Source organism: Cohnella fermenti (genome assembly GCF_004801405.1).
GTDB lineage: Bacteria > Bacillota > Bacilli > Paenibacillales > Paenibacillaceae > Cohnella > Cohnella fermenti.
Window position 1 is genome coordinate 57672 of record NZ_SSOB01000019.1, and the last position, 57671, is coordinate 115342.

The following is a 57671-nucleotide window of genomic DNA, read 5'->3' on the forward strand; positions in this document are numbered from 1 at the left end:
ATACACCCGGCGAGAGGAGAATCGGCCCAGATTGCGGATCGCGTCGAAGATGGAAGCCCCCTCGGTCTCTACGGAATAGATCGGTTCGCCCGTCCCTCCGGACGGCGCTCCCGTCTGTCCTCGCGCATCCGCCGGACGAATGATCTGGGCGGACAGCCGAACCGTATTCGGCTTCTTCCCGACATCAAGACCGACGGCCGTCACGATCGCGAGCTCGTTGATCTGCCGGACGCCCACGCAGGAGGAGCCAAGCAGAAGCACCCCCGCCGCGAGCAGCAGCTTCCCCCATCGAACAATCGCATCCGCTTCGCTCATCGCTGTCCCTCCTTGGGAGCCTTCGGCATCTGGCTTCCTTCCATCCGCTCCCGATCCTGAGCGAATTCCGGCCGCAGATCCATCATCCATATCGGCACCCGGAGCAGCATATCCCGTTGGTCGGAAGGACGATAAGGACTCGCCGGCGCCAGATACGGCTCGCCGAACGAATGAATGGACAGCACATGCAGCAGCAGAGCGAACGCCATCGTGGCGAACCCAAGCAGCCCGAACAATCCGGACGCGATCAGCAGCGGGAAGCGCAGCAGACGAATGGCAAGCGAACTCGTATAGCCGGGAATCGCGAACGAAGAGATTCCCGTCATCGCCACGACGATGACCATGAACGGCGACACCAGGCCCGCCTGCACGGCAGCCTGGCCAATAATAAGCGAGCCGACGATGCTCACGGCCTGCCCGATCGGCTTCGGCATGCGCAGCCCCGCTTCCCGCATCAGCTCGAAGGCGAATTCCATGATCAGCGCCTCGAGCAGCACCGGAAACGGGATGATCTCCCGTCCGGAGGCGATCGTCAGCGCGAGCGATGTCGGAATCATCTCCTGGTGGAAGCTGACCAGCATCACATAGATCGACGGAAGCAGCAGGCTGATCATGAAGGCGATGTACCTGACGAAGCGATAGAAGGTGCCGACCCAGTAGCGATTGTAATAATCGTCCGGCGCCTGCATGAACTGCCAGAAGAACGTCGGGACGATCAGCACGTGGGGCGTGTTGTCGACGAAGATCGCGACTCGTCCCTCCAGCAGCGCGGAAGCCACCTTGTCCGGCCTCTCCGTGCTCTGCGCCGTATTGAACGGAGACAGCGGCGCGTCTTCGATCAGCTCCTCGATATAGCCGCTCTCCAGAACCGAATCGATTCGAATGCGGCCCAACCTGCGCTTCACCTCGTCGACAAGCCCCTCCTTGACGAGATCCCCGATATACGCAATATTAATCGACGTCTGCGTCCGCGTCCCGACCGTCATCGCGGCGAAGCGAAGCATAGGATCGCGAATCCGCCGGCGCACAAGCGCCGTATTCGTGCGGATGCTCTCCGAGAACCCGTCGCGCGGCCCTCTCAGGTTGTTCTCCGTAGACGGCTCCTCGACGTTGCGCTCCTTCCAGCCCCTCGCGTTCGCAATCAGCCCGCTCCCGTAACCTTCGAACAGAAGGACGGCGTTGCCGGAGATAACGGCCGCGATCGCTTCGCCGACCGTCTCGCACGTATGCGTCGAAGCACTGCTGAGATAAAAATTCGGAAGCGCCTCGACCTCCGAATCGTCCGGGAATCTCTTGAGCGAACCTTCCGCGAACGGAAGCAGTTCCTTCAGAATCGCTTCCACCGTGCCCAAGTCCGCCATCCCGTCCAGGCATACAAGCAGCCCGGGAACGCGCCTGTCCCCTCCGAGCAGGAAGGATCGCTTCAGCAGGTCCGCGCAGTTCCCCATCACCTCATCGATCGCCGCTTCGTTGTCGGCAAGGCCCGGCGCGATCTTCCGCTCCAGAACGGCCTTGGCGGCGGCCGCGAGACGATTCATTCCGTCCATCTCCTTCCCATCAAGAGGGTTTGCTCCCGCACGGATTCGTCCACACTAACAACCAGGAATTCGCGAATGAGCAAGGAGCGATCGAATGGATCTCTATCATTCTTGGCTTTATCGGCATGTCATCAACACGGAAGGATTCATGTGGACCGTCGTCTGCCTGCTGCTCGGGTTCAACATTCTCCTCCCGGTCTTTATCTGGTACTTCACCCGCGGGCGCAAAATCATCAAGAGCTATCTGAAGCATAAGAAGAGGTTGCGAGCTGAATCCGGCAACCAATTCGGCGAGAAATAATCCAACGCGCAGGTTAGCTTTTCTCTCACGCTTCCGTTTTATTCCTCTTCGAACGTGCTTCCGGCACGGCGCAGGCACAGAAGAACCGCCAGGGACGATCGAGCATTGATCATTCCTGGCGGTTCTTTTGGGTTTGGAGGATTGGGAGGACAAGCGGCGGCTTCACCGACTTTATCGGAGTCCCCCTCACCCGCCCGCCACGCGAGTCGCGCCTCCGGCCCCATTCGTCGGCTTGGATTGGCGGGAATCGCGGCGTTTTATGTCCCGCCACCGTCTAAAAAAGCCCTATCCCCCTTCTGAACCCTTATGCCTCTTCTCCCCTTGAATCAGGAACCTCCGCTTGCCGATCATGCCCTTGGGTCTTAGGTCAGCCCATTCTCCTTGCATCTCCTTATCCTGAACGAAAGGGAGAAGAGGCCTAATGCCGCCAGAGGGATTACTCAAGTGCGGGCGTTCGAGCAGGCGTGGTGGGGGCAGATAAGTAACCATGGGTCAACTGGAGCGGCGATTGGCTCGCGGAGGCACCAGATGAGTCGCCATTACTCAAGTGCGGGCGTTCGAGCAGGCATGGTTGGGGCAGATGAGTAACCACGACCCAACCGAAGCGGCGTTTGGCGTGCGGAGGCACCGAGATGAGTCGCCATTACTCAAGTGCAGGCGTTCGAGCAGGCATGGTGGGGGCAGTTGAGTAACCACGACCCAACCGAAGCGGCGTTTGGCGTGCGGAGGCACCGAGATGAGTCGCCATTACTCAAGTGCGGGCGTTCGAGCAGGCATGGTTGGGGCAGATGAGTAACCACGACCCAACCGAAGCGGCGTTTGGCGTGCGGAGGCACCGAGATGAGTCACCATTACTCAAGTGCGGGCGTTCGAGCAGGCATGGTGGGGGCAGTTGAGTAACCACGACTCAACTGGAGCGGCGATTGGCGCGCGGAGGCACCGAGATGAGTCGCCATTACTCAAGTGCGGGCGTTCGAGCAGGCGTGGTGGGGGCAGATGAGTAACTAGAGGTCAACTGGAGCGGCGTTGTGCGGATTTCTCCACTAACGCCTCCCACTTCGCCTCTCCGCGCCCGAAGGATTGGACTTCCTCCACAACCTCCCCCCACCAGCCTCTTCACACTAGGGGCGCAGCGTCGGAGGCTGCCGACTTTATCGGCGGCCTCCTTCAGGTGGAGCTACGAGTTCTCCTCCGGGAAAATAGCGGCAAGCTCGATGGAGAGGCACGGAATGGTCGGAGATGCGATTGTATCATTCTCTGTAAGCGTAGACGAGAGGACGTATCGCCCGTCCAGCCGGACAAATTGCTCCACGAGGCGGTACACCGGATCGACAAGCCAGTATTCGCCGACTCCGAACCTCTCGTAAGTGTCTTTCTTGATTGTCTTGTCCCTTCGGCCGGTCGAATCGGACAGAATCTCCACGACAAGATCGGGGGCGCCGTACACGTAGCCGTCCCGGATAATGCCGTCGTTGGCCTTCGAGATGTAGATTAGATCCGGTTGAAAGACGTTGTCTTCGTCCAGGTGAACGTCCAGCGGCGCGACAAATATTCTTCCCTCGGCCCGGCAGGAATAATTGAAAGCCAAATACAACTGGCCCAATATCTCCTGATGACTCACCTTAGGCGAAGTCATAAAGTCGTATCGGACACCGCCGATAATCTCGTATCTCTCATCGATAAGATAACGTGCCGAGTGCTCCTTAACCTTCTCCTGCGACTTGCTCTTGGACGAATTCTCCGCCATCTCGATCCCTCCCGCAATCAACATTTTCTACCAGTATATCACAGAAACAAGCTGCGAGGTCCCTCTCACAGCAGCCTCGCCTTGCCGGCCTTCACCCAATACATGCGATCCGACACCGGGCTTGGCATCAGCCGGCAGCTTCGTTCCACGACGTCCTTGAATCGGCTCTTAACGGCCAGATCCCGCGCCCGGTGCAACGTATTCATCGATTCGGTCGACTGGAGGATCTGGACCGTCTTCCGGTTCGTGAAGGCGATGACGTATTCGGACGGCAAGTAGCGCGAGGTCCATTCCGGAATCAGGAACTGGCAGTCGATCGGATGAGGAGGCTCGTTGAACACCTGAACGACGCAGGTCGGTCGAACCGGGCTGTCCAGCCGAAGCTCGGGCTCCACCCAGCCGGCCGCCTTCAGGTTGTCGAACGCGAGCTTCTTCACCTTCTCGACGTCCAGCTCCGGATTGTCCGCCAGCATCTGCTCGGTCACGATCTTGCAGTAATCCTCGTGAACCTCCATATACACGATGCGAAGCCCCGGCAGCACCGGGTCCGACACCATCTGCATGGCGCGCCTCGCTTCCTTCACATACCGCTCGTCCCGGATCGCCGGGTATATTCTCGCCGGATCGATCTTGTTCATGTCGACGCCCTCCCGCATATGAGCGGACAAACGGACCATCTTGTTCATGTAATCGATCGCCGTGTTCAGATCTCCTCCGGCCATGTACGTATCGTAGGTCTGATGCAGGCTGATCTCTGCCTGTCCGTCCGGATGGATCTCCGAATTAAGGGCAACCTCCAGCAACAGCGGCTCCCCCTCCTTCGAGCGTATCTCGAATCCCGTGCTCTCGCTTAGCTGCCTGACCATCATCTCCGCGAATTGTCCCGGCGTGTCGTACAGACGAACGGCTCCCATGAATACCCCTCCTCTAATTAGTCCCAGGGCAAAACAAAAACCCCGGCTCGACGTCGCTGAACAGACGTGAGCCAGGGTGTGCTTCACCACTGGAATATTGTGTACATTGTAGCAGTTTATTGGGCGAACTGCAATAGCCAACGCTTTGAATTGTCAGCACCTTACATAGTTGCGCTTGAAGCCGATCTGCCCTCTGTCAAGCGCTTTCTGGATGTTGTCCGAGGCGCTGAGCAGCTTGCTCTTCTTCTTGTCCTTGTTCACTTCCACCGGACCGACCGCCGCGGCCGTCTCGACCGCCTGCTCGTGCAGCGGCACATAAGACACGGCGATGGTCGTGAGGAACATGTTCATCGCGTACTTCGCCCGTTCCGGAGCATCGTGAATCGTCTCTCTTGCCAGCTCCAGCAGGCCCGCCAGCTTGCCGGAATCGAATTCGGCGTCCTTGCGGCTGCCAAGAAGCCAGCAGTAGCAGCTCCACCCCGCCGACATGCGCAGCTCGTCGCCGCTTGCGATCCAGCGATCGCACACCTCCTGCGCGAACCCGATCTCCGTCTCCGCCAGGGTGACGGCGACGACGAAGTCGGACAGCATGTAGAAGTAGGCCGCATCGATCCAGCGCTCGAAGTCCGCGGCCGACATCGCCTTCGGGTCCGCGATTACCCCGGCGAAGTACATCGCGTCGTAGTTGCCTGTCGCATAGAGCTGCTCGGCCAGCTCCTGGTTCCGTTTGATCTGTCTCCTGAGCGGCTTCATCTCGCCCGTCGCCACCCCGAACAGGGGCTCATGAGCTCCGTTCGATAGATACATCTTCTTAAGCCGCTCCTTGCCGAGAGCTTCCAGCTCCCGCATTACCGTCTGCAGATCCATGCTTCTCTCTCCCCATCCTTTTGCCCAGAGGTAACCGCCTTCACAGACTTCACTGCTGCGAGCGCTACAGGCGGTCCAAATCCCGTGCTTCGGCCTTGGGCTTGCAGGCTCGGCATACGCCGATCGTTCCGCCCCTCTCGTCGACATAGAAGCTAAGCCGCCCGGCAGGCCGACGGCATAGAGAGCAGTGCTGCGGCTTCGCCTCCGGCGAACGTCCCGCCGAACGCCGCTTCGCCCGGCGAACCTCCTCAAGCGACACAAGCTTCGGGTTGCCGGCTCTTGTTCGGCGCCTTCGTCGGAACGTTGCTCCTGCGATAATAAGGACAACAATTGCCGCCGCGATGACCGCCACCCACATGGCCCCGCCCTCCCCTCCGATGCCGAACGCGTCCGCAAGCTCCAACGGCCCGGTTATTCCTATCGTAACCGATCCGAAGGGCGAGCGCACCCCCTCTTCGCGAACAACGCCAACCAATGTTAGAATGTAGAAAAAAGAGGAGGCTGCACATATGGAAACTGCCAATCCCCGCCCGCAAGAGCCGTCCATCGTTCCTCACCTGTGGTTCGACAAGGAAGCGAAGGAGGCCGCTCTGTTCTATTGCTCGGTGTTCCCGGAATCGGCTGTCGTCAGCTCGACTCTCCTTCCGGGCACGCCTTCGGGCGATTCCGAGAGCGTGTCGTTTACGATCTGGGGGCAGCCGTTCATGGCGATCTCCGCAGGACCGCTGTTCAAGTTCAATCCTTCGATCTCGTTTATCGTGAACTTCGATCCCTCGCGCGAGCCGCAAGCCCGGGAGCTGCTGGACGAAGCGTGGGACAAGCTGGCCGAGCAAGGAACCGCGCTGATGCCACTTGGAGAATACCCGTTCAGCAAGCGGTTCGGCTGGATCAGGGACAAGTACGGCGTCACGTGGCAGCTCATGCTGACGAATCCCGAAGGGGAACCGCGGCCGACGATCATCCCTTCGCTTATGTTCACGGGAGATAATTGCGGCAAGGCCGAGGAAGCCCGCGAAGAGTACCTGTCGATCTTCCGCGACTCCAGACCGGGCTCGCTCATCCGCTACGGCCCCGGCATGTCGCCGGATCGGGAGGGCACGGTCATGTTCTCCGACTTTATGATCGGGAACACGTGGCTGACCGCGATGGACAGCGCACACCCGCACGGCTTCGCCTTCAACGAGGCCATCTCGCTGCTTGTCCGCTGCGACACGCAGGAGCAGATCGACTTCTACTGGGACAAGCTGTCCGCCGTGCCCGAAGCCGAACAATGCGGCTGGCTGAAGGATCGGTACGGCCTCTCCTGGCAGATCGCCCCCCGCGAGATGGAAGACATGCTGGCGACGGGAACGCCCGAGCAGATTAAGCGAGTGATCGAAGCCTTCCTCCCGATGAGAAAATTCGACCTCGAGAAGCTGCGGCAAGCGTTCGTGGAGTAACCTCGATTGTGTCGGAATGCAGATGGGCCTTCGCAGACGAATTATCGTCTCGAAGGCCCATCTGCGTTATCCACTGCGCACGACACGGAATCCTTGATCGGGCCCGAAGCCGTTCGCCTCGAACTTGCCGCGGAACGAGATCGCTCCGTTGCTGACGTCTCCGATCCAGCCTCCGCCCTTCACGACCCGCAAGGAGCCGCTCTTGGCAGCCGCGCTGCCGTCCCCATCCTCGTACCAATTCCAGCACCATTCCCTCACGTTGCCCGACATATCGTAGAGCCCGAGCTCGTTTGGTTTTTTCCCCCCGACGGCTTGGGTTCGATTGCGGTTGTTCTCGATGGCCGGCCAGGTCCAGTCCCCGGACAAGTAATGGTCGCCCGCGTTCCTCCAATACCAGGCCACCTCGTCCGCATCGTTGCTGCCGCTGTACAGCCGGCTCTTGCTCTTCTTCCCGCCGCTCGCCGCATACTCCCACTCCGCCTCCGTCGGCAGCCGATAACCGTTCGCACCCTCGCGAATCGTCACCGTCCACTTCAGCGTGTCGTTGTCGCTCCGATTGTTCGGGTCGGCATGGTTGCGGTCAATCGCGTAGTACGGCTCCAGCCCCTCCTTCATGCTCCTCCGGTTGCAGTACTCGACGGCGTCGTACCAGGTGATCATCTCGACCGGCAACTGCTCCCCTTGGTAATAAGAAGGGTTATTGCCCATAATCTCTCTCCATTGCCGCTGGGTGACCTCGTACGGGCTTATATAATAATCGGACAATATGACGTTCTTCCCGTAGAAGTTCGACCTGACGTTAACCATCTTCCCGCCTTCGACGAAGACGAGGCCGCCGTCCTTCCCGGATTCCGTCCCGGCCGCTTCCCGCGAGCAAGCGCTTAAGACAACGGCAACGGCCAACATCGCAATCATCCATACCGCAATCGTCAATCGTGTCCTCATCACAGCTCTCCTTAGGGAACAACCTGCCTCGCCTGCAGCGGAAGCCTGCCGGCCGCAAGACCGGCAGACCCCCGTTCAAGAACTCGTTACCACACCGTTACATTGGAGCTGCCGCTGCTCTGATACCCTTCCGTCGCCAGCACCTGGTAGGACCAACTGCTTCCCAGATTCATCCCCAGGTTCTTCCACGCATTCACATGGTTGCTGAACGTGATCGCAACGTTGCTTCCGGTCGCTCTCTTCGATTGACGAACGCTCCAGTATTGAGTGAACGTCTGCGTCCCGTCGATGGACGGGGCGTTGTAGCGCGTGGCGGTATAGATGTCATAGGTGCCCCCGTCGCTCGTCACGCTGCCCTTGTACGTTCCGGTAGGCCGATAGGTGCCCCAACTGTCCACGACGTAATACTCGATAAGCGAATTTCTCGTCCAGCCGTACAGCGTCAGGTAGCCGTTGCCGGACGGCGCCCAGACGCCGGCATTGTAGTTGATCGTCCGGGTCGGGGAACCGGTCGTCCAGCCCTTGCCGACAACGAAGTTGCCGGTGTTGGACCAGGTGACGCTGTAGTTGCCGCCGGAGCCGTTGACCGCGTTCACGGTGCCGCCCCCATCGGTCCAATTCTGCCAGTAATCCGTCGCCGCGCTCGACGATGCCGCGAACAGACTCAGGCTCATGGCCGCTGCCGCCAGAATCGGGAGTGCTTTCTTCTTAAACTTGAACATAAATAACGCCTCCTCCGTTCGAATGGTCCTTGCGAACAACGATTGCCGTTGCAGCGCCGCCATGCTCGAGCATTCGGCCCGCAGTTTGTCCCTCACGCCTCCTTTCCAAAGCGATTATAAATTGTAAGCGCATACACGACAACGCGGCAAACTATAGGACTAACTTTGTTTTTTACACAATATGGATGGAAGCCATCTTCATCATACCTTCATGATCTCTTCATCAGAAACGAATTGATTTCTAGCGAATTTCCTTTTATAAATGAAATAGGTACTATTTTTGAATAATTCTAATTACAAATTGACGGGAGAGATCGGAATGGATGTAAACAATACGGCTTCAGCCGGAAAATGTCCAGTCATGCACGGAAGCGCTACCAGCCATCGCTCAAGCGGCACGACGAACCACGATTGGTGGCCCAATCAATTGAATCTGGGCATTCTCCGTCAGCATGATCGCAAATCTAACCCGATGGATGAAGACTTCAACTATAGAGAAGAGTTCGGCAAGCTGGACTATCAAGCGGTGAAGGACGACCTTCGCAAGCTTATGACGGACAGCCAGGATTGGTGGCCTGCCGACTACGGGCACTACGGTCCGCTGTTTATCCGCATGGCATGGCACTCCGCCGGCACGTACCGCACGGGAGACGGACGCGGAGGCGGCGGAAGCGGCTCGCAGCGCTTCGCGCCGCTGAACAGTTGGCCGGACAACGGCAACCTGGACAAGGCCCGCCGCCTGCTGTGGCCGATTAAGCAAAAGTACGGCAACAGGCTGTCCTGGGCCGACCTGTTTATTCTGACGGGCAACGTCGCGATCGAATCGATGGGCGGCAAGACGTTCGGCTTCGGCGGCGGACGCGAGGACGTCTGGCATCCGGAAGAGGACATCTACTGGGGATCGGAGACGGTATGGCTCGATGACAAGCGCTACAGCGGCGACCGCGATCTGGAGAAGCCGCTGGCCAACGTCCAGATGGGGCTGATCTATGTCAATCCGGAAGGCCCGAACGGCAACCCGGACCCTCTGGCAAGCGCGCGCGACATCCGCGAGACGTTCGCGAGGATGGGCATGAACGACGAAGAGACCGTCGCCCTCGTCGCCGGCGGCCACACCTTCGGCAAGGCGCACGGCGCAGGCGATGCGGCTCTGGTCGGCGCCGAACCCGAAGGCGCGGCGATCGAGGAGATGGGCCTGGGCTGGATCAGCACGCACGGCTCCGGCAAGGGCCGCGACGCGATCACCAGCGGCGTCGAAGGAGCCTGGACGTCGAACCCGACCCAGTGGGACAACGGCTTCTTCTCGAACCTGTTCGGCTCCGAATGGCAGTTGACGAAGAGCCCGGCCGGCGCGCATCAATGGGAGCCGATCAATCCGGCGCCGGAGCATCTTGCGCCGGACGCGGAAGATCCGTCCATTCGCGTCAAGACGATGATGACGACGGCGGATATGGCCTTGCGCATGGACCCCGTCTACGAGAAGATCTCCCGCCGCTACTTCGAGAACCCGGACGAATTCGCCGACGCGTTCGCCCGCGCCTGGTTCAAGCTGACGCACCGCGACATGGGACCTCGCTCTAGGTATCTCGGACCGGAGGTTCCGTCCGAAGAACTGATCTGGCAAGACCCGATCCCGGCCGGCAACGCGGACTTGACGGAAGCCGATATCGCCGAGCTGAAGACAAGAATTCTCGACTCCGGGCTTACCGTAAGCGAATTGGTTACGTCGGCCTGGGCTTCGGCCAGCACGTTCCGCGGCACCGACAAGCGCGGAGGCGCGAACGGCGCCCGCATCCGCCTTGCGCCGCAGAAGAATTGGGAGGTCAACCAGCCGCTTCAGCTCGCCAAGGCGCTGAAGATTCTCGAAGCGATCCGGCAGGACTTCGACAAGCCCGTCAGCCTGGCCGATCTGATCGTGCTCGGAGGCAGCGCCGCCATCGAACAGGCTGCGCGGGAAGCCGGATTCGGAGTCAGCGTACCGTTCGCTCCCGGACGGGGCGATGCCACGCAGGAGCAGACCGATCCCGAGAGCTTCGCAGTGCTCGAGCCGATTGCGGACGGATTCCGCAACTATTCCAAGCATGCACACGTCAACCAAGCGGAGCTTCTGATCGACAAGGCGCATCTGCTCGGCCTGACCGCCGCGGAGATGACCGTTCTTGTCGGCGGCATGCGCGTGCTCGGCACGAACTACGGCGGTTCGATGCACGGCGTGTTCACGGATCGAATCGGCGCGCTCACGAACGACTTCTTCGTCAACCTGCTCGACATGAACGTGCAATGGAAGCCGGTCGAATGCAATGTCTTCGAAGGCCGCGACCGCAAGACCGGCCAAGTTGTCCGCACGGCCACGACCAACGACCTCGTGTTCGGCTCGAACTCGATCCTGCGCGCGATCGCGGAAGTGTACGCGCAAGACGACAACAGGGAGAAGTTCGTTCGCGACTTCGTCTCGGCTTGGGTGAAGATCATGAACGCGGATCGGTTCGATCTGGCTTGATCGGGTAGCGGTCGGTAGCTGTCGATAGCGATTGGCAGCGGTTGGGCAGCGATCGAGTAGTCGTTGGGCAGCGGTCGGGCAACGGTCGAACAGCGGTCGGGAATAACCATTTTTATGTGATTTATCACATTCATCGGTGCAGATTCCCGAGGTAGCGAGGCTTTTTATGCGGTTTTTAGCATACATCGAGCACCTCGGGCCGGAATTTGCTCCATGAATGTGGTTTTTCGCATAAAATCGCTCAGATGTCCCGTTGCCGAGCAGAATGAATGTGAATTTTCGTATAAAACGCTATAAGTCCGCTATAAGTCAAACGCCATAACCCAGAGGGGCCGTTCCCGAGTCACAAGATGACTTGGGAATGGCCCCTCCGGCTTGCTGGCTTATCCTTGCGTTCCGCTTAGTCTTAGTATGCTCCTACTCCTCCGTCGGCCCGATCCGCACGCTGCCGTAGCGCGCCATAACCGAGAAGCAGCCGTCGGACTCGATCCGATCCGCGTCCTTATCCAGGTAATAGAAGACGTTCTCTCCATCGATGTTCAGCACGATGCGCACCCCGTTCGCCTCGTTGATCGCTCCGACCTGAACCCGCTTGCGAACGCCGAACGGCAGGACGTCGTTCGGATAAGCTTCGCCTCCCTGACTCGTATACCCGGTCACATTGCCGAAGATGACGGTGCGAACGCCGTTGTTGAAGCGCTGCAGCTCAATCTCGTTCGGCTTGATGACAACGGCATAGGCGGTGTCGAGAGGCACGGCCAGATTCTGGTTGCGAATCTCGATGACCTCCCATCCCGCTTCCGCTTCGATCGTCATATCGAACGCAAGCAGCTCGTCGCCGAACGCTTGACCGTCGTAATAGCCTTGCCCGGAAGGAGTCGTCAGACGAACGCTGCCATTCTCGAACGCCACCGTCCCGGAAGACACCTTCCAGCCGGCGGAGTCCGCAAGCGCATCGTTTAACGAATACGGAGGAACGAGCAGTCCTTCCTCGCTGCTGTATTGAATCACTTCGAGGTCGATCGTGCGCGACAACGACGGCGTCCCGTACGTCGCCAGCGTTACCGACGCCTCTCCCTCTCCGGCGGCCAGCAAGGAGCCGTTCGGCTGCACCGACACGACGCCGCTGTCCGAGCTGACGATCGACAGGTCCGCGAACGCGACCTCCCTGCCGAGATCCGTGACTCCATAGACGCCCGGGTCGAACGTCTCGCCCAGAAGCAGCTTCCGGCTCGAGCCCGAGACGTTGCGCAGCTCTATCGAGACAACCGTATCGCCGACATAAACCTCCGTCTCGAACGTCCAGAGCAGATCTCCCTGAACGATCCTCGTCTCGATTGCGGTCCTCCCATGGGCCATCGCTTCGACGACTCCTCCGGCGCTCACCGTCGCAACGGCGGGATTGCGCGAGCGGTAATCGATCGTCGCTTCGGACAGGTCCGCGAGCTCGCCTTTATTCGTCGTCGCCGACAGGGCAATGGACGCCGTTCCCTCGACCTCGAGCGCCAATTCCTCCGTCACGTCAACTCTCTCCGCACCCAACTCGTACAAGGAACGATAGGCGTTCGACAAGCCGGCATCGGCGATGAGCTGCCGGGCTTCGGTCGGCCAATCCGCGTCGGGGTACACCTGGGTGTTCGTCACCCGAAGGGGGGCGCCGAAGGACGTGTTCACATGTTCGGTTGTCGTGTAGTTATGGTCGAACAGCAATTCCTCTTCCTTGCCGAACGCCCAATAGGCCGGGGACTCTCCCCACATCGGCGTCTCCGTCTGGTCGATGACGTTGTCGCGGAACTCCCAATAATCCGAAGCATTGTCCGCGTAGATCGCCGCCCACTTGTCCAACTGGTTCTGGATGTAGTTCCCGCTGACCGTATTCATCTCTTCGGCAGAGGCTCCCGTGTAGCCCAACGTGTAGATGGCGCCGCCGTCGTATATCCCCGCTCCCATCAAGTCGTGAATGTAGTTGTTCTCGATCCGGACCTGCTTCTGCCCCGCGCTGACGAAGCTGTACCAGCCATAACCGACATGAATACCCGAATACGGAATGTTGAAAATATGGTTGCGACTAATCTCCATATCCACCGGGAACCCGGCGGATATGGCCGCAGCCGAGGCGTAGTCGACGCCGATGTCGTGGATGTAATTGTTCGTCACGTCGACGTTCCTCATCACGAGCCGGCTATCCTTCGGGGCATAGATGGCCGGATTGTTCGCGGTCGGCTCGCCGACGTTAATTGCGCCGCCGGATATATCGTACAGGCGATTCCCGTTCACCAGACTGTCCTGCACGCCGTCGATCAGCTTTAATGCCGTGTCGCCAATGTGCTTGAAGGTGTTGCCCTCGAAGACGATGTGATGCGCCTTCCGGACGGTCACCGCAGCCTCGATCAGCCGATCGTCTTGACCGGGATAACGCAGATGGTTGTTCTGCACGTCGGACAAGCCGTACGAGGTGCTCGGCCACAGCCATGTCGTATAAGCGAACGTGATGCCCTCGAAGCTGATATACCCCGCTCGAGCTCCGAGCGACGAGCCTTCGATGCGAATCAGCTCCTCCAGCACGGGAGCGGTGACGTCCGCCGTCGCCATGTTCTCGAAGGCTCTCGGCTTATAATAGAAGTAAGCCTCGTCCGCATACCATTCGCCTTCCTGGTCCAGCAATTCGTAGGCATTCTCCACATAGACCGGCCCTCGCGTGACCGAAGACGAGCCCTTGGCATTGATCGCCTGCCAGCCCGGCTGCTGCATCGTAAATTCGATGCTCGTTCCGCCTTCGCCCAGCGTCGCCGACTGCACCTTGGCGCGCGGCTGCGTCCAACGCTCCCGGAAGACGAACTCCAGCTCGTCCAGTCGGCTCCACGTTGCCATGTCCGTGTCGGAGCTGCGCACCCCCGCGCTTGTCAGCGTCGCCTCCGTCAACGGCCCTTCGCTTCTGGCGCGAACCGCCCGAATGCCGTTGACGTACAATTGCCTGGTCTCGATTCCGTTCGAGGGAGCCCGATAGATTCCGTTGACGGCATCGTAGAGCTGCCAGCCGGCGATGCCGACTCCTCCGCTGACGATCGGCTCCTCGTTCGGATAAGCTTTGTAGGTCACGCGCTCGTATGCATCGCTTGAATCCCGCTCGTCCAGAAGCAGCGGCTCGCTCAGCTCGTAGAGCCCTCCGCGGAGAATAATGTCGGCGTCCCCGGCCATGGCGGAACCGTTGGCGGTCGCGGAGCGGAAGGCGTCCCGCGCCTTCGTCAAGGTGCGGAACGGCGCCGCCTCCGACCCCGCATTGGCGTCGTTGCCAAGCTCGGGATCGACATACCATTGATAAGCCGTCGTCCGCGCTTCCACCGTGACGCTGCTGACGTCCGAATGGTTCCCGTCCGCCGTCGTCGCCGTGATCGCCGCCGTTCCGGGGGACTTCGCATACACGGTCCCCAGAACGCTGACCTCCGCCACCGTCTCGTTCGAGCTGGACCACACAACGGCCGTATCGCTCGCGTTCGCCGGCAGCACCGTCGCCGTCAGCGTCTCCTCGGCACCGACGGGCAGCGTCAACGCAACCGGCGATACCTTCACGCCGGTTGCGGGCTGATAATAGACATTCACCGAGCGGGTTGCCGAGTACACCGCCGAGGTGACGGAGTCGGTAACTTGGGCGGTAATGACCGCCGCTCCCGGCTGAATGCCGCGCACGACTCCGGCTGCGTCGACCGCCGCCGTCGCGGCATCGCTGCTGCTCCATGCCACTTCGTAGAACAGGGCGCTGGCCGGCAACACTTCAAGCTCCAGCTTCTCTTCGCTTCCTACCGCAAGCGGAAGCGGAAGCGTCCCGGCGGTCAAGCCGACCGCCTGCACCGGTTCGAATTCATAGGGGGAGACGCGGATGTCGTCGACGGATAAGGCGGCGGCCCCGTCGCCCTTATAGAGACCGAAGCCGATGCGGGTCACTTCTTCTTGCTGCGATTGGAATGCATAGCCGTCCCCGATCATCTTGCCGTCGATAAACACCGCGAACGTCTGCGAAGCCGGGTCCGCAACGAGGTCGAATCGATACCAGCGATTCGCTTCGTATTCGCTTATCAGAGTGATCCAACCGCCTTGATAGACGCGAATCGTTCCGTTGTTGTAGAAGGCGAGCTGGGCGATCGCACCGCCCGGGCCGCGCAGAACCGGAACATAGGCGATGGCATCCGTCTGGGCGACGCTTGCCCGGAAGGAGAGACGCGTGCTGCCCAGCGGGGACTCCAGCGTCTTGTACGCGTAGTAGCTGGCGGTGCTCGCCCCGCTCCGCTCCAGCTTCAGGAACCGGCCGGCTTCCCCCGACGCGGACGTCGTCAACGCTTGGTAGCCGGCAACCGCCGTCTCCCCGTCGAACGAGGCGGGGTACTGATCGAGCGGCTGCGTCTCGAAGTCTTCCTCGAACCCGACGGCCGCCTCAACCGGCGGCGTCTCGGAGATGCGCACCTCGTCGATCGACATGGCGCCCGCGGCGCTCCCCGAATACAAGCCCGCCTGCCATTGCCGCAAGTCCGTCTGGGCTGTTCGGAAGCTTCGGGCGACTGCCAGCAGTTGATCGTCCACGTAGATGTCGAACGTCTGCGTCCCGGCGTCGGCGACGATCTTGAAGTCGTACCATACGTTCGGCGCATAGGAGGCGACGGTGACCCAGCCGGTATCCGCGAACGCTTTGATGTTCCCGTCGCTGTAGAAGGCAAGCTGCGTAATAACGTTCGAATCGCCCCGCAGCACGGCGATAAACGAGATCAGATTCGTCTGCTCCGCCCGCGCGCGAACCTCGACCGTCGCCCGTTCCAAGGCTTCGCTTGCGCCCAGCGTCTTGCCGGCATACGCGGAGACGGTCGTCGCCGCCGTCTTCTCGATTCGGAAGCTCTTGTCCAGCGATTGCGCGTCTTCGACTACGCTTCCCGCGTAATTCGTCTGCGAGGTTAGCGAGCTGAGCGAAGTCGGGTAGGAATTGACGGCATAAGAGCTGAAGTCTTCATAGTAAACATAGGGCGAAGGTTCCTCCGTCTCCGCCATTGCCGCCGGAAACGGCAATGGCAACGGCAGCGCCAGCAGAAGCACCGCTGCAAGTCCGAGCATCCGATTCCTCCATGAACCTCTCATCGAACGTCCCCCTCTACATTAGGTATCCGCGAATCTGCATTTCCTTCCCGACAATCGTTCCGTCCACGGCGTGGAACGACGGCTCCGGCGTGAGGCCGGCCCCGCCTGCCGAAGGCGCGGCATCCCATTCCGAATTCGCTCCCGCCCCCCGTTCCGAGCCCGAGGCCCGGCTCATGGCCAGCCCTGCGGCGAACCCGACCGCCTCGCCCATGCCCACGGCGTTCGCCGTGACGCGGTAGGAAGCGTGCGCGAAGAAGTCGCCGCTGATGCAGCGTCCGGCCAGCGCCAGATTCTCGTACTCGGGAACGAGCAGGCTGCGGTACGGAATCTGATACGGCTTCGTCCGGATGCCTTGATTGCCGTATCCGTGCGTCTGCGACGCATCCGTCGCATGAATGTCCACGGCGAACTTGACGGCGCACACCCCGTCCTCGAACGACCGTCCCGCGACGATGTCCTCAAGCGAGATTGCGTACATCCCGCGAATCCGTCTCCCCTCCCGCAGGCTGATATGCGCATTCGTGGCGACAAGCCGCAGCTCTTCCCAGCCCGCCTGGCCGCGCAGCGCCGCCAGCGCGCGGTGAATCTCCGCGCGCCCCCGCATCGTCGCTTCGGTTATCTTCACGATGTCGTCGCAGCGAACGTCGAATTCGTGATTGACCGCCAATAAATAAAGGCCGCCGAGCGGAAGCCGGATGATCGTCGGCGCCCGGTTGCTCGGCTCGAAGCCGATGGACCGCAAGTAGTCTCCGAACTCCCGCTTGCTCTCGTACGTCTCCATCACCCGGAAGCGCTCCGGCACTCCCGTCACGACCGCCTGCATGCTGGCCGGCTGAATCAGCCCGGAATCCGGATGCCCCATGTCGTACCCGCAGCCTGCCAGCGCGGCCAGATCGCCGTTGCCGGTGCCGTCGACGAAGAGCTTGGCTCCGAAGGCGATGCGTCCTTGCGCGCATTCCGCCGTTATCGCGCGCAGGCGGCCGCCCTCCGCGACGGCGCTTGTCACGCGGGAATGCAGCAGGACGTCGATGCCCGCCTCCCGGCACAGGTCCTCCAGCAATCGCTTCATCGTCTCGATATCGTAGACGAAGTTATGCTCGTTGCCGCGCGGCAGCGTCGCCCCTTCGTTCCCGAGCCGTGTCTTGATCTCGCGAAGCAGCCCGCCCTTGCCTTCGACATCGAGCACCAAGGCCAGTTGCCCGGACGTCCAGACGCCGCCAAGGCAGCCGCCGGCCTCGATTAGCAGCGTGCGCAGCCCCTGCCCCGCGGTCGACCAGGCGGCCGACAAGCCGGCCGGTCCCGCTCCGCATACGATGACGTCATACTCCCGAAGCAACGGCGTCCGCAGCGACTCTTCCACCGCGGCTCCGTTCATGATCCCGCTCATTATTCGTTCCCTTGCCAGCTCCTCCATGTTGTCCTCCCTCTTGCTCCCTATTCTCTTGCACTGTTCTCTTGCTCCTGTTCTCTTGCTCCTGTTCTCTTGCTTCCCTCTTCTCTTGCTTCCTGTTCTCTTGCGAATCCGACTCGACTCTTACGGCCTTGTTGTCATATAAACCGCCGGCAGCCCGTCCCGGTCCGAGGTGAACACGATTCGCCGCTCGTCCGGATGGAACGCGGGATGCGGATGCGAATCCTGATTCGTCCCGTAGGCGTTCCAGCTCGTATCGTGCGCGCATACGATCTCCTCGGTGCGCTCGAGCAGATTCGCCGCGTACAAGTACGGCGCTTCGCTCGTCTGCCCGTCGCCGACCGCCAGGGTGAACGCCTCATTCGCGATGAAGTGGCAATAAGGCGAGCTCTCCATCATCGGCGTCTCGGCCAAGGTGACCGCATCGATCTTCAGCAGCAGCTCGCGCAGCTCCGAGGACTCCGTTCGGGGCCTGTACGTGGCCGGGTCCACGACCTCTTCCGAGCCGCCGCTCCCCAAGGCGGCCTGCTGCCGATACACGCAGGCGACCGCGCTGCCGTCCGCCAGCCAGAATTCGTGCGAGATCATCTCGCCCGGCTGCTGGGGACGCATGCAGCGAATCGCCCCGTCGGCGGCGTTCGCCAGCCACAATCGCGCATCGACGCGGTGCGACGGCCCTTCGTGGCAGTACAGGATCGTCGCCGGGTCTCCCGGCCGGGGCTGCGGATGCCCGAGCCAGCAGCGCTCCTCGTGCACGATCCGGACGCGGCCCGTCGGCAGATGAACGCTGACGATCCGGCACAGCGGCCTCGCCGCCCATTGCGCTTCGAAGACGACCCAGCCACCGTCCGAGACCAGGCGGTCTTCCGCGCGCATCTCCACCGTCGCGATCCATTCGCCGTCCGCGCTGAGCCCCGGATTGTCGTAGCCGACCCAACCCTCCGGCGTCTCGTAGACGACGGACTCCCGCAGCGTCGCCAAGACCAGCCGCACGATCGAATTGCCCCGGCAGAAGAACAGCGCGCGGCCGTCCGGCGACAGATTGGCGCTGAAGTCGAGGATATTGTCGGAGTCCGTCAGTTGCAGCTCCTCTTGCTCCTCCAGATTCAGCAGGTACAGATTGCGCCGTCCCTCGCGGCGAATCGCGACGACCAGGCCGCTTCCGTCCGCCGTGAAGATCCGGTTATAGAAGTACGGATGGTGACTCAGCTCCTGCGGATCGGTCAAGCGCCGAATCGTTCGGCCGGTCACCCTGTCCGCGAACTCGTGCACGTGCAGCTTCCTTCTGTCTCCGATAGCCACTGCCTTCACCTACCCTTTAACCGAGCCCGACGACAGGCCCTTGACGATTTGTTCTTGGAAAAAAACGTAGATAATAACAACGGGAATAATCGTAATCACGATACCTGCGCAGATGAGTCCGTACTCGCTCGAGTACTCCCCCTTGAAGTTGGCCAGCCCGATCGGCAGCGTGCGCAGCTTGTCGGTCGCCAGCAGCACCGAGGCGTACACGTATTCGTTCCACGCGCCGATGAAGTCCAGAATCGCGAGCGTCGCCATTCCCGGCACGCTCAGCGGAATGATGATCTTGCCGTACATGCGCCAGTAGCTGCAGCCGTCGACGATGGCCGCCTCCTCCAGCTCGGCGGGAATCGACTTCATGAACCCGACCAGAATAAACACCGCCCGCGGCAAGCCGAACACCCCGTAAATAAGAATCAAGGACAGCAGATTGTTGCGCAGCCCGAGCTCGTTCATCTTCAGGAACGTCGGCAGCATGAGCGATTGCAGCGGAATCGCCATGCCGATCACGAACAGCCCCGACAACAGCGCGTTGCCCCGGAACCGGAATCTCGCGATCGCGTAAGCGAGCATCGACCCGAACAGCAGCGTGAACAGGACGCTGATCGACGCGACAAAGATGCTGTTCCAGAAGTACGTGCTCATGTTGGCGCTCTCCCAAGCCCGGACATAGTTGTCCAGGGTCCAGTTCTCCGGCAGGGAGAACGGGCTGCGGAAAATCTCGCGGTTGCTCTTGAAGGAGCTGGCGAATATCCAGGCGAACAGGAACAGCGAGATGGTGGCATACAGCCACAGGAACCCGTATTTGCACGTACCGATAACAAACCTTCGAATCGTCATCATTGCACCCAGCGCCTCCTATCGATCCATTCGGTTCGAGAACTGCTTCACCAGAACGGAGATGACGACCGCAATTCCCATAATGCTGACGGCGATGGCGCTGCCGTACCCGTAGTTCATTAGATTGAAGCCTTCGCTGTACATGTAGCTGCCGGTCACTTCCGTCCGGTGCAGCGGCCCGCCTTGCGTCAGAATCAGGATGAAGTCGAACGTCTTGAATGCGCTCGTGATCGCGAGCACCAGGCACAAGCCGATCACGCCCGAGATCATCGGGATGATGATCCGCGTCAGCTTCCGGAACGCGTTCGCCCCGTCCATCTCCGCCGCCTCCAGCACCTCCGGGGATAAGCCCTGCAAGCCCGCGAGCAGAATGATCATCATCAGGCCGAGCTGCCCCCAGACAAGCGGCATGGACACGGCGGACATCGCCGTCGCCGGGTCGGACAGCCACACTCTCGTGTACTCTCCCAGGCCGATTTTCCGAAGCAGTGTGTTCAAGATCCCGAAGTAATTCTCGTAAATAAACTGGAACATCAGCGCCGTTGCCACGCTGGAGACGATGACCGGAATGAAGTAGACGGTTCGCAGGAACTTGAACGCCCGCACCTCGGTATACAGCAAGTACGCCAGCAGCAGCGCAACCGGGATCATCAGCAGCACGAGGAACGCGAGCAGATGCAGCGTGTTGAGCAAGGAACGGTAGAACACCGGGTCCGCGAACAGCTCCTTGAAGTTATCGAGGGCAATGAACGCCTTGGGGGAGATCGCATCCCAATCGAAGAAGCTGTAATAGACCACCTCGCCAATGGGACTGAGAAAAAAATACGCATACAGCAGAAGCGAAGGCAACGTGAATGTCGCGATCAGCAGCCGTTGTTGTCTCTTCATGGGCACAGCTTCCTTTCCCGTTAAAAAGCGATTGAGATTCTCGGGAAGAAGAACCTCAATCGCTTATCCGCGTTACGGCTCGAAGGCCGGATTCGGGTTGTTCTTGATGCCTTCTTCGAACAATTGGGCGTATTGCTCCGGCGTGATATCGTTCAGGTACAGCCGGGTCTTGAGGTCGTTGTACACCTTGCTCGCCTCCGCGGAGAGCAGGTCGTTATGGTCCGGGAAGGTCTTCACTTCGCCGGAGTCGCGCAGCTTGAACGCCTTCGCGAGCATCGGATGCATGTCGGAGGAGCGGTCCCAGACGACCGGACTCGGGTTGCCGGAGACGACCTCAAGCTCCTTGCCGACCTCGGTGCCGGCCAGATACTTGGCAAGCTCCCACGCCGCCTCGCGCTTGTTCTCATCCTCGTACGCCCGCTCGCTGATATACACGAAGTAGCCGACTCCGGATGTCATGTAAGCGTCGCCGTCCGGCTTCAGCTTCGGGAACGGAACGACCTCGACCTGGTCGAACAGATCCTCCGCCACGCTGCCAAGCGTCCAACTGTGCTGGTAGTACATCGGCGACATGCCGGTGTTGAACAGCTCGAGCGCCTGCAAGGTGCCCAGCGTCTCCATCCCTTCCGGGAAGGCGCCCAGCTCGACCAGCTCGCGGACATGGGAAGCCGCCTCGACAAGCCGCTCGTCGTACTCCTCCTTGCCGATCAGCCGGTCGCGGACCGATTCGCCGTACAACTGGTCGTTCAGGTTCGACAGAATGGCCCGGGTCGTTCCGTCATTGGCCGCGATCGGGATCAGCCCCTTCGCCTTGAACGCCTTGACCGCTTCCTTCAATTCGTCGAACGTCTCCGGAACCTTGATGCCGGCGTCCGCGAACATCTTCGTATTGACGAGGAAGTTCATCATATTGGCTTCGATCGGCAAGCCGTAAATCCGTCCCTTGTAGGTAACCGAATCGTAGGCGTTGTCGATATAACGGCCTTCCAGCTCCGGGTCGCCGGCGATCAGGTCGGTCAGATCGGCAACCTTCTCGTTGGCGATGTAGCTCGCCGTATCGCGCGCTCCCCAGTGAAGGAAGACGTCCGGCGGATCGTTGGCGGCCATCTCGGTCACGATTTTCTCGCGGATGCCGTTGCCCGGCGCCGTCTCCACGTTCAGCGTAATGTAATCGTGGGAAGCGATAAACCGGTCGATGGCCGGCTCGAACGCCGCCGCCATCGCGACCTCTCCCGTCCATCCGTGCGCCAGCGTCAGCTCGACCGGCTGCTTCGCCGTTCCCTCCTGCGCCGTCCCGCTGGACGCCGCGGGCGAGCTCGCCCCTGCGGGGCTTGCGGAGGAATTCCCTCCGTTCGCGTTCCCGTTGCCGTTGCCCGAGCAAGCGGCCAGCAGCAGCATCGCGCTTGCCAGCATGACCCCAATCTTCATCGTAGACTTTCTCATAGTGGACTCCCTTCCAGTTGACTTCCCCTTCAGTATAGAAATCAGCCGCGATTGCAGCCTTGAGATTCGTTTGAAGAACCTTGAGTTTTTTTGGATCGGTCCCACTAGGCAAAAAACACCCATGATCGGCACGAAGGGAAGTGTCGTTCATGAGTGCGGGACGGGGCGGACGGGGCAGTTGGGAGGACAGTTGGGAGGTGGGAGGACAGAACGGATAGACAGTTCCGGTTACACGCCGGACTCCCCCTTGCGGAATTGATTCGGCGCGCAGCCGCATGTTTTGCGGAAGAGCGTCGTGAAGTAGTTCGGATCGTCGTACCCGACCTTGGCGGCGACTTCGGCTATCTTGAGGTCCGTGTTCGCGAGCAGCAGCCTCGCCTGCGACATTCTCCGCTTGGTCACGTAATTGACGAAGCCTTCCCCGGTCTCCTTCTTGAATATGGTGCTCAGATAGGTCGGGTTGAAGTGAACGAACGCCGCGGCATCGGACAGGCTGCAGGACTCGGAGTAGCGCTCTTCGACGAAGGCGATCACCCGCTTGATCGTATCCCGGTTGTTGTCCCGCTGCCAGGTCTCCAGCCTGTCGAAGAACTGTCCGCTCGCCTGCCGGAGCACGGCCAGCATCTCGTCCTTGCTTCCGCTCGGCGCATACCTCTCCGCAGGAAGCTCCAGCTCCGCGTTCAAGATTCTCCGGCACAGCTTGTCCAGCACGATGGACAGCAGGGACACCCGGTTGCGCACGACCTGCGGCGGCAGCGCCTCCGTCTCCAGGCGGCCGATCTCCTCGGCCACCTGCGCCTTCAGCGAGACCAGCTTGCCTTCCTCGACGAGATAGCTCCAATCGTCGACGAGAAGCTGCGAGTGCTGGAGCAGGTCGTTCAGCTCTCCCGGCTCGCCGGGCGCTTCGCCCCCTTGCGGCGAGCCGGAAGCCCGCGCCTCGTCCCGCAGCGTCTCCGCCGCCAATGACGGAAGCTGCTCCAGCCTGCGGACGGGGCCCGGAACGGCCAGCTTGGGCGCGGCGCCGAGCAGTTGGTCCAACGTGCCGGGCAGCCGCTTCAGCCACTCCGGCGCCATGGAGCCGTTCTCCTCCGAATCGATCTTCCCCTTCGAATCGACCAACAGCGCGGCGGCATGGCGGCCGATGAAGACCATCTGCAGCCGGTCGCCGCTGCCTTCCGCCAATTCCTCCGCGATATTCCGCACGGCGAAGTGCAGCAGAGCCGTCTCTCCGTCGAACTTGCTCGCCATTCCGTCAAGCCCGGTCAGGAAGCCGCAGAGCCAGCCGACGATCCTCGTCTCCAATGCCTGCCGCTCCGCCGGCTCCGGCGGTATGCCCAGAATAACCTGCCGGAGCAGCGCTTCCTCCCGCAATTGCTCGTTCAGCCGCCGCTGCCGGTGCTCCTTATCCACGGTGCGGTAGCATTCGTCGAGCGTGCGGATCACTTCCTCCTCGGGACACGGCTTCAGCAGGAAGTCCATCACTCCGTACTTCAACGCCGACCGCGCGTACTCGAAGTCCTTGTACCCGGTCAGAATGACAATTCGGGTCGGCAGACCGAGCCGCTGCACCTCCTTGGCCACCTCGATTCCGCTAAGCAGCGGCATCCGGATGTCCACAATCGCCAGGCTCGGCCGCAGCTCTTCGATTCGCTTCAAGCCCTCCTCGCCGTTCCGCGCTTCCGCAACGACCTTCCAGCCGACGGTATGCTCGGCGATCAGCTTCGCCAATCCCTTGCGGATGATCTGCTCGTCGTCGATCAGAATGATCTCATATCCCATGAACCTCTGCCTCCGTTCCTTCTTGCGGGGCGAGCTCGAACGGCAGCCGCAGCCGCATCGTCGTTCCCTCCCGCTCGATGCTGTCGATCTCCAGGCCGTACGGCTGACCGTACGCCAGAGCGATTCTCCGAATGACGCTGTGGACGCCCAGATGCACCCGATCCGAGTCGAATGCCGAACGGAGCAATCGGTCCGCCCGCTCCTGCGGCATGCCGATTCCGTTATCGCTGATCTCGATCACAAGCCGAGGCCGATTGTCCACTCCATCCTCCGCCTGCTCCCGATACATGCGCAGCGTAAGCAGGCAGCGCTCCGCCGCCGAATGCCGGAACCCGTGAACGAAGGCGTTCTCCACGATCGGCTGCAGCAGAAGCGGCATGATTCGGCAGGCCAGCACCTCTTCGTCGACACATTGCCTCACCTCCAGCACGTCCTCGAACCGGCAGCTCTGGATTTTCAAATAACGGTTGATCTGAATCAGCTCGTCCTTGACCGTCGTCGCCTTGCCCGCAGGCTCGAGCGAATAGCGGAGCATGTCCGAGAGCGCAATGATCAGCTCCGCGTTGTCCCGGTCCTCCTGCAAGTACAAGCGCCAATAAATCATATCGAGAGTATTGTATAGAAAATGCGGATTGAGCTGGGCCTGGAGCGCCTTCAGTTCCGCCTCCCGCTCGCGAAGCTGCTTCTCGTACACCTCCTTGATCAACGTATCGATATGCTCGAGCATGTGATTGAAGCTGTCCCCGAGGAACGCCAGCTCGTCGCGGGTGCGAATCTTCACTCTCGTCTCCAATTGCCCCTGCCGCACGCGCCGCATGGCCGCCACCAACCCGCTCATCGGCTTAAACAGACTCTGGATGGCGAACATCACGAGCAGCGCGGACAACCCGATGCCGACCACGCCTCCGATAAGCGAGACGCTCAGAATGTATCGGCTCTTCTCCTTCAAGGTCGAATAGGAGTTGCGGGCGATCAAGCGGAATCCGGTAAGGTCCGACTGCGCTTCGCCGGAGATGTACGCATCCTCTTCCGCCGCCAGCGCCTCCCTCAGCTCCGGCAGGCCCGCGAACGCCTTGTCGTCCGTATACAGCAGGCTTCCGTCCCCGTCCAGCAGATAGGTGTTGCCGTCCCTGTTCTTCATCATGCTCTGCAATTCGTTCATGAAGTAGCGCTCGTGGAACACGAATGCCAGAACGCCGTAGTTCTCCAGACGCTCGTTCTTCATCCAGCGCGCCGCCACGATGACCTCGCTGTCCGCGCTTCCCGCCGTCAGCAGGTCGGCCAGCGAAGTCCGGTACCAGATCAGCTCTCCGTCGGAAGGAGCCAATCTCTCCTGCAATTCCAGGTAAGCGCTCTCGTTCAGAGGCTTCGACAGGAACGAATTGGCCGGTCTGAACTGCACGCCCCCGTTGTTGAACAGATTGATCGACATAAGCTGCGATTCCGACACCATAACCTGATCGAGCATCGTCTGGATCGCCTGCACCTCGTAATAGCTGCGATCGGCTTGGGTAAGCAGAGAGACCAACCGCTCGTTCCAAATAATCTGGTTGGACAGCTTGTAGCTGCCCTGCACGCGCTGGTCGATCGTATGCATCATCTGCTCGACGGTCTGGGAGAATTGGTCGCGCACCTCGTCCCTGGCTATCTGCACATGCAGCAAGTAGACGATGTATCCGGATACAAAGAACACGACGCTGAGGATGGCCGCCAAGCTGAAGACGACCTTCTGCTTGAGATTGCCGCTGGGCAGCGCTCCTTGTTCCTTCTCGCGTGGCATCGCAATCCCCTCCTCCAAATTAGGACAATAGTATGTTATTCTGGTTGTTGTCAAGGGAGGCTTGCAGAAACATGTGGATCTGGAACAAACGAAAGGGATCATCGCCTGAGCTTGAAGCGCTTCGACGACTTGAGAATGCTATGCAAGGTCAGAATGAGCTGAACCAGGCGGTTCAGGAGCAGCTCGGCAAGCTCGCGAGGCTGCAATACAGAAACGGGCAGGAAACGTCTGCACTGCTTGAACAGCTTGGCGGGCAAATCAGGAAAGACGCCGAGTGGAGGGATACGGAAGCGGACCTCCGTCGCGAGCAAGAGGCGCGCGAACGGGTCCTGCAGACCATGACCGACACGGCAATCTCCTGGCTCGACGATCTGGATGCCGTGATCGGGCGGCTGCACGGCGAGGAGCAGGCCGACTGGAGCAGGCTGCTGCGGATGTGGTGCGGTCAAATAACCGATATGCTTGCGCTGGCAGGCATTCACGAGTTGCAGGTGCTTGGCTCATCCTTCGATCCCGGATGGTGCGAGGCGATCGGTACCCGTCCCCGCGAGTTGTCAGGTCCCGCTTCTGCAGGCAATAACGAGAAGCCCTCCGAGGCTCGTATTCCCTATCAAGTGGTAGAAGTAGTGAGAAGAGGATTCGCGATGCGTGACGGCGCCCTGCTGCGCAAAGCTCAGGTCATAACTTTAGAGGAGAAATCTGCGTATGACGAATCCCGTTCATTCTGAGGAGCAAACCTATCGGCCGATTGTCGGCATCGACCTGGGTACGACAAATTCTGCTATCGCTTTTATTCAACATGGACAGCCCCGGCTAATGTCTTCACCAAAAAAAGAAACGATCATTCCGTCCGTTGTGCTCATCGACCCCAAGGAACGGGTCATTGTCGGCGAGGATGCCCGCAGCGCCCTGGTCGCCATGCCGGATCGCGCGATTGCGGCGGTTAAGCGAAAAATGGGGTCTGAGGAGCCAATTGTCATAGCAGGACAACAGTTGCTCCCGCAGGAAGTATCGGCCCTGATCCTTAAAGAGCTGAAGACCTATGCCGATGCGGTATTCGGGGAAGGCGAGAAAGAAGCCGTAATTACCGTGCCGGCCTACTTTACGGACGCTCAACGGCGTGCCACGAAGCAGGCGGGGGAACTGGCCGGCTTTGTCGTCGAGCGCATTATCAACGAGCCGACAGCGGCGGCGCTTGCCTTCGGGCTGGCGCATCTGGATGAAGACAAAACGTTTCTCGTTTATGATCTGGGCGGCGGCACATTCGACGTATCCGTTCTTGAGCAGATGAGCGGCGTTATCGAGGTCAAGGCCTCGACCGGCAACAATCTCCTTGGCGGAGAGGACTTCGACTGGAAGCTCGTCGAGTTGTTCGCCGAGCGGATCAGAACCGAGCACGGAGTAGAGCCGTTGGAGGATATCCGCGCGAAGGCACTGTTAAAGGAAGAAGCCGAGAGAGTAAAAAAGCGATTGAGCGCAGCCGAGGTGGTATCCGTCGCGTTGCCGCTTGTCACCGTAAAGGACAATCGGCCCGTCGGTCTGACGCTGGACGTTACCCGAGAGCAATTCGTCGCTTTAATCGAGGACAAGCTGGAGGAGACTCTCGAATGCGTGCGCTCCGTGCTTCGGGAAGCCGAACTGCAGCCGGAGCAGATCGATGAAGTGCTGCTCGTCGGCGGCTCCACCCGAATTCCACGCGTACAAGAGAAAATCGTCGCGTTGCTGGGAAAGAAGGTGCGCACCGACGTTAATCCGGACGAGGCAGTCGCTCTGGGCGCCGCCGTTCAGGCCGGACTGAAGGCCGGCTCGCTGTCGGACAGCGGTCTCGTCGCGACCGACGTCGCCCCTTATTCTATGGGGATTGCCGTGTTGAAGCCGAACAAGCAACTGCGAGAGCAGCCCGGCGGCTTCGCCGCAATTATAGAACGCAATACGACGATCCCGGTCACGCGAACCAAGCCCTTCTTTACATCGGCGCCGGGTCAAACCTCGGTCTCGATCGAACTATATCAGGGCGAGCACGAATGGGTCAAGCACAATCATTTGCTCGGCCAATTTTTACTCGAGGGCATTCCGGCGAATTTGGAGCGGCAGGAGCAGATTGAGATTACTTTCCGCTATAATCTGAACGGCATTCTGGAGACAACGGCCAAGTGCGTCTCTACCGGCAAGCAAATGACCGTCACCGTGCAGGACGGTCTCAACCGCGAATCGCAGGCGTCGTTCCGCGATAGTGCTAGCAGGCTGGAGGCTCTCTGGTCGAGCGCACCGGCAGACGACGGACAGGCGGATGAGCCGGAAGACTGGAATTCCATTCTGGAAGAAATCTCTCTTCCGGCTGACCTGGAGGACGACATCGCGCAGCCGGATTCCGGCGAGCTCCGGCAGACGGCGGAGCGGCTGCTGCAGCGCATGCGAAGCATGCCGGACCTGACCGGACTGACGGCAGAGCGGACCCAGGCCGCCATTCAGCGGCTGGAGGCAGCCCGTTCTGCGGATGATCTCCTCGCGCTGCAGGAAGCAATTGACGATGCTACCGACCTGCTGATTGAACTGGAATTCTGATCTGAATTGGAGGAGTAAGCTATGGAGCGCGCTGCGCCTGCCAGACGCAGGACAACCAAGAAGCCGAAGGTGGAAAATTACTACAAAATACTCGGTTTGCGGGCCAATGCCTCTGCGGACTCGATTAAAGCCAGCTACATTCGTCTGGTCAAGCAGTTCCCGCCGGAGCAGCATCCCGAGGAGTTCCAGCAAATCAGACGCGCCTACGAGACGCTGAGAAACCCGGCCAAACGCAAGGAATACGATTTTCAGCGCAAGTACGGCGGTTCCATTAGCAAGCTGATGGACGAAGCTTACGACTTAATGGAGGATGCGCAGTTTGACAAGGCCAAAGCGCTTTTCCGCAAAGCGCTGGAATTCTCCCCCAATGCGGTCGGGGCCAGAATCGGCTTGATCCAGGCACTGATGTTAAATGAGGAGCCTGAAGCGGCTCATGAGGAAATTGTGCTGCTGATGGAGATGGACAAGTCCGAGGAGGATCAGCGTCACACGTTTCTTTGGGTTGCCAAGCTTCTTCTGGACTTGGGAGAGCCTGAAGAAGCGCTGCGATACCTTGATCAGGCGAGAGAGAAATTCCCCGATTATTCCAGCATGTTCATGCCGCTGACGATCGTTGTCTATCGGGCGCTTGATCGTACGGAAGAAGCATTCTCCCTGATTGAATCCCGTCTTTCCGACGTTGACAGCCAACAGCCCGACGACCTCCCCTTGTTTACCGACTGGATCAATGCCATGCTCGCTCTTGGCAAACGGCAGTACTGGAGCAAAGTCAAACCTCGCGTCAAAAAATTTCTTAAATCAATTACCGACGAGGACGACCGTACGATCGCGATCAATGCGCTGATGGATGAGTGCAACGATTACATCAAAGGATCCATGTTCCAACACGCGGAATTTTTCGTCGAACTGGCCGGCTTCCTGGACGGCAAAAACGAGACCGTGCGCGCAGCCAAGCAATCCCTGAACTACTGCATTCGTCTGCAAATAGAACTGGAGCGCATGCCCGCCGAACATATTCTGCAGCCGGCCACAGGAATGGCTGCGTTGATGTTCTATCAGGAAGAATTCAACGGCAAGCAAGGCAACGTTATGGCTGAAATTCTGGAGTCGATTGACCTGTTCGGCGCTCCGACGAACCCGGCGGAGGAGCTGCGGCAGCTGCGGATTCGTTATCCGCTTGTGTACCATCAATATCGGGAGCAATGGGACGATTGGTTTGATAAGCAATCTTCCCGGTCCTGACGGACGCACGTTCGGGTTCGGCATTCGATCGCCAAGGGGCGTATCTCACAGGAGCGACAACGCCCCGTGAGATACGCCCCTATGCTCTAATCCTCATTACGGTTGCAGAGTCAATTCGTTAAACACAACGGAGATAATTCCGCCCCAATCGAATGCCGTCTCGGAGATGACCAGTCTTACGTACAAGGTATGGACATCCTTCGCCGCCGCCGACAGATCGATCTTGTACTCCCCGCCTTCGAGCACCTGGATCAATTGGTCGGCGGTATCGGGGCTGTCTCCCGCGTAGACGGATATCGTCGAGCCGAAGACGCCGGACCGGGCTGCGATGGTCGCCTCGAGGCCGAGGAAGGAAGTCTCCAGACTGTCCAACTTGTAGACGATCTCGGCGGAATTCTTGATCGGCCAAGTCCCGTCGGGACCGCCCAGCGACTGGAAGGTACCGCGAATAGCGGGAAGGAAGACGCCGCCGGACGCCTCGACCAAGGCGTATACCGCATTGTCCGCCCGGACGACGAACGGGTCCGTCGTTACCGCATACGTCGCGTTGGCTTCCGCCGTATTGCAGACGCTCTCGTTGGAGCACACCGTCTCGGCCGCATAATTGCTGCTGTAAATCGACCGGACGCGGGCAACGCCGATAACAAGCTCGCGCTCCTCCGTCCGCTCGCCCTGCTGCACCGTCACCGTGATGACCGCCTGCCCGGCGGAGACGCCGGTGACGATGCCGCCGTCGGTCACGGTCGCCACATCGGCATCGCTGCTGCGATACCCGATGCTGTACTGCGAAGAATCGATCGGCGTCTCATCCGCATTATAGACGTTGGAGACAATGGAGATTGAATCGCCGATGCCGATCGTCGATTTGGACAGGCTCGCGTTCACGCCCGCCATCTCGCTGGATTGAACGTTCAAGCTCAGCTCGTTGGATCGGATGACGCGACCGCCCATATACACGTAGGCCCGCACGGTCGTCGTTCCCGCCGCCAGCAGCTTGATTCCGCCGTCCTGCAGCTTCGCGATTTCCTTGTTCCCGATCTCGTAATAAACGTTCGCATCCTGAAGGGAGACTTTCTCTTCATTGTCGTAATAAGCGTTCAACTGCAGCGGAGCCTGCATGCCGGCGTACAAGGACTCCTGAGTCAGGATCAGCTCCGCGGTGTCGAGTTCGCGCTCCCCCGCTTTTTTCCGAATGCGCACATCGTTCAGGCTCGCCCACGTATCGTCCTGCGTCTCGCGCAGCTCGCACTTGATGTAGACCGTTGTCCAAGCGGACGTGTATTCGCCGAGCTGCAGGCTGCGAAGCAAGGTGTAGCTGCCCTCGTCGCCGCCCGGCTCGATGGAACCGACTTCCGTCCACGTCGTCCCATCGGGACTGACGTACCACTTCACGCTCTGCGAGTCCGGGTTGCCCATGATCGCCCGGCCGCTGTATTCGACCGCCAGGTCGGCGAGCGGATCGGCGCTCTCGATCTTCCAGACGATCGAGCCCGGCTCCGCGATATTGTCCGGTCTGGCAACCTTATCCTTGTAGTTGGAATCCAGCGAAGCGATGCGAATGTTGTCGACGCTGTAGGCGCGGGATGCCCAATCGCCCGCTTCCGCTTCGAAGGTCTCGGAGATAAGCGTGTCGTATACCTCCGAGATGCGAACCGCCCGCTTCACGCTTCCGTTATACGTATACGGGCTGTAGACGACCGTGACCGAATCGCCCGACTCCAGCCCCAGGTCATCGACCTTGGCCGTCAGAATGCTGCTTCCCGTTGCCTTCGGCGAATCCAGAACCGCCGCGGCGCCGAGCTCGAACCGCAGGGTGCCGTCGAGTTCGATGAATGCGTTGCGAAGCTCGCCTTGAATGGAGATCGGCTCGATGTCGGTAATCGTGCCGGAGATATATCCGTAGTAAGCCCGAATCCGCTGCGCCTCGCCCGCTTCGTTCATCTCGATGCGAAGCAGCTCGCCCGCTCCCAGCACGTTAAGCGGCACTTCCTCCAGCTCGTTGTCCGGCGCTCCGTCGGGTCCGCGAAGGACAATCGCATCGGAAGCGACGGGAAGGCGAATGAAGTTCACGTATTCGCCGACCGCAGGGTCCTGCGACATGGCGAACAAGTACCCTTCGGGAGCCGACTTCCCCGTGTCCCCGTCGACGGCCACGTATGCAGCCTCGAACGACGACGGATAGCTCTTGGCCGTTCTGCCTGCCGCCGTGAGAAGGAACTGGGCGATTCCGCCCGAAGCATGTACGGCGGAAGCATCGCCGGCCGCTGCGAGGGCGATCGTATAGACGCCAGGCTCCTCCTGCTCTGCCCGGTAGTCTCCATCCGGAAGCTCGGACAGCGTTAGCGCGACGCTCGTATCGACCTCCGCCGACAAGGAGATGCGCGTCCGCTCCGGGCCGGATTCGTACAGCACAACGTCGATTACCCGATTTTCCACCTCGGATGCCGCATTCACCGGATACTTGCCGAGGCTGCCCTCTCCCTTGACCGCGAATTTGGCCGGCAGCGTCTGGGACAGCTCCCGGATCAGCAGCTTATAGGCGCTGACATACTCGGCATCCTCATAGAGGCTTCTCGCCTGGTTGTAAGAGTCGTCTTCTCCGGCCCGTTCAAGGTACGTCTGCAGCAGCCGCTCGACATCGGCGCGGTACGCAACCCACAGATTGCGTTCCCGCATCTGATCGACCGTATATTCGAATCCGTTCTGATGACCGCTGACGCGATCCCGAAGCTCGTACAGCTTGACCGACCAGACCGCCGCCCAGCTATACAGGCTTGCAGGCAGGCCGGGAGAGTACAATCTCAGCTCCACGTATGCGATATCCGCAGCCGTGTCGATGGCTTGCGTCACATCGACCTTGGCCGAGCTGAAGTTCGCAAGCGTCGCAACGCTCGTCAGCTCGCTGCGGCTTGGCCCCGCCCATACCTCGACGCGGACCCCGCTGTTCAAGCTGGTAAGCGCGCGCCCTTCCACCTGGACCTCAAGCCCGTTCGATAGCGGCTTGCCGTCATTGTCGACCTTGAAGGTCAGGGCGCCTCCGTCCTCGCTTCCGCTGTCCGCAGTTGCGATTCTTTTCTCACCGAGTATGTCTCGCTGGATGCCTTGGACGTCAATAAGGAAGGGTCCGGGAGTCAGCGAGGCATCCTCCGCGAAATTATAAGCCCCCAGAGGAACATTATAGGAAGGCGTCTCGACCGTCTCCTGCCGCGTCCCGTCGACCGCCCGCATCAATTGATCGTCACTTGCTTGATAGTTGTAAATGTTGACGTAATCGGCGCCGTACTCGTATGCCTTCAGCATGGTTTGCATATCCGAGACGCTGCTTCGTTCGGCGTTCACATCCGCGAACTTCCCTCGGGCAACGATGTAGTCCAGATAACGGGAATCCAGATCCCCGGCCCACTCCGCACCGTAACGGATGCCGGTGGTCATGTGGGTCTCCCAAGCCCCCCGCTTCTCGTCCCAGCTCGGATAGTTCGGTGTCGGGAACATGTGCGTGTAGGCGTTCTCCACCAATTGCTGATCCGGATAACGAATGTCGTCTCCATCGACGATAATGGCATCGTACCCGTAGCCCTCGGCTATCGCATCGGACAGCGTCTTGATGTAGGCGGTCAGATTCGACGTCATCCAGTTGCGCTCCGCCTCGGACAACCCGTCCTCCGGATCGAGCGTCACTCCGTCCAATGCCGCATCGGCGATCACTTCGGGACTGAAGTCGCCGCCCGCCTCCGGCGAAGCGTTGAAGGCGAAGTACGGCCAGTACAACGGCTCGTTCTCCGTGAAGATGGAGACGGGAGGAATGGAGTCGCCTTCGGCTTCGATCTCCGCCGTCCGTCTGGAGATATACTCGGCGATGGCGCGAACCTTCTCCGCCCGGACTTGATTGTAGTCATCGTTGTTCATCGTCAGCCACGGGGTGTTCCCCCAGATGTTCGGCGTGGTGAGCTTCCAATAGCCGCGGCCGTCGACGTTCAGCGGATCGTATACGATCTGTTGATACGCGACATCGGTCCAGTACCCGCCCTTGCCGTCAGGCCCGGTCGGGGTGCCTCCCCACCAGGAGTTCAGGCTGAGATGAACGGGCAACCCGGTGTCCTTCGACAAGTCCATGACATAATCGAGTCGCCGGTGCAGCTCTTGCTCGTCCCAATGCATGTAGAGGATGTCGAAGGCAATGGCCGGCGTATACATATCCATGCCGGCGTATTGCTGCGCCAGATTGCGGACGAGCGCCAGGTCGGAAGCATAATCGTCCCAGGTCACGGGAGGCTGGAACAATCCGGCGGTCATCGGCCGGTTCACCGACTCGGCGGCGGCCAACGCTTCGAAGTCGCTGTAAGCCCACAGCCTGCCGAAGTTGACCCGGCTGTCGCTATCGTTATAGAGCGCAACGGCCGCATGATCGCTGTTGCCGACAAGCTCCGCAGGCACCTCGACGAAGTAATGGTTCGGCCCTGCGGAAGCTTCCTCATACGTCCGGCAATACACCTCTTGGCCGTTCACCCGGACGCTGTAAGCCAACGCGCCGGAAGCTCGCGTGTGGATCTCCTCGATCTCCAGCGTGAGCGGCTCGTTCGGCTCGATCCCGGACAGCTCGAACGACATGGACGATCCTTCGCCCGCGAGGTAACGGACACTGTAGCTGCCCTCCAGCTCGCCGACAACGGCGGAGATCGTATCGGTTCCGGAGGTGCCGGTCGTCGCGAGTCCGACCCGAAGCTCGTCCGCCGCATCGCCGAAGACGATGCCGGAGGTTGCTGCCGAGACAGGCGGTTCTTCGCTGCCGCCGTTGCCGCTTCCGGAAGTCGAACCGCCGGGCACTCCCGTACCGGCGAGAGCTTGGTCGTCGAATTCGACTCCCTCCGCCGTCTCCGTCCGATCCGGCAGACGCTCGAAGGTTACGCCATTCGCGGCAATGTGCGCCTTGAGAATATGTCCTTGCCCCGTAAACCTGCCGGAGGCTTCGACTCTCAGTTGATCGACGGTCGAATCGGCGTCCAGATCGACTTGCGTTCCGCCTGCGCCGCTCGCTACCGTCAGCTCGCCGATAGCCGCTCCTTCGACGGTCAGCCCGGCGGGAGCGAGAACGTTCACCTTGCCGAACGAACCGGCTCTCAGCCTCGCCTTGGCCCCCTTGGCTTCCAGGCTTACGCTCGGGAAGTCGCCTTCCAGGTCCGCCCCGGACAGCAAGCGGACAAGCGGAACGCTCGACTTGCCGGAGAGCGCGAGATGCACCTTCTGATCGCGCTTGCGCACGATGACTTCGCCCTGCACGGTTGTATCGTTCAGGATGATGCTGTTCTCTCCGCCTCCGGCGACAATGAGACGGCCTTGCACCGTCACGCCGTCCAGAATCACTTCGCCGTCGCCGACGCTCTCCGCTACGTATAAATCGCCGGTTACCGTCAGATGGCGCAAGGCCGTTCCGCTCGCGCCGACGACCAGATTGCCGCTATGCAGCGCCGTCCCGACCTCGCCGGGCGTCGCGATCCACTCGCCGGCCAGGTTGTCGATCAGCTTCACCGCCTCGGCGCGGGTCAGATTCGCTTCCGGCGCGAACAGGCCGCCGTCCCTGCCGGAGATATAGCCGTGCGAGGCAAGCGCCGCCGCCGCTCCTCGGGCCCAGGAGCCGATGCGGTCCGCATCGGGGAACAGACCGGCGGCGGGGTTGCCGCCGTCTTCGGAGGCGGGCGATTCCTCCTCGAAAGCCTTGGCCAGCATAACGGCCGCTTCCTGGCGAGTGATGTTCGCATTCGGGGAGTAGGCCCCGGTTCCGTCGCCCTGCATAATGCCGGCATCGGCAACTCTCTGCAAACTCGGCTTGTACCAAGCCCCGTCCGCCGCGCCGGAGATCTCGACTGCGCTTCCCAACTGCTTGTAGCCGAACAAGCGATCCAGCAATGCCGCGAATTCCGCCCGGCTGATCGTGCGATTCGGCTGGAAGGTTCCGTCCGCATAGCCTCGGACAAGCCCGGCGGCCTCCCACTTCGCGATCGCCTCCTTCGCCCAGCTTGAGTCGATATCCGTGAGCCGACTCGCCGCTTGCTGCGCGGTCCATTCGGTCGCGGCAAGCGGCGAGGGCCCGTCCGCGCCTTGAGCGGATGCGGCGGACCAAGGCAAGCCGCCGACTGCGATCAGAGCGGCCAGCGCTCCTCTCAATACAGTGAAGCCTATCTGTGCCATTGTTGATCCTCCTAGCGTTTTTTTGTTCTCGTTTTATTTTTTGGAAAAGAGAGATTGCTCCATATTGTGAAAGCGATTGCAAGTCGAGCTGAACGGCCCTTGCTTCACGACATACGCCGCCCCCATCGCGCCAACCTCCCTCCACTTCGCGCCGCAGCCGCTCCGACTCCGTCGCCCTGACGCCCGAGATAATGGAGCTTGTCCATTCGCTGGCAGCCTAGCACACACAGCGATTGAACCATGCTCCATCTCTCGATGCGCAGGAAGAGACAGGGGCGATTGACAGGAACCTCCTGACCCGCGCCCAGATCGAGCAATTAAGCATGAAATTTCGATTATATTCTGCGAGCTGCGGCCAGATCGAGCAATTAAGCACGAAATTTCGATTACATTTTGCGAATTGCTGCCAGATCGAGCCAATAAGCATGAAATTTCGATTACATTTTGCGAATTGCTGCCAGATCGAGCAAATAAGCACGAAATTTCGATTACATTCTGCGAATTGCTGCCAGATCGAGCAAATAAGCACGAAATTTCGATTACATTCTGCGAACTGCGGCCGAACCCCCGGAGTTCGCTGTTCAGCGCAGGCGAATCGTGCGGATCTCCTTCGGCTTCAGCTCCACTTCGAGGCTGCGGCCTGCTTCCGTCTCGCGCAGCGGCAGCTCCCGGAGCTTGCGTCCGGCCAGGTCAGTCTCGCAGGCCGATTCCACCGGCAAGCGCAGCGCGATCTCGCCCGACTTGTCCGCGTCGCCGAGATTGACAACGCGCAGCTCCAGCCCTCCGCCCGCGTCCGGCGCCGGACGGAATGCCGTCACGTGAATGTCGGCTTCCTTCGATTCCAGCCAGCCGCACTCCGACGGCAGCGGCCGTTCGGCGGCGATGGCCAGCCCCGCCGCATACCGCGGTGCCGGCGACAGACTCGCCGTCCGGGCGAGAACCGCCGCCTCCCGCTCGTCCGCGATCCGCCATGGCGCCGCCGTCGCCGAAGCTCCGCCAATCGTCAGCGCATACTCGAACGTCAGCTTCCGCAGCACTTGTCCGCCTTCGGCGGCAAGCCCGGGACCGGGACGGTTCGTCGTCGACATCCCGCGATCCGCGCCGCCCAGGTGCGAGACGCTTCGGAGGAGCGTAATGGCGAGGGTGCCTCCCGCTTCCGTCCCCGCTGCAACTCCTGCTTGCGCACTCCCTTCTGCCCCTCCCATTTCCTTAACCGCTCCTGTGTCCGCCCTTGCTCCAGCACCCGCTCCGTCCGCCCCCGCTCCGCCCTCGCCAAGAGAACGCGAAGGCACCCACTCGTACTCGTGCAGCCCCTTGGCCGTGAAGACGAACCGGCTGCGCGGGCCGTCCGCGTATACGAAGTGCTGAAACGGGAAGGCCGTCGGCTCGTTCTCCACCCAGACGTCCTCCGGAGGCTGCTCGATCGCTTCCGGCCAGGCCATGACATCGTACGCGGCTCCCGCCCGCACCGGCCCCCGCTTCCCGTCAAGCGGGAACAGCAAGCGCAGGCGATGGTCCCGCGCCGTATTGTCGACCGTCGTCCGGCAAGCCACGACGCGGCTTCCGGCCGTAAGCGTCAGCTCCGTCACGATCTCGAGGCGCTCCAGCTCCGCGCCGCGCCTTCGTCCGTCCGCTCCCGCGCTTCTTGGCGCCTCCAGCGCGTAGCGGACAGTCAAGGTGCGGCACGAGCGCCCGTCGCCCTTGACGGAGATGCTCCGTACGACGGGAGCGGTCCAGCTCTCGTTCAGCACCGGCGGAGAATAGGAATATTCGTCCCCGACATCGCCGCTGTCTTCGAACCGATGCAGCCCCGTTCGCCGCTCTCCCGTCTCCAGATCGAGCCAGGTCAGCGTTCCGTCCGGCTCCGCCGTCACTCGAATGAACTCGTTCCCGATCGCCGCACCGGACGGCTGAAGCGGAAGCCCGTTCAACACCGGCTGCTTCTTCAGCCTTGCGCCGACCAGCCGATAGCCGAAGGGCGGCAGGCTCGTCGCGAACACGCGCACCGTGTGGCGAACGACCTCCCGCTTGCCCAGCGGGTAACGCGCCGAATCCGGCTCGATCGGGCAGAGCCGTTCGATGCCCGCGATCTCCGCCTCGTACCGGACGCCGCGCTCGTCCACGACCTCGACCGAGCGGTACACCGTATCGTCGTCCGCATCCAGCTCGATCTCGACCGACGCGCTGCGGCTCCACGGCAGCGTGTTGAACAGCAGCACCGGAACGCTCCCTTCCGCAATCCAGGAGCGATCCGCCGCCTCGGCCAGCCGGGAGAGCGCATCGACGACAAGCTGGTTGCCGATCTGGGCCGCCTTGGCGAAGCGAAGCTCCATCTCGTCATGAACGGCGTCGATGCTGCAGCCGCAGATGCTGTCGTGCGGATGGTTCTGCAGAATGTACCGCCACGCTTGCCGGACGAACGCCGGCTGCGGGGTCCCGCCAAGCGCGGAGGTCAGCGCCTCAAGCGGCTCGACCGCCTTCTCCATCAGCGTCTGAGCGGCTGCGTTCTGCTGCTTCAGATAGACCCGGGCGGACAGCACGTTAGGCAGAATCGTGTTGATCTCGCCGCCCGGCGCGTGATTCGTGCGCCGGAACGCCCCCGCGAGCACAGGCCGCTCCGATGCGGCGCCCAGCGCAGCCTCCATGTAATCGGCGATCCCGGAGTGGATCAGCGGCGTCGCTTCCTTCCCGTTCCAATAGGCGACGAGCTCGGGGATGTGCCGCTGCGGCTCCATATGATCGAAGCCGTTCATCAGCAGCACATGGCCGCTGCGCGCATGCGGCCCGATGTGCGCGATCAGCTCCCGCAGCCGCTCCGCCGCCAGCTCCGGCTCCTCGGGCAGCTCCATCGCACTTGTGTAGCCGTAGCGGTACGGCAGATGGATCGCCGCCACGCGGTCGCCGCTCGGCGCCTCCCAATCGAACTCCGTCGGCATCTCCTCCGGCGAGCCGTTAAGCCCGCGCCACACCACCGCTTGCCCGATGCCGAACTTCTTCAGCAGTTGGGGCATCTGCGAGATATGGCCGAACGTATCGGGCAGATACCCGGCTTCGAGCATCGGCCCGAACGCCGCGCCGCTTCGCCTTCCTTCCTCCAGATTGCGGATAATGGACTCTCCGCTGACCAGGAACTCGTCGATCAGCACGTACCACGGCCCGATCGACAGCCTGCCCGAGGAGATGAGGCGCTGCAGCTCCTCGCGGCGCTCCGGCCGAAGCTCCAAATAATCGTCCAGCACGATCGTCTGTCCGTCCAGGTGATACCGATACGACTCGTCCTCCGCCATGATGCCCAGCAGACGGTCGATCAGGCCGACCAGCCGATATCGGAACGCTTCGAACGGCATGTACCACTCTCTATCCCAATGTGTATGCGATACCAGATGGATCGCTTTATAGTCGCTCATGCGTTGGTGTCCTCCTGCCGTTAAGCCTTGATCGCCCCGGATGTCATCCCTTGCACAAAATATCTCATCGTAAACGCGAACAGCGCCATCAGCGGAAGCGAGGCCAGCGTCATGCCGGAATACACCGAACCGTAAATGATCTGCTGCGGGTCCATGAATCGGTACAGCCCGACCGTCACCGTCGTCTTCGTCTGATCGGACAGCACAAGCAGCGGCCAGATGAAGTCGTTCCAGGTGGACAGGACGTTGACAAGCCCCATCGACAGGAAAATCGGAACGGCCAGCGGCAGCACGAGCCGAACGAACACGACCGGTTCCCCTCCTCCGTCCATGCGGATGCTCTCGATCAGCTCCTTCGGAATCTCTTCGAAGAAGGTGCGGAACACGAAGATGACAACCAATTGCCCCGTCGCGATATACGGCAGAATCGCCGCCCACGGGCTGTTGATCAGGTGCAGCTTCGAGACGAGCACGAATTGCGGCACCAGCGTCAGAATGCCCGGAATCATCAGGAAGGCGAGCAGAAGCCCGAACAGCGCCGCCTTCAACGGGAATGTGAACCTGGCGAACACGTAAGCGCTCAGACTCGACACCAGCAGCACCCCCGCCACGGAAGCTCCCGAGATGACAGCCGAATTTTGCAAATAAAGTCCGATCTTGCCGAAGGCATCCTTCATAAATTCCGGATGCGGCGTCAGCGGCAGCCCGAAATAATTGATCGACAACTGATAATTCGTCTTGAACGCCGTCACGACCATGAAGTACATGGGGAACAGCGTGAAGAACAACAGCACGGCCAGGATTCCGACCACGAATACGCGCGAGATGCGCCGGCTACCCATAGCCCTCTACCCCCTCTCCCGCATCAGCCTGGCGTTCAGCAGCGTGAACCCCATCTTCAGCAGAAAAAGAATAACGCCGATTGCGGAGCCGGTTCCGAGCTTGCCGTAGGTGAATGCGTGGTTGAACATGTACAGTCCGGGCACCATCGTGCTGTACCCCGGCCCGCCCTTGGTCATAATGAGCTGATCGCTGAACTGCTGCGTCCCGCCGATCAGCACCAGCACGGTCGTCAGGCGAATCTGCGGCAGGATCAGCCTCAGGTCGATTCTCCAGAAGATTTTGCCGGCCGATGCTCCGTCCATTCTCGCCGCCTCCCGGAGCGATTCGTCGATATTCTGGAAGCCGGCCAGATAGATCAGGAAGCCGAGCCCGCTCACCCAGGGGAACCCCTTCATCATGATGGAGCCCATCGCCGTCGCCTGGCTCTCGCCCAGCCATACCTTCTGCCAGCTCTCCAAGCCCAGATGGCCGAGCACGTAGTTCAGCATCCCGTTGTTCGGCTCGTAGAAGAACAGCCAGAACATCGTCACGACCATGCCCGGAAGCACCATCGGAACCGTGAACGCCACCTTGAAGAAGCCCCCGAGCCGGGATTGGCCCAGGCTGTTGATCAGGTACGCGCCCATAATGGACGCGCCCTGCAGCACAACGATATTCCACAGCATAAAGGCAAGCAGAATCAGAAAACTGTTACGGAATTCGGCGTTCTTCAACAGCTCGGCGTAATTGTCCAATCCGGCGTATCGGGGATGGAGGTAGTTGGTCATGCTCCAGTCCAGGAACGACATGCGGAACGCTTCGATGGCCGGATACAGCAGGAACACGCCGACGAAGGCGAAGGTAGGGAGCAAGCAGGCGTACAGCCAGACATAGTCGATTTTTTTGCTCATGAAGGCCTCTCTCCCGCTTATGCTTCTCTTGTTACTTCAGGTACGAATCGGCGTTCCACTCCGGATGGTTCTTGATCGCTTCGGACGCGTACTTCTTCAAGTCCTTGCCGTATTCGTTCAGGAATTCGTCCGCCGTAATGTGGCCGGCCATGTACTCCTGCTGCTTCTTGAACCAGTTGTCCTTCTGCTCCGCGGTGAACTCGTTGGCGAGGAAGTCGAGCTTGTCCTCGGTGCCGAACGAATCCATGATCGGCTGGAGAATGGCCGGCACTTCTACCCCGTCAACAACCGGGATCAGGTTCAGGTCGTCGGCCAGCACCTTGGCGCCTCCTTCGGGCGCGGTCATGTATTGCAGGAACTCGAGCGAAGCGGCGTCGGCCTTGTTCTGCTGCGCGTTGCGGGTGATCGCGAAGCTTGGCGTCGAGCCGATCTTGTACTTGCGGCGCGAATCGCCGCCGTATTCGGAATAGCCCTTGTCCAGATACGGAATCGGAGCGATGCCGTAATTCACCGCGAACCCGCCCTCCTGATGCTGATTCGGGTACCAGCTTCCGTTCAGCGCCATGGCCGACTTGCCTTCGTTGAAGATGCCTTCGAACTCCCAGCTCGCGCTGTTGAAGCCTTCGTTGAGGTACGGCACCAGATCGCCGATGAAGCGCAGGTACTCCTTCAGCTCCGGGCTGATCTCGTTCACCTTGTCCTCCATGACGGCGATCGCCCACTCGTTCAGCTCGACCTTCCCGGATTGGTTCAAGTCGAGCTCGGACAGCCGGGATTGCCACAGGTAGCCGAACAAGTCGCCCGCGAACCAGCCGATGTTCCAGTCGGTCGAATTCTGGATGCTGAACGGGACGTACCCGGCATCCTTCGCCTTCTTGGCGACGTCGAGGAATTCCGTGATGGTGGCAGGCGGAGAAGCGACCCCGATCTTGTCGAAAATATCCTTGTTGTAATAGAGATTCACCGTCACGACCTGATTCGGAATCCCGTACAGATGCGGGTTGTTCTCGTCCGAGCGATCGATGGCCGATTCGATCAGCCCCGGCAAGAAGGATTCCTTCCACGGCTTGTTCGTATAAGGGCTCACTTCGTCCAGATACGGCAGAATATCGACGATCCAGCCGTTCTTGTACGCATCGGCCAGCTTGCTCGTCCCGCTGATCACCTCGGGCTCGGAGGCCGCGATGAATTGCGTCTGCAGCCAATTCTCCGATTCCTGCGCCGGGATGTACTTCAAGGCCGCCTTGTTGCCCGATTGCGCATTGAAGCCGTCCACGATCTTCTGGTAAGCCGGCCAGGAATATTCGCCCTGGTTATGCATAACGGTGAAGGACACGGGGGCGGAATTCGCCGGAGAGCCTGCCGCCGTGCCGGAAGCTCCGCTCGGCTCGTTGTCGCCGCCGCAGGCGGACAATAGCGAAGCGGATACGGCCAAGGTTAAAGCGGTTGCGATCGATTTTCTCATTTTTGGGGTGCCTCCCTTTATGATGTGAACGTTCACATTACGTTCCGATCATAAAACAGGCTGTAACCGTTGTCAATCCATAATCCGGGATTTTATCGATTAAAATATCGCTGAACCGGCCAAGAAATTCGGAAAAAACCCGGATTTACAGGATATTCCTCCACGTCAAAATGATACCGTTCACACAAGACCGCTGCTTCGTGAATGGGGTATATTTCAAAGAGCGGGCGCGGAATTGGGACAACCGGAGCCGCAATGTGAACGGTATCACCAACAGCCGCAAGTAGGGACATAACAAGTAAAACCTTGTATTTTCGCGAAAAACGTATTAACCTAGGGAAGTAAACCGGATCGACAGGCATCCAGGATGTTAACGATCTCATGGAATAGGAGAAGCTTAGCATGGCAAGTACCATCAACGACGTTGCCAGACTGGCGGGAGTGTCCCGGCAGACCGTGTCCCGGGTGATCAACGAGCCGACCCTCGTCAATCCGACGACACTTGAGAAAGTCCAGCGAGCCATTCACATACTCGACTATCATCCGAACATTACCGCGCGTTTCCTGGCCAACAAGAGGGTCAAGACGATCGGCTTGTTCATGCCGTTCACCTCGGATCAGGTCCGGCAGAATCTGTTCTTCTCGACGCTGTCCTCGGTTGTCTGCCAGTTCTGCTCCAAGCGGGACTTCATCATGCAGCTGTTCACCTCGCTGACGCGGGAGGATTCGGGCAAGCTGTTCGTGAAGCTCTACAAGGAGCGGCAGGTGGGCGGTCTTATTCTGACCTGTCCTTCCGTCACCAACGAGGAGCTGATCAGCCTGATCACCGAGAAGATCCCGTTCATCATCGTCGGCAGACCGGGCATCCAGACGCAGCAGATTCCGTATGTCGACGTCGACAATGTGATGGCCGGCCGTCTTGCCACCCGGCATCTGCTTGACTTCGGGCATCGGGAGATCGGCTTCCTGAACGGGCCGGCCAACATGACGCTGTCCGTCGACCTCCGCCAGGGCGTGTACGCCTGCGCGGCCGAGCATGGAGCCAAGACGAACATTCGCGAAGCCGAGACCGATCTGACGTTTAACGTCGGGTATCAGGAGGCCATGAAGCTGCTGACTTCGCCGAGAAGGCCGACGGCGATCTTCACGGCCGACGATCTGCTCGCCATCGGCGTCAAGAAGGCGGCGGACGAGCTGGGGCTGCGAATTCCCGAGGATCTGTCCGTCATCAGCGGTGTCCAGACCGGTTGGGGCCACATCTTCCCCGGCATGCTCACCCATATCGACACCCAGTTCGAGAAGCTGGGCGATCTGGCCGCCGAATACTTGGCGCACCTCATCGAGGAAGGCGAGAATGGCGGCCTGGCCCGCGTGCTCGAGGTCCGTCTTGTCGAAGGGCAGACGTGCGCCGAGGCGAAGGTGTAGGCGACCGCCGGCCGCTTGCAATCGGCTGCAAGACGACAAGCCCCGCTTCTCCGCGAATAACGGAGAGTCGGGGCTTGCGGGCGTCGGTTTAAGTTGGAGGCTCGGAAGGAAGCTTGGATTGTGGTTTGGAATGAAGCTTGGATTGTGGCTCGGATTGCAGCCCTCAGACGTGTCGACAGAACCACTCCAACGCATTGTCCCACATCTGTGGAATCATCCTGTGGGCGACCGGATGCTCGCGAATCGCCAGCCGCTCCGGGCAAGCCGCATACGTGTCCCGCAATTGCCGCTCGAACCGGCGCGCGCCATCCGGGGGCACGTGGCCGTCGTCGGCCCCGTTCTCGAACACGATCGCGGGACAATGGCCGTAGTGACCGATATTGGTCAGGGGATTGAAGCGGCGATAACAATTCCACGCATACGTATCGGGCTTGCTCGGGGTCTCGTCCGTTCCGGGCCGCAGCCAGTCGGGCGTCGAGATGCAGGCGGCCACCGCGACGATGCGGGGATCGAGACCGGCGGCGGCGACGGCGATGTCCCCTCCCATTGATATTCCGCCGACCACCGTTTTGCCGTCCGCGCCCAGCGACTCCGCCGCCCAGTCGAGGATGCGGGGAAGCTCGTCGATCGTGTTCGCCATCATCGGCCAGAAGTAACGGCGTTTGTTGGCGTGCACCTTGGGCCAGAAGGTCTCGGGAGCCTCGGGCATCCGTTCTCCGTGCTGGTACGTGTCGAAGCTGACGGCAAGGAAGCCCCGAGCGGCCAAGTCTTCCAGATACGGCACAAGATCGTCCTTGCGCCCGCCCATCCCGTTTAGCCAGACGGCCACATGGCCCGTTCGGTTGTCGCCCGGCTCGCACCAGATCACCGGAACATAATCGACGGTCGTGCGATGAATCTGACTATTGCTGCGAGTCATGGATAAATTCCTTCTTTCCATTGGAATGATTGGAGTCGGAACAATGAAAGATTCAAGGATTCGTATCGGAAAAATTCGTTCTGCCCGCCCGGACGATGAGCTTCACGGCGTTGCGAACGGCCGCATGCAGATTCGCCTCCGCCCTCCGCAGCGCTTCATCGAGTCCGACCGGACGCGTAACCGTCGAGAAGCACCCCGCATAATGCGGCAGCAAGCGCTCCCACCCTTCGCCGAGACTTCCCGACACGAGCAGCGCCGGCTTCCCTGCCGCTTCGGCAAGCCGGGCGACATAGAACGGAGCCTTGCCGGACAACGTCTGGCCGTCGCTGCTCCCTTCGCCCGTCACGACCCAGTCGGCGCCAGCGATCCTCGCTTGCAGGCCGCTCGCTTCCCCGACAACCCGGGCGCCCTGAACGATCTTGCCTCCCAGGTGAAGCAGCGCGAAGCCGATGCCTCCGGCCGCTCCAGCGCCGGGCTCATCGCCGAGATCGCTGCCGGACAGCGCCTTCATCTTCTCGGCATACGCCGACATCGCCGCCTCCAGGCGCTCGACGACGTCCTCGCCGGCCCCCTTCTGAGGCCCGAACACGCGAGTCGCCCCCCGTTGCCCCAGCAAGGGATTGTCGACGTCGGAAGCGATCAGGAACGAACAGGCCCCGATTCTCTCGTCCAGACAAGTCCAATCGATACGGTCAAGCTCGGGCAAGTCCCTCCCGAACCCGGGCAGTTCCTTGCCGCCGGCATTGTAGAAGCGCACGCCGAGAGCGGCCAGCATGCCGATTCCGCCGTCGTTCGTCGCGCTCCCTCCCAGTCCGACGACGAAGCTGCGCAAGCCAAGATCGAGCGCCGCCCGGATGGCGTCTCCCAGACCTCTGGAGGTGGCGTTAAGCGGATTGCGATCCGCTTCGCCCACCATCGGCAAGCCGAACAAGGAAGCCGCCTCCAGCACCGCGCACGGTCCGTCTTCCCGCTCGATAACGCCGAACCGGGCCGCGACCGGAATGCCGAGCGGCCCGGTCGCTTCCAGCTCGACGACGCGGCCGTTCGTTGCGGCGACGATCGCCTCGACCGTGCCCTCGCCGCCGTCCGCCATCGGCACCCGGTCAATCTGCGCGCCCGGGAGCTCCGCCAGAATCGCCCGCGACATCACTTCGCATACGCGCACGGCGCTCATCGTTCCTTTGTACGAATCCGGCGCCAGAACGAACCTCATGGCCTCTCTCCTCTCCGTTATGAATGCTTCCGTCATACATCAACGCTTCCATCATACATCCGATTCGGCGGTTCTTCATTAAGCGTAACAACCAAATTTTATCGATGGAATCATCTATTTATTGTATGCTAAGTACATCAATTATCGTATACCGGGAAGCGGGGCATGGAGAGTGCTGACGAAGGAATTGGCCGAATGGATCGTTGGGGAGACGATGGAGCGGCTGAATCGGAACATCAATCTCTTCGACGGAGACGGCGTCGTTCTGGCCAGCGGAGATCGGGAGCGAATCGGGCAGGTCCACGAGGCGGCACGGGAGGCGATTCGGCACAATAAGACCTGCCTGGTCGAAGAGAAAACTCGAACGAGATGGAAGGGCACACAGGTCGGCATCAACCTGCCTATCGTTTATGACGGGGTTGTCGTCGGCGCCGTCGGCATCACGGGGCAGCCGGAGGACGTCAAGCCGTTCGGAGAGCTGGTCAAGATGACCGCCGAGCTCATGCTGAGGCAGCAGCAGTCCGAGCTGCAGAGGAATTGGCGCCAGTTCGTGGCGGACCGCGTGACGGACGAGCTGCTCGAAGGCGGAACGGCGGCGACGCCGGCCGACATCAACGGTCGGCTGCGGCCGCTCTCCTTCGCGCTGCATCCGCCCTACCAGGTTGCCACGGTCCGAGCGGCGCGCCCGGACCGCGGCGGCGAGGCAGATGCGCGGCTGCTGCAATCGCTCTCCCGCCGGTTCGCCGGCATGGCGTTGGTCAGCCAGCGACAGGCCGGCGAATGGACGATCCTGTTCGCCCGGCAGACACCCGACCGCGTCAAGAGATCGCTTGAGGGCCTGTCCTCCCTCGGCGCAGACGGCTCGCCCGGGAACGAGCCCTTCGTCGTCGGCGTCGGCGGCCGCGTGGACGAGCTCCGGCTCCTTCCGGACAGCCGCCGGGAGAGCCAAGCGATCCTGAAGCTCGTCCCGGAGGAGGGGAGCGGCATCGTCTACTACGAGGATCGGGTGTGGGAAGCGGTAATCGCGGAGATCTCCCCCGCCTCCAAGCGCAAGCTGATCGACAGCTACCTCCCCCATCTGCCGCCGAAGGCGCGGGAGACCCTCGATTGCTTGTTCCGATGCGGCTTGAACATGGCCGTCGCCGCGAGAGAGCTGGGCATTCACCGCAACACGATGATCTACCGGCTGGAACAAGTCAAGTCGGCCACCGGCTGCAACCCCCAGCACTTCAGGGACGCCTTGACGCTGCAGCTTGTGCTGTGGCTGATCAAGCAGGAATCTTCGCAGCCGGAAGAAGCGCCCGAATAACCTCCCTCTACTCTTCGCTCACCATTTTATTCGTAAGCGTTCCAAGCTTCTCGATCTCGATCGACACGGTGTCGCCTGCCTTGAGATACACTTGCCGCTCCGGGGGATAGCCGAGCACAACGCCCTCGGGCGTCCCCGTCAGGATGAGGTCTCCCGGAACAAGCGTCATGCACTCGGAGATATAGCTGACAAGCTCGGCACAATCGAAAATCATGTCCGACGTGTTGGAGAGCTGGCGAACCTCCCCGTTCACCGTACACTTGATGCTGAGGCGGTTCGGGTCCCCTACTTCATCCGCCGTTACCAGGTACGGGCCGAGGGGAGAGAACTTGTCGCAGGACTTGCCCGCCAGCCACTGCTGCGTGCGCAGCTGCAGATCCCGGGCGGACAGATCGTTGACATTGCAGTATCCGAATACGTAATCCAGCGCTTCTTCCTTGGGCACGTACTTCGCCGTCTTGCCGATGACGATCACAAGCTCCGCTTCGTAATCGACCTTGCTCGACACCTTCGGCAGCGGAATCTCCTCACCGTGGCTCGCAAGCGTGTTGTTGAACTTGTTGAACAAGATCGGATAGACCGGCAGCTCGGCGTTCGTCTCCTCCGCGTGCTTGCGGTAGTTCAGCCCGACGCAGATGATCTTGTTCGGATGAGTCACGCAAGGTCCGAGGTTCAGGCTCGATTGTTGCTTCATATAATTATCGCGGTCAGAAGCGTCCGTCGCCGCTGCGACGAATGCTTCCAGTGCGGTCAGTGCGGCATCTCCGCCCTCGATCACCTGCTGGACGGTTGCCGGAATGCCGGCGCTCTCACTCTTGTTCCCACGAACGGCCAAGGCCGCCGCGACATCCAGAACGCTCTCTTCATCCCCGATATGCACACCCAGCTTATAAGTGCCGTTCTCTTCAAAATTCAGCAGTCTCATTCTCTTCAGCTCTCCTCTATCGGTTGCGAATAATGATGAATTTACGCGTTCTTGCCGAATACGGCGCCGCCGTCGATATAGAGCGGAGAGCCCATCATGAACTTCGACTCGTCCGAGGCCAGGAATACGGCAGCTTGCGCGACATCCTCCGGGCTTCCCAGCTCTTCGCTAAGCTGGCGCTTCTTGATCGAAGCGATCGCCGCTTCCGGATCGTCGTAGGACGACTTCAGGTACTGCTCCACGAACGGCGTCAGAATTGTCCCCGGCAGCAGGGCGTTGACGCGAATCCCGTACGACACATAGTCTACCTGCATCGACTTCGTCAGCGCAAGCACCGCCCCCTTCGAAGCTGAATAGGACGCCCGCTTCGCGAGACCGATCTCGGCGACGCAGGAGGACATATTAATGATGACTCCCGACTTCTGCTGCATCATCGACGGTAGGACAACCTTACTTGGCAAGTACACGCCGCGGATGTTCACCCGGATCACCCGATCCCAGTCGTCCGGCTCCACCTCATGCAACGCGCCGACGCCGCTGATGCCGGCATTATTGAACAGAACGTCGATGCGGCCGAACTGCGCGAGCGCACGCTCGACCATGCTCTGCACAGACAGCGGGTCCGTGACGTCCGCCCCGATCGCCGCCGCCGTTCCCCCCGCCTCCCGAATGCGCTCTGCCGTCTCCTCCGCTTTGGCCTCGTCCAGATCGTTGACGACAACCGCTGCGCCTTCTCCGGCGAAAGCAAGCGCGGAGCATCTCCCAATCCCGGAGCCGGCTCCGGTGATCAGCGCGATTTTCCCGTTTAATCGCATAGTTGCGGCCTCCATATTCTCTTGTTTGATTCTCGTTTTGCGGTTTATTATAATAAACTAAGTTTAATATATTAAAATAATATCATCCCCGTTGCTGCAGAGCAACTAAAATTTCCATGTTCGCCCGCTCACCCTCACCCCGCAAGACAACTCCTCCCTCCTCGACCGCCGATCGTTACCGCCGACTGTTGCGATTTTATGCGAAATTTCGCATTCGTCGGTCCCGCCACCGTCCAGCATCAGCCGACGCGTTCGGCTTGTTGGCGAGTCGGTGAGCCGACGAGTCGTTTTCCATATTATGGTCATAAGAAAGAAGCTATTCCCCTTCTGAACCCTTATGCCTCTTCTCCCCTTGGATCAGGAACTTCCGCTTGCCGATCCTGCCCTTTGCTCTTGGGTCAGCTCATTTCCCTTGCACCTCCTTATCCTGAGCGAAAGGGAGAAGAAACCTAATGCCGCCAGAGGGGGAGAAGGTGCGAGGGGAGGAGGTGCGAGGGGAGAAGGCGCGGGGGGGAGGAGTTGCCGCGTACGGAAGCATGGCAAGCGGATCTCTCTAGGCGTTGAGCGCGGCGCTCCTCTCCCGCTCCGGGAGCCCCTATCGTAGGGGGATAACCGTTCGGGTTGTCATAGCGGTTTTTCGCATAAGGAAGACGGTCGAGACATCGCGCCCTGACCGTTCCACCCAATGCTGTTCGTACCTCCGGTCCGCCGGCTTTTGCGATTTTATGCGGTTTTTCACATTCATCGATTCGAATTAGCCGCAATCTCGGCGTTTTATGTGATTTTTAGCATACATGCGACAACTGGAGCCGGAATTTTCTCTATATAGGCTATTTTTCACATAGAATCGTCCAATCTGCCCGTTATCGCGATGCTCGAATGTGATATTTCACATCCATTCCTCGTATCCGGCGAGTCCGGCGAGATGTCCGGCCCCCTCTCCCGCACGATTCTAAATGGGCTGCCCCAAAACTTATCGATTCTTATATAAAAAAAGACCGCCCTCCAGGTTCCCGTCAAGGGCCTGTCGGACGTCTCTTGTGGCTTAACTATTCAGGCGATCGAGAGGCGATCGGCCAACTGCAGAAGCTCGCTCAGCACGAACTCCCGCTTGCTCTCCCAACGGTGCCGCAGCATCGAGCAGCTGATCGCGGACACGGTCTTGCCGTGCCGAACGATGGGAACCGCGATACAGCAGAAGCCTTGGACCGCCTCTTCCGTATCCTCCGCATAGCCGCGCTCGCGAATGAGCCCCACCTCGGCATGAAGCGCCGACAGCTCCGTTATCGTATTCGGCGTCAGCCGCTCAAGCGGTTCCGCATCCGCATCCGAATAAAGCCGCGGCCACCGGTCATCCGGCAATCCGGAGAGCAGCACCTTGCCAAGCGCGGTCGAGTGCGCCGGCAATCGCATGCCGGGCTCGGACATCAGCTTGACCGGACCGGGGAACTCCTCCTTGGCCAGGTACAGCACCTCGTTGCCCAGAAGCTCCGCCAACTGAATCGTCTCTTCCAGCTTGCTCTTCGTGAGAGCCGCCTCCAGATGGAAGGAAGCGATCAAGTCATTCTGTTGAAAATATCCTCCCGCCAACGCCCCGAGCGCAGCGCCGATTCGGAACGTATCGTCCTTGTCTCTGCGGACCCAATCCAGCTTCTCGAGCGTATTCAGCAGAGAGAACATCGAGCTCTTGTTAATGTCCGTCCGCTTGGACAGATCGATGAGCCGCAGCTCTCCCGGATACCGGGCAACGAGCCGCAGCACCTGATCGGCCCGTTCGATGGCCGGCACCCAGTATTTGCGTTCCATCCGCGTCCCTCCCCGCTCATCTCGCCCTGCCATCATGCGGCTAATTATAGCATTATAGCAAGCCGGGAGGGGGACTGTCGATTTATCCGATGGACTGCTGAACCGCTGCCCGGCGCGATCCCCCTTCCAAACCCTAATGCCGCCAGAGGGAATAGAATACTATTCGGCAAAATAATGTCCTTGCTCCAGATCGGCGAGGAGACCGGGCTGGACAGGCTTCCAGCCGAGCAGCGCCTTCGTCCCTTCGCTCGATCTTGCCAAGTCAAGCGACGCGACCATGCCCAGGAAACCGAAGATCGCTTGCGCCTCCTCGCGCGGGATGCCGACTGCCGGCACGTCCAGGTGGCGGCCGATGACGGCGGCAATGTCGCGGAACGGAATGCCCTCGTCGTCCACGCCGTCCAGTCGCGAGCCTGCAGGCGCAGATTCTGCGGCGAGGCGGAACAGAACGGCCGCATCCAGGCGATGAATCGCCGGCCAACGGTTGGCGCCGTCTCCAATGTAAGCGGAAGAGCCTCTTGCCCGGGCGATCCAGATCAATTGCGGCACGAAGCCTTTATCTCCTTCCCCATGAACGGAAGGGGCAAGCGAGACGATCGACGCTCTCACGCCTCGTTCTACAAACGCCAGTGCGGCATCCTCCGATGCTTGGCCATTGGCATGGGCTGTGATAACAAGCGGTTTGCCGGAGCCCGCAAGCCCTTCTCCCATTGCTTCGATGGCGCGAAGATCGGTTGCCAGCGAAGCGGCGAAATTAGCGAAATCGTGAATAAAGGCCAGATGGATAACGCCGTCCGAAGCGGCTGCGCAACTGCGCAGCAACTCCACATCCTCCAGCACGCCGTGAACCGACTCCGCCCCCAGCTTTTCCAACACTTGAGACCCGCCCTCCGAGCGAGTCAAACCGACTGCCTGATGACCTGCACCGATGAGCTCGCGGACAACGGCTGTTCCAATGTAACCTGTTGCACCTGTGACGAAAATACGCATAATCGTTGACGCCTCCTTTAGTATTTGACGAAGAGATGACTCCAGTCTAAACTATGAAGTAAACTCTAAGGCAAGCGTTGGGAGACATGATTGCATATGAAAATTCAACAATTGGCAGACTTGATGGGTTTAACCCCGCACACCATTCGTTTCTATGAGAAGGAAGGCTTGCTGGACAGCAGGCATATTCAACGAGAGAAAAACAATTATCGCAACTACTCGGACGAAGCCATCGAGCGGTTAAAGCTGATTAAGAAATTCCAAGGCATCGGCTGCTCGTTGGCTGAGCTGAAGACGATTCTGCAGGATCACGATTCGAACGAACGGACGAACCAAGAAGTCATCGAATGGATTGTTCAGAAGATCAATGAGATCGAACGCAAGAAGGACGAATACGATCATATGCTTGTGACGCTGAATTGGATGCTGACCTACAGGAAGCTGCTGACTGAGAATCCGCCGCAAGCCGAAGCCATGATGGCGGAATTGCGTATTCGAATGGGCCAGCAATGATCAGGAATAACCGACACCAAACGCCGCTTGCTTCAAGGCATCGCCGCTAAATTTTCCTCAATTCTTGCAGAATAGTCTCCGGGGCCAACCGCTGCATAAAGTCCGGATTCACGTAGGCGGAACGGATAATGCCGGATTCGTCGATCATAAAGGTGGAAGGAATCGGCAGAATCCAGCGATTCGTCGCGTTGTATTCCGCCAGGTTCATGCCAATCTGCTTCATAATGTTCTGGATATAATCCGGAACGTCGTAAAGGATATTATATAAAGCGGCCACAAGGCCGTTTGTGTCGCTAAGCACTTGGAAGGTCAGCGCTTCTTTCTCCTGATGGGAAAGCGTGTTGTCCGGGCTTTGCGGGCTGACGGCGATCAACTGGCCCCCAAGGGCTTCGATGTCCGGCAGAAGCTTCTGGTAGGCCTTAAGCTGGGAATTGCAGAACGGGCACCAACCGCCCCGGTAGAACGTCAAGACAACGGGCCCTCTGGACAGCTCATCATACAGGTTAACCGTCTCTCCCAACGCATTCTTGAGGGTAAAATCCTTGGCCTTCTCCCCTTCTTGCCGACCGTAAGCAATGCCGGACTCCTGCTGCTCCCGGATCTGACGGAACATCTCCATCTGAATCTCCATAGGGGTGTGCGCAATAAATTGCTGCTTGGCTTCGGCTAACGCTTGAGTTAATGACATGTTCTTCTCCTCCTCGATCATGAATGCAATGCAATTATCGCCATCGCGGCCTTCATCAGGAATGCGCGAAGGTTAGCCGCTCCAAGAGCGGTCCTGTCACAACGCCGAATATCTTCGGATCGTCATAGGCCCGCGCCGACAGCATCGCGCCGTGAATCGTTGCCATGAACGCTTCGGCCTCGGCACGAGGGGAACTCGCAAGTTGAAGCTGTCCGTTCCGCGCGCCGCGCTCCAGCACGGATGTCAGCCACCCGGACAGGAAGCGGAAGTGCGCCCGGACCTCCAGGCCAACTTCCTCGGGCAGGACGGGGAGCTGGCCGGCCAACAGAGCGCAGATGCATAACGGAGCGCTGGCGTCCGCGATGCAGGCTTCCCAGTAGCCGACGTAGATCCGAAGCTGCTCGAGCGGATCGGCAACCTGAAGTTCGATATTCCTCAGTCCCGCTTCAGCTTCTTCCCGATATCGCGCAACCAACGTACGAACCAGATCAACCTTGCTTGGAAAATGGTGGTGGATGCTCGCCTTGCGAATCCCAACCACATCGGCGATGTCTGCGTAGCTGAAGCCGTTGTAGCCGCCAGCGATGATCAGAGCACGCGCACAGGACAGAATGCTGTCAGAGGTAGTAGGTAAATTGTTCATGTTTACAGTCTACCTTCTAGTAGGTAGAATGTCAAATGGCGAACCAATTATAACAAAACAATATAGAAAAGAAGACGCCGATTCGCTCAGCGTCTTCTCGTTGTTCGAGTGCTATTCCTTGGCCGCCGTCGGGAGAACGAGCCATTCCTTGTACTTCTCGTAGTCCGCCCGCTTGCACTCCATCGTCAGGCGGGTGCCGCTCTCCTCGTATTCGATCGACTGGACGTGCGCGTTGTCGTTGAAGTACGACACGAGCCGGCCCTCCGAGAACGGAATCACGACTTCGCACTTCATGTAATCCCGGAAGATTCGCTCGCTCACAAGCGCGATCAATTCCTCCAGTCCCGCACCCTGCTTGGCGGAGAGATAAACCTTGTCCTCCTCGACCCGCGGGTATGCGCGCTCGGTCAGATCGGATTTATTGCAGGCGCAGATCATCGGGATGCCGTCTGCGCCAAGCTCCTCGAGGGTGGAGTTCGTTACTTCGATATGCCGCTCCCATTCCGGGTTGGACACGTCGACGACCTGAATGAGCAGATCGGCTTCGGCCACTTCCTCAAGAGTGGAACGGAAAGCCTTGACGAGATAGTGAGGGAGCTGACTGACGAAGCCGACCGTGTCGGTGAGCAGGAACGACTTGTTATCTTGCAGCTCGATGGCGCGAACCGATGTCTCCAGCGTGGCGAACAGCATGTCTTGGGCCAGCACCTGCTTGCCCGAGCCTTGCATGAAGCGGTGAAGCACCGCGTTCATGACGCTGGACTTGCCGGCGTTGGTATACCCGACGAGACAGACGACGGGCACGCCGGTTTTGCGCCGTTGCTTGCGTTGCACCTGACGCTGGGCGACAAGCTTCTCGAGCTCGTGCTGAAGCGCGGCGATCCGATCTTCGATGCGCCGGCGATCAAGCTCCAGCTTGGTCTCCCCTGCGCCCCTGTTCTTCAGTCCGGAGCCGCCGCCTTGCCGCCCAAGCGACTCGCGCAGGCCGACGAGACGGGGCAGCATATATTGCAGCTTCGCGACCTCCACCTGCAATTGGGCTTCCCGGGTGCGGGCCCGTTCCGCGAAGATGTCGAGAATCAGGATCGTCCGGTCGATCACCCTCTTCTGCAAGGCGCTCTCCAGATTGCGGATCTGCGAAGGAGACAGCTCATCGTTGAAAATAACGGTCGAGGCGTCGCTCCCCAGCGCGAGCGTGGACAGCTCGTCGATTTTGCCCGTGCCGAGGTAGTGCGAACTGTTGATCTTGGTTGCATTCTGGGTCAGTTGGCCAACAACCTCGATGTTGCAGGCTTCCGCGAGATTGCCGAGCTCCTCCATCGAATAGGCGAAGTCCGGACGGTCATTCAAGTTCACGCCGACGATGACGGCGCGGTTGTTCGGTTGTTCCATAGTCGTTTGTTCCATATAGGGTCCTCCCCTTCGCAAATCGAAATTAGAGTACAAAAAAACACACGGGCGCCACGGCCTGTGCGTTCTGCGTACGGGAAAGAGGACTCCGGAACGGCGGCAAGAGTCCCCGATGCCGGGGATTCTCTTCCGCATATATAAGTCGCGTGGGACAGACTTATCCTGAGTCCTCTGCACACAGGCAGAGCCTTGGCGCTAACGATTAGCCGCGCGAAGAACGAACTCGGATAAAATCAATCACACGCAACCCTCCGTTCCAAATAAAGTAAAGCCATTCTACCACGGGAAGCGCCGGAATTGCAATCGGGGATTCCTCCGCCTACACGGTCGACTTTGCGTTTTTAGCTTTTGCGGGTTTTATATGGATTTTCACATTCATCGGCTTGAATTGGCGGCAATCGCGGCGGTTTATGCGGTTTTTAGCATACATCCAGCAACTCGGGCCAGAATTTTCTCTATGTATGCTATTTTTCACATAGAATCGTCCAACCTGCCCGTTATCGTGCTTCGCCAATGTGGTTTTTCGCATAAAATTCCGGCAGCCCCCGGCAGCGACAACATACAAGCGGCTCCTACATCGCAGAAAATCCCTGCATCACAATGACGCAGGGATCTCGTTCTTCGTTTGCTTCTGCCAATCAATCAACCAATTAATCAATCACAAACTCCACGAACCTGCGCAGAATGGTCGAAGCCTCCGCACGAGTTGCGTTGCCGGCCGGGTCATAGCGATTGTTATCTTTGCCCTGCACGATGCCGGATTGCTGGATCGCCTTAACCGCCTCTCTGGCCCAGGCACTGATACGCGCTCCATCTGCGAAGGTGACGGCCTGCTTGTTGACAGGCAATGCATGCCCCGTCGCTTGGGCGAAGCGCGCCATCATCACCGCCATCTGCTCGCGGGTAATCGAGCTGTCGGGGCTGAAGAGGTTATTGCCCACACCCTGCACAATGTTGTTCTGCACCGCCCATTCGATGTAAGGCATGGCCGCGCTTGTGCCGGAGACATCGCTGAAGCTGCTCTGCGTATACCCGCTTACGTCCGCACCGGACAGCTTGCCCAGCGCCATCAGGAAGTCCCCGCGCGTGATTGCCGTGTTGGGCGAGAAGGTCGTTCCGCTAGTTCCGGCAATAAGCCCCAAGCTGACAACAAACGCAATGTCGTCCTTCGCCCAATGCATCGTCGTGTCGCTAAAGATTGGCGCCGGCGCCCGGTAACCCACTCCGTACGTGGACAGGCTGTTCCTGCTGAACGTCACCTCGTCGTTATCGTAACGGGAGTCGGTCAGTTGCTGCGGTTTGCCTGCCTTGTTTACGTACACGGCGAAGAGATTATCGGTCTTCTCTGCGGAGGCCGCCTTGTAGGCAATGCCCAGCGCAACCGTGCCCTTGCCGAAGTCGGTCACATATTCGCTCTTGCCGTTCTTCTCGTAGCTGACAGTGAGATCGTATACCGGTCGGCTGCCGATCAGCGCCTTGGCCGCATCGGACAGTTCGGTGACCGGATGGGCCGCAATCGCGACATCTCCAATCGCTTGACCCACCATCGCCAGAATCGCTGCCTGATCGAACGAGAAGTTGACCAGCACGGTGCTTGCAGCGAAGAGTTTCACACCCTCCTGTTCCAGCAAGGCGAGGACTCCATCCTCTACCTTCACGCTGAAGCCAACCGCTTCCGCACCGAACAGAACGTGGAATGCAATCCCGATGCCGTCAGCCGTATTTCCTTTGTTCCGAGCCTCGTTCTGCGCCGCCTCGATCATTGCCTTTACTTGCGACTCCGTGATGGTCGCCGAGGCAATGCCGTCCTTATCGACGGTCGCGATCAGATTGACGGAGGCGATCGTCGGCTGACTCGGCTGCTTGTCGAGCGTGATTGTTGGCGTGGCTGGCGTGACTGGCGACGAGCCTCCCCCGCCACCGCCCGACGAACCGCTGTTCATCTGCCAATTGGCCGTAACGGTGACATTCTGAGCAATCATGGCAAAAGCAGTAGTTACGCTGCTGGCATCCAAGAAGGTTACACCGTCCGTCGATGTCCAGCCCTGGAAGCTGTAGCCGCTGCGAGTTCCTGCCTGTATGGAGACTGTGTCGCCGCTTGCATAGTCTCCACTGCCGCTTGCACCGTCACCGCCATCGTTTACGGTCACGGTGTAGTTGGTTACCGGTGCAGGATCGGTTAACGTTATCGTCTGCTCCTCGCTCTTGAAGCTTGTTGCCGTCGCCTTGACGCGAACTTGGTAGGCTCCTGCTGCAAGACTATCGATCTCGGTGCCCGTTACATCCGTCCAAGTGCCGATCGACGACTTATATTCCATGTCGTCGGTGACGCCGGTAATCTTCCCCACTCCGCCGATTGTCGTCGGATTCACACCCGTCGCGGTCGGGGTTGCCGGTCTTGCCGGAACTACCAAATCCTGTGTCGCGCTATCTGTCGTGGTCGTCTCGTTGCCCTTCTTCACGATGGCGAGGGTCCGCCCCAGATAGCTCGCAACGTCCAGCTTGCCGCCAACCGGAGATACCGGCGAGCCGTCAATCGTATAGCTGCCGCCGCCGTCTTCGAAG

40 protein-coding genes (2 of these 40 cut by a window edge) are annotated in these 57671 nt (G+C 60.1%); 9 read left to right on the top strand and 31 right to left on the bottom strand.

Annotated elements, in window-relative coordinates; translation table 11 throughout:
- Together E6C55_RS16150 and E6C55_RS16155 are read right to left on the bottom strand one after the other, a co-directional pair.
- Positions 1-315: the 5' portion of a Ger(x)C family spore germination protein gene (locus E6C55_RS16150; RefSeq protein ID WP_230986710.1), read on the bottom strand. The gene continues 891 nt to the left of window position 1, outside the view; the window shows 315 of its 1206 coding nt (coding positions 1-315); its start codon is at positions 313-315; its stop codon lies beyond the left edge, outside the window.
- Positions 312-1853, bottom strand: coding sequence for a spore germination protein (locus E6C55_RS16155; protein ID WP_136370847.1), 1542 nt, complete (start codon positions 1851-1853; stop codon positions 312-314). Before E6C55_RS16155 ends, E6C55_RS16150 begins: the two co-directional genes overlap by 4 nt.
- A gap of 94 nt (positions 1854-1947) precedes the next feature.
- Between E6C55_RS16155 and E6C55_RS16160 the strand changes: the two genes are divergently transcribed.
- Complete coding sequence (locus E6C55_RS16160; RefSeq protein ID WP_136370848.1) at positions 1948-2154, top strand: hypothetical protein; 207 nt, start codon at positions 1948-1950, stop codon at positions 2152-2154.
- Positions 2155-3331: 1177 nt separating this feature from the next.
- On the opposite strand, the gene E6C55_RS16165 is transcribed toward E6C55_RS16160, so the two are convergent.
- The 4 genes from E6C55_RS16165 to E6C55_RS16180 all read right to left on the bottom strand — a co-directional run bounded on the left by E6C55_RS16165 (position 3332) and on the right by E6C55_RS16180 (position 6085).
- Positions 3332-3901, bottom strand: a complete 570-nt coding sequence (locus E6C55_RS16165) for a Uma2 family endonuclease (RefSeq protein WP_168735678.1) — start codon at positions 3899-3901, stop codon at positions 3332-3334.
- A 65-nt stretch (positions 3902-3966) separates the two neighbouring features.
- A complete protein-coding gene (locus tag E6C55_RS16170; RefSeq protein ID WP_136370850.1) occupies positions 3967-4815 on the bottom strand; it encodes a hypothetical protein in 849 nt (282 codons plus the stop codon).
- 153 nt (positions 4816-4968) lie between these two features.
- Positions 4969-5682 carry a DNA alkylation repair protein gene (locus E6C55_RS16175; RefSeq protein ID WP_136370851.1) on the bottom strand — a complete coding sequence of 238 codons (714 nt, stop codon included), beginning with the start codon at positions 5680-5682 and terminating at the stop codon, positions 4969-4971.
- 64 nt (positions 5683-5746) lie between these two features.
- Positions 5747-6085 carry a hypothetical protein gene (locus tag E6C55_RS16180; RefSeq protein ID WP_136370852.1) on the bottom strand — a complete coding sequence of 113 codons (339 nt, stop codon included), beginning with the start codon at positions 6083-6085 and terminating at the stop codon, positions 5747-5749.
- Positions 6086-6191: 106 nt separating this feature from the next.
- Between E6C55_RS16180 and E6C55_RS16185 the strand changes: the two genes are divergently transcribed.
- Positions 6192-7121 (top strand): VOC family protein, encoded by a 930-nt coding sequence (locus E6C55_RS16185; RefSeq protein ID WP_136370853.1) that lies wholly within the window; start codon positions 6192-6194, stop codon positions 7119-7121.
- A gap of 66 nt (positions 7122-7187) precedes the next feature.
- Here E6C55_RS16185 and E6C55_RS16190 read toward each other — a convergent pair whose 3' ends face one another.
- Both E6C55_RS16190 and E6C55_RS16195 read right to left on the bottom strand, forming a co-directional pair.
- Positions 7188-8066 carry a formylglycine-generating enzyme family protein gene (locus E6C55_RS16190; RefSeq protein WP_136370854.1) on the bottom strand — a complete coding sequence of 293 codons (879 nt, stop codon included), beginning with the start codon at positions 8064-8066 and terminating at the stop codon, positions 7188-7190.
- An 86-nt stretch (positions 8067-8152) separates the two neighbouring features.
- Entirely contained in the window at positions 8153-8788 is a 636-nt protein-coding gene (locus tag E6C55_RS16195; RefSeq protein ID WP_136370855.1) for a glycoside hydrolase family 11 protein, read from the bottom strand.
- A gap of 319 nt (positions 8789-9107) precedes the next feature.
- Here E6C55_RS16195 and katG point away from each other — a divergent pair, with 319 nt between their 5' ends.
- Positions 9108-11288, top strand: coding sequence for a catalase/peroxidase HPI (gene katG / locus E6C55_RS16200; RefSeq protein WP_136370856.1), 2181 nt, complete (start codon positions 9108-9110; stop codon positions 11286-11288).
- Positions 11289-11705: 417 nt separating this feature from the next.
- Here the strand turns inward: katG and E6C55_RS16205 are convergent, their stop codons facing one another.
- The 8 genes from E6C55_RS16205 to E6C55_RS16240 form a co-directional block, all read right to left on the bottom strand.
- Positions 11706-16409, bottom strand: coding sequence for an Ig-like domain-containing protein (locus E6C55_RS16205; RefSeq protein ID WP_136370857.1), 4704 nt, complete (start codon positions 16407-16409; stop codon positions 11706-11708).
- Positions 16410-16422: 13 nt separating this feature from the next.
- Positions 16423-17823: an FAD-dependent oxidoreductase gene (locus E6C55_RS16210; RefSeq protein ID WP_136370858.1), complete on the bottom strand. Its 1401-nt coding sequence runs from the start codon at positions 17821-17823 to the stop codon at positions 16423-16425.
- 120 nt (positions 17824-17943) lie between these two features.
- A complete protein-coding gene (locus E6C55_RS16215; RefSeq protein ID WP_168735679.1) occupies positions 17944-19122 on the bottom strand; it encodes an oligogalacturonate lyase family protein in 1179 nt (392 codons plus the stop codon).
- Positions 19123-19131: 9 nt separating this feature from the next.
- The gene (locus tag E6C55_RS16220) at positions 19132-19965 is read right to left on the bottom strand and encodes a carbohydrate ABC transporter permease (RefSeq protein WP_136370860.1); all 834 of its coding nucleotides are present in this window, start codon (positions 19963-19965) and stop codon (positions 19132-19134) included.
- 15 nt (positions 19966-19980) lie between these two features.
- Positions 19981-20850, bottom strand: coding sequence for a carbohydrate ABC transporter permease (locus E6C55_RS16225; RefSeq protein ID WP_136370861.1), 870 nt, complete (start codon positions 20848-20850; stop codon positions 19981-19983).
- Between the two features lie 72 nt (positions 20851-20922).
- The gene (locus E6C55_RS16230) at positions 20923-22293 is read right to left on the bottom strand and encodes an ABC transporter substrate-binding protein (protein ID WP_168735680.1); all 1371 of its coding nucleotides are present in this window, start codon (positions 22291-22293) and stop codon (positions 20923-20925) included.
- 228 nt (positions 22294-22521) lie between these two features.
- Entirely contained in the window at positions 22522-24072 is a 1551-nt protein-coding gene (locus E6C55_RS16235) for a response regulator (protein ID WP_136370863.1), read from the bottom strand.
- Positions 24062-25852, bottom strand: a complete 1791-nt coding sequence (locus tag E6C55_RS16240) for a cache domain-containing sensor histidine kinase (RefSeq protein ID WP_168735681.1) — start codon at positions 25850-25852, stop codon at positions 24062-24064. Before E6C55_RS16240 ends, E6C55_RS16235 begins: the two co-directional genes overlap by 11 nt.
- 71 nt (positions 25853-25923) lie before the next feature.
- On the opposite strand from E6C55_RS16240, the gene E6C55_RS16245 reads away from it, so the two are divergent.
- From E6C55_RS16245 to E6C55_RS16255, 3 genes are read left to right on the top strand one after another with little or no spacing between them, the layout of a single operon-like run.
- Positions 25924-26580, top strand: a complete 657-nt coding sequence (locus E6C55_RS16245) for a nucleotide exchange factor GrpE (protein WP_168735682.1) — start codon at positions 25924-25926, stop codon at positions 26578-26580.
- Complete coding sequence (locus E6C55_RS16250) at positions 26558-28417, top strand: Hsp70 family protein (protein WP_136370866.1); 1860 nt, start codon at positions 26558-26560, stop codon at positions 28415-28417. The genes E6C55_RS16245 and E6C55_RS16250 overlap by 23 nt, the downstream gene beginning before the upstream one ends.
- 21 nt (positions 28418-28438) lie before the next feature.
- Positions 28439-29659: a J domain-containing protein gene (locus tag E6C55_RS16255; protein WP_136370867.1), complete on the top strand. Its 1221-nt coding sequence runs from the start codon at positions 28439-28441 to the stop codon at positions 29657-29659.
- Positions 29660-29755: 96 nt separating this feature from the next.
- Here E6C55_RS16255 and E6C55_RS16260 read toward each other — a convergent pair whose 3' ends face one another.
- The 5 genes from E6C55_RS16260 to E6C55_RS16280 all read right to left on the bottom strand — a co-directional run bounded on the left by E6C55_RS16260 (position 29756) and on the right by E6C55_RS16280 (position 42450).
- Positions 29756-35845, bottom strand: coding sequence for an S-layer homology domain-containing protein (locus E6C55_RS16260; RefSeq protein ID WP_136370868.1), 6090 nt, complete (start codon positions 35843-35845; stop codon positions 29756-29758).
- Between the two features lie 581 nt (positions 35846-36426).
- Positions 36427-39252: an alpha-mannosidase gene (locus E6C55_RS16265; RefSeq protein ID WP_136370869.1), complete on the bottom strand. Its 2826-nt coding sequence runs from the start codon at positions 39250-39252 to the stop codon at positions 36427-36429.
- Between the two features lie 20 nt (positions 39253-39272).
- The gene (locus E6C55_RS16270) at positions 39273-40094 is read right to left on the bottom strand and encodes a carbohydrate ABC transporter permease (protein WP_136370870.1); all 822 of its coding nucleotides are present in this window, start codon (positions 40092-40094) and stop codon (positions 39273-39275) included.
- A 6-nt stretch (positions 40095-40100) separates the two neighbouring features.
- Entirely contained in the window at positions 40101-40985 is an 885-nt protein-coding gene (locus E6C55_RS16275) for a carbohydrate ABC transporter permease (RefSeq protein WP_136370871.1), read from the bottom strand.
- A gap of 31 nt (positions 40986-41016) precedes the next feature.
- Positions 41017-42450 (bottom strand): ABC transporter substrate-binding protein, encoded by a 1434-nt coding sequence (locus E6C55_RS16280; protein ID WP_136370872.1) that lies wholly within the window; start codon positions 42448-42450, stop codon positions 41017-41019.
- Positions 42451-42852: 402 nt separating this feature from the next.
- On the opposite strand from E6C55_RS16280, the gene E6C55_RS16285 reads away from it, so the two are divergent.
- Positions 42853-43875 (top strand): LacI family DNA-binding transcriptional regulator, encoded by a 1023-nt coding sequence (locus E6C55_RS16285; RefSeq protein WP_136370873.1) that lies wholly within the window; start codon positions 42853-42855, stop codon positions 43873-43875.
- 163 nt (positions 43876-44038) lie between these two features.
- Here the strand turns inward: E6C55_RS16285 and E6C55_RS16290 are convergent, their stop codons facing one another.
- Both E6C55_RS16290 and E6C55_RS16295 read right to left on the bottom strand, forming a co-directional pair.
- Positions 44039-44794 carry an alpha/beta hydrolase gene (locus E6C55_RS16290; protein ID WP_168735683.1) on the bottom strand — a complete coding sequence of 252 codons (756 nt, stop codon included), beginning with the start codon at positions 44792-44794 and terminating at the stop codon, positions 44039-44041.
- Between the two features lie 52 nt (positions 44795-44846).
- Positions 44847-46007 (bottom strand): glycerate kinase, encoded by a 1161-nt coding sequence (locus E6C55_RS16295; RefSeq protein WP_168735684.1) that lies wholly within the window; start codon positions 46005-46007, stop codon positions 44847-44849.
- A gap of 172 nt (positions 46008-46179) precedes the next feature.
- On the opposite strand from E6C55_RS16295, the gene E6C55_RS16300 reads away from it, so the two are divergent.
- The gene (locus tag E6C55_RS16300) at positions 46180-47316 is read left to right on the top strand and encodes a CdaR family transcriptional regulator (RefSeq protein ID WP_136370876.1); all 1137 of its coding nucleotides are present in this window, start codon (positions 46180-46182) and stop codon (positions 47314-47316) included.
- Between the two features lie 7 nt (positions 47317-47323).
- On the opposite strand, the gene E6C55_RS16305 is transcribed toward E6C55_RS16300, so the two are convergent.
- From E6C55_RS16305 to E6C55_RS16320, 4 genes are all read right to left on the bottom strand, one after another.
- Complete coding sequence (locus tag E6C55_RS16305; protein WP_136370877.1) at positions 47324-48241, bottom strand: fumarylacetoacetate hydrolase family protein; 918 nt, start codon at positions 48239-48241, stop codon at positions 47324-47326.
- A gap of 41 nt (positions 48242-48282) precedes the next feature.
- Positions 48283-49056, bottom strand: a complete 774-nt coding sequence (locus E6C55_RS16310; RefSeq protein ID WP_136370878.1) for an SDR family NAD(P)-dependent oxidoreductase — start codon at positions 49054-49056, stop codon at positions 48283-48285.
- A 1053-nt stretch (positions 49057-50109) separates the two neighbouring features.
- On the bottom strand, positions 50110-50862 hold the full coding sequence (locus E6C55_RS16315) for an IclR family transcriptional regulator (protein WP_136370879.1): 753 nt from the start codon (positions 50860-50862) through the stop codon (positions 50110-50112).
- A gap of 159 nt (positions 50863-51021) precedes the next feature.
- Positions 51022-51852 carry an SDR family oxidoreductase gene (locus E6C55_RS16320; RefSeq protein WP_136370880.1) on the bottom strand — a complete coding sequence of 277 codons (831 nt, stop codon included), beginning with the start codon at positions 51850-51852 and terminating at the stop codon, positions 51022-51024.
- A gap of 96 nt (positions 51853-51948) precedes the next feature.
- Here E6C55_RS16320 and E6C55_RS16325 point away from each other — a divergent pair, with 96 nt between their 5' ends.
- Complete coding sequence (locus E6C55_RS16325) at positions 51949-52365, top strand: MerR family transcriptional regulator (protein ID WP_136370881.1); 417 nt, start codon at positions 51949-51951, stop codon at positions 52363-52365.
- 46 nt (positions 52366-52411) lie between these two features.
- On the opposite strand, the gene E6C55_RS16330 is transcribed toward E6C55_RS16325, so the two are convergent.
- The 4 genes from E6C55_RS16330 to E6C55_RS16345 form a co-directional block, all read right to left on the bottom strand.
- The gene (locus E6C55_RS16330) at positions 52412-53053 is read right to left on the bottom strand and encodes a peroxiredoxin-like family protein (RefSeq protein ID WP_136370882.1); all 642 of its coding nucleotides are present in this window, start codon (positions 53051-53053) and stop codon (positions 52412-52414) included.
- Between the two features lie 55 nt (positions 53054-53108).
- The gene (locus E6C55_RS16335; RefSeq protein ID WP_136370883.1) at positions 53109-53696 is read right to left on the bottom strand and encodes a TetR/AcrR family transcriptional regulator; all 588 of its coding nucleotides are present in this window, start codon (positions 53694-53696) and stop codon (positions 53109-53111) included.
- A 111-nt stretch (positions 53697-53807) separates the two neighbouring features.
- Positions 53808-55088: a GTPase HflX gene (gene hflX / locus E6C55_RS16340; protein WP_136370902.1), complete on the bottom strand. Its 1281-nt coding sequence runs from the start codon at positions 55086-55088 to the stop codon at positions 53808-53810.
- 668 nt (positions 55089-55756) lie between these two features.
- Positions 55757-57671, bottom strand: partial view of a X2-like carbohydrate binding domain-containing protein gene (locus E6C55_RS16345; protein WP_136370884.1) — the 3' portion only. It continues 4331 nt past the right edge of the window; only the last 1915 of its 6246 coding nucleotides appear in the window; its start codon lies beyond the right edge, outside the window — the gene reads right to left on this strand; its stop codon occupies positions 55757-55759.

What these genes read in the sequence shown, in the direction of transcription:
- E6C55_RS16280 (WP_136370872.1), bottom strand. Translation starts at nt 42,450, where the DNA reads ATGAGAAAATCGATCGCAACCGCTTTAACCTTGGCCGTATCCGCTTCG.
- E6C55_RS16170 (WP_136370850.1), bottom strand. Translation starts at nt 4,815, where the DNA reads ATGGGAGCCGTTCGTCTGTACGACACGCCGGGACAATTCGCGGAGATG.
- E6C55_RS16290 (WP_168735683.1), bottom strand. Translation starts at nt 44,794, where the DNA reads ATGACTCGCAGCAATAGTCAGATTCATCGCACGACCGTCGATTATGTT.
- E6C55_RS16225 (WP_136370861.1), bottom strand. Translation starts at nt 20,850, where the DNA reads ATGAAGAGACAACAACGGCTGCTGATCGCGACATTCACGTTGCCTTCG.
- E6C55_RS16315 (WP_136370879.1), bottom strand. Translation starts at nt 50,862, where the DNA reads ATGGAACGCAAATACTGGGTGCCGGCCATCGAACGGGCCGATCAGGTG.
- E6C55_RS16205 (WP_136370857.1), bottom strand. Translation starts at nt 16,409, where the DNA reads ATGAGAGGTTCATGGAGGAATCGGATGCTCGGACTTGCAGCGGTGCTT.
- E6C55_RS16285 (WP_136370873.1), top strand. Translation starts at nt 42,853, where the DNA reads ATGGCAAGTACCATCAACGACGTTGCCAGACTGGCGGGAGTGTCCCGG.
- E6C55_RS16275 (WP_136370871.1), bottom strand. Translation starts at nt 40,985, where the DNA reads ATGAGCAAAAAAATCGACTATGTCTGGCTGTACGCCTGCTTGCTCCCT.
- E6C55_RS16230 (WP_168735680.1), bottom strand. Translation starts at nt 22,293, where the DNA reads ATGAGAAAGTCTACGATGAAGATTGGGGTCATGCTGGCAAGCGCGATG.
- E6C55_RS16185 (WP_136370853.1), top strand. Translation starts at nt 6,192, where the DNA reads ATGGAAACTGCCAATCCCCGCCCGCAAGAGCCGTCCATCGTTCCTCAC.
- E6C55_RS16325 (WP_136370881.1), top strand. Translation starts at nt 51,949, where the DNA reads ATGAAAATTCAACAATTGGCAGACTTGATGGGTTTAACCCCGCACACC.
- katG (WP_136370856.1), top strand. Translation starts at nt 9,108, where the DNA reads ATGGATGTAAACAATACGGCTTCAGCCGGAAAATGTCCAGTCATGCAC.
- hflX (WP_136370902.1), bottom strand. Translation starts at nt 55,088, where the DNA reads ATGGAACAACCGAACAACCGCGCCGTCATCGTCGGCGTGAACTTGAAT.
- E6C55_RS16250 (WP_136370866.1), top strand. Translation starts at nt 26,558, where the DNA reads ATGACGAATCCCGTTCATTCTGAGGAGCAAACCTATCGGCCGATTGTC.
- E6C55_RS16255 (WP_136370867.1), top strand. Translation starts at nt 28,439, where the DNA reads ATGGAGCGCGCTGCGCCTGCCAGACGCAGGACAACCAAGAAGCCGAAG.
- E6C55_RS16260 (WP_136370868.1), bottom strand. Translation starts at nt 35,845, where the DNA reads ATGGCACAGATAGGCTTCACTGTATTGAGAGGAGCGCTGGCCGCTCTG.
- E6C55_RS16235 (WP_136370863.1), bottom strand. Translation starts at nt 24,072, where the DNA reads ATGGGATATGAGATCATTCTGATCGACGACGAGCAGATCATCCGCAAG.
- E6C55_RS16330 (WP_136370882.1), bottom strand. Translation starts at nt 53,053, where the DNA reads ATGTCATTAACTCAAGCGTTAGCCGAAGCCAAGCAGCAATTTATTGCG.
- E6C55_RS16295 (WP_168735684.1), bottom strand. Translation starts at nt 46,007, where the DNA reads ATGAGGTTCGTTCTGGCGCCGGATTCGTACAAAGGAACGATGAGCGCC.
- E6C55_RS16305 (WP_136370877.1), bottom strand. Translation starts at nt 48,241, where the DNA reads ATGAGACTGCTGAATTTTGAAGAGAACGGCACTTATAAGCTGGGTGTG.
- E6C55_RS16270 (WP_136370870.1), bottom strand. Translation starts at nt 40,094, where the DNA reads ATGGGTAGCCGGCGCATCTCGCGCGTATTCGTGGTCGGAATCCTGGCC.
- E6C55_RS16175 (WP_136370851.1), bottom strand. Translation starts at nt 5,682, where the DNA reads ATGGATCTGCAGACGGTAATGCGGGAGCTGGAAGCTCTCGGCAAGGAG.
- E6C55_RS16310 (WP_136370878.1), bottom strand. Translation starts at nt 49,056, where the DNA reads ATGCGATTAAACGGGAAAATCGCGCTGATCACCGGAGCCGGCTCCGGG.
- E6C55_RS16155 (WP_136370847.1), bottom strand. Translation starts at nt 1,853, where the DNA reads ATGAATCGTCTCGCGGCCGCCGCCAAGGCCGTTCTGGAGCGGAAGATC.
- E6C55_RS16220 (WP_136370860.1), bottom strand. Translation starts at nt 19,965, where the DNA reads ATGATGACGATTCGAAGGTTTGTTATCGGTACGTGCAAATACGGGTTC.
- E6C55_RS16195 (WP_136370855.1), bottom strand. Translation starts at nt 8,788, where the DNA reads ATGTTCAAGTTTAAGAAGAAAGCACTCCCGATTCTGGCGGCAGCGGCC.
- E6C55_RS16265 (WP_136370869.1), bottom strand. Translation starts at nt 39,252, where the DNA reads ATGAGCGACTATAAAGCGATCCATCTGGTATCGCATACACATTGGGAT.
- E6C55_RS16210 (WP_136370858.1), bottom strand. Translation starts at nt 17,823, where the DNA reads ATGGAGGAGCTGGCAAGGGAACGAATAATGAGCGGGATCATGAACGGA.
- E6C55_RS16165 (WP_168735678.1), bottom strand. Translation starts at nt 3,901, where the DNA reads ATGGCGGAGAATTCGTCCAAGAGCAAGTCGCAGGAGAAGGTTAAGGAG.
- E6C55_RS16245 (WP_168735682.1), top strand. Translation starts at nt 25,924, where the DNA reads ATGTGGATCTGGAACAAACGAAAGGGATCATCGCCTGAGCTTGAAGCG.
- E6C55_RS16320 (WP_136370880.1), bottom strand. Translation starts at nt 51,852, where the DNA reads ATGCGTATTTTCGTCACAGGTGCAACAGGTTACATTGGAACAGCCGTT.
- E6C55_RS16190 (WP_136370854.1), bottom strand. Translation starts at nt 8,066, where the DNA reads ATGAGGACACGATTGACGATTGCGGTATGGATGATTGCGATGTTGGCC.
- E6C55_RS16335 (WP_136370883.1), bottom strand. Translation starts at nt 53,696, where the DNA reads ATGAACAATTTACCTACTACCTCTGACAGCATTCTGTCCTGTGCGCGT.
- E6C55_RS16160 (WP_136370848.1), top strand. Translation starts at nt 1,948, where the DNA reads ATGGATCTCTATCATTCTTGGCTTTATCGGCATGTCATCAACACGGAA.
- E6C55_RS16240 (WP_168735681.1), bottom strand. Translation starts at nt 25,852, where the DNA reads ATGCCACGCGAGAAGGAACAAGGAGCGCTGCCCAGCGGCAATCTCAAG.